This is a genomic window from Oerskovia sp. NPDC060338, assembly GCF_042726295.1.
Taxonomy (GTDB): Bacteria; Actinomycetota; Actinomycetes; order Actinomycetales; family Cellulomonadaceae; genus Oerskovia; species Oerskovia merdavium.
The window spans coordinates 303,801-361,471 of sequence record NZ_JBHXCQ010000001.1 but is presented as its reverse complement, the minus strand read 5'-3'; the positions used below and the strand labels follow the sequence as shown (position 1 = coordinate 361,471).

The following is a 57,671-nucleotide window of genomic DNA, read 5'->3' as shown; positions in this document are numbered from 1 at the left end:
ACGGGTCCCAGTGCAGCCGGACGTCGCCCGTGGTCTGCGAGACCGCGAACGCGGTGGCAGGGTCCACGGGGACGATCACGGACGACTCGACGACGGGCACGCTCCGATCCTCGCACGGGGAACCCACACGGGGCCTGGGGGAGCCGCCCGGGCTCGGGGAGCCCGGGCCCGGCCGCGCTCGCCCGGGCCCGGCCGCGCCCGCCAGGCCCCGGCCGCGCCCGCCAGGCCCTGGCCGCGCCAGGCCCTGCACCACGTGCCTGCCCCTGCCCGGCCGCCCCGTGGTGCAATCGAGGCATGGACCCCGGTGCCGCCCTCGAGCACGTGCTCGCGCGCACGCTCGACGGGCCTCCTCTCCGCGACGACGCACGCATCGCACTGCACTTCCATCCCGACACCGACCTGTGGGGCGAGCCGACCCTCGAACGCATCCTGCGCGACGGCTCGTACCTGTCGCAGTTCGTGACGGGCACGAGCAACGGGGGCCTCACGGCCGAGGGCCGGGGCGATCGGTGGCGCTGGGAGCAGCGGATGTTCGGCGGGGTCTACGACGACGCCCCCGCACGGTCCCGACCGGTCTACGGGGCGCTCGCCCTCGACCGGGACCCCTACGGGCCGTCGCCTCGGTTCGGGTCCGCGTGGTTCCGTCTCCGCCGCGCGACGGTGGACCGTGCGACGTTCGCCTTCCCGGACAGCGCCCAGGGGCCGGAGGCTTTCGGGGTCGCCCGGCGGATGGGGCTCATCGAGCTGCTCCGGGCGAGCGCCCCGAGCGACCCGCTCGACCGGTACGTCGAGTCGCACGTGCACGGAGGGGTCGCCGTCCCGGGGGACGTCGAGGCGCTCGTGCTCGACCCGTCGCACCGCGACGTGCTCGGCGGGGTGCTGCACGGCGTCGACCTGGCCGTGGAGTGGCACCCGGGGTACGCGGTCGACGTCGGGACGATCGCCCGCCACGCCGACTACCGGGGGAGCGACGTCGTCGGGCTCGCGGCCCGGGTCGCGGAGGACGGGGTGATCACGCCCGCGGTGCTCGGGCGCTGGAGGGGGCGGCCGGACGTCGACCCGCAGATCCTGAAACAGGTCTGGCACTCCGTGGCCCGGTTCGGGCGCACGGCTCCCGACGGGGACGGGGGCGCCTCGGGTGCCGCCGCGACGGACACCCCGGGGCCACGGTGACGGGCGCACCCGGGGCGCGTGACGCCGTCGTGCGGGCGCGGTTGCTCGCTCTGCGAGACGAGGCCGCGGCTCGCACCGAGGCCCTGCGCGGGGAGGTGGCCGGGATCGTCGAGGCGTCCAAGGACTCCAACGCCGACGACGAGCACGACCCGGACGGCGCGACCATCGCGTTCGAGCGAGCCCAGGTCGGTGCGTTGCAACGGCTCGCCGAGCAGCAGACCGCCGAGGTCGACGCGGCCCTGGCCCGGCTGGACGCCGGCACCTACGGGACGTGCGAGTCGTGCGGCGGGCCGGTCGGCGAGGCCCGCCTGGAGGCGCGACCGACCGCGCGGCTGTGCATCGCGTGCGCGTCGGCGGACGGCAGGTCCGGGCGCGGCACGAGGTAGACCCGGGCGGGCGAGGTGTCCGCCTCGCCCGCCCGGGTCCGCCCGAGAGGCCGGAGCGACGGCCTACTTGTGCGGGACCCCCGCGATGAGGCCGCCGTCGATCACGAACTCGGAGCCCGTCGAGTAGCTCGACTCGTCGCTCGCGAGGAACAGGACGAGCTGCGAGACCTCCTCGGGCTCGGCAGGCCGTCCCAGGGGGATGGGCAGGAAGTCGTGGCTGATCTTCTCGGTCATGGGCGTCTTGATGAAGCCCGGGTGGACCGAGTTGACGCGCACGCCCGAGGGGCCGAGGTCCAGGGCCACGGACTTGGTGAGCCCGCGGACGCCGAACTTCGACGCGACGTAGCCGTGCAGGCCCGCGCTGCCGCGCATGCCCTCGACCGAGGAGATGTTGATGATCGACCCGCGCCCGGCCTTGGCCATGATCGGGGCGACGGCGTGGATGCCGAGGAACGTGCCCGTGAGGTTGATGTCGATGATCTTGCGCCACATGTCGGGCGTGAACTCGGTGATGGGGGCGGCGTTCGCGATGCCGGCGTTGTTGACGAGCACGTCGATGCGGCCGAACTTCTCGAGCGTGAACGCGACGGCCGCGTCCCAGTCCTCCTCCTTGGTCACGTCGAGGTGGATGTACGCGGCGTTCTCGCCGAGCTCGGCGGCGAGTGCCTCGCCCTTGGTGTCGTCGAGGTCGGCGATGACGACCTTGCCGCCCTCGGCGACGAGCGCCTTGGCGTGGGTGACGCCCATGCCTCCGGTTCCTCCGGTGACGATGGCGACCTTGTTGAACACGCGGCCCATGGTGGGGCCTCCTTTCGGGTGTGCCCGGGGTCGGGGAGCCCTCGTGGGGTGCCCGACGGCGGAGCGTGCGGTGTGCGGTGAAGCCCGCCTGCGCGGGTGGGGCGCCGGGTCAGTTCGGCGCGGTCCACCAGGGGGCGAGCGAGGTGCGTGCGATCCGGGGGAAGAACTCCGGGTCGCGCGGCACGGGGGTGGCGAGCCACGCCTCGAGGGCCCCGACCGAGCCGAGGCCGACGTAGCACGCGTAGGCGTGGGCGGCCTGCTCGACGTCCGCGGGCGCGGCGTCGTGGGAGACCGGCATGAGATGGGGGTGGCCGACGAGGAACGCGCGCAGCGTCTCGGTGAAGTGCTCGGCGAGCAGCCGGAACAGGGGGGCGCTGAGCCCACCGTCGCGAGCCCGCTCGTAGATGTCGGCGTGCGCGTCGACGTGCCCGGCGACGGACCGGGTGATGGAGTCGACGACCCGTCGGGGGTCCGGGGGCGGGGCGGCGGCCGTGTCCTCGTCCGCCCGGGTCGCGCCCGGGCCGGACCCGCCCTCCTGGGCGGCTCCGCCGTCGGGCGTGACGCCGACCGCCGCGAAGAACTCGTCGCGGATCGCGTCGAGCTCGGTGCGCAGGATGCCCGTGAGGAGCTCAGCCGGGCTGCTCGCGTGGTCGTAGAAGGTCGCGCGGTTGATCCCGGCGCGTGTCGCGACCTGGGAGACGGTGACGTCGTCGATGTCCTGCTCGGTGGCGAGCTCGAGGACCGCGGTCCGCAGTGCTGCGGTCGTGCGTTCGGTGCGGGGGTCCATGTCGCCTCCTCTGTGGGTGCGGGACAGGCCCGCGGAACGTGCTGACACTTCGACAGTACGCCGGGGCAACCATTTTGGCAACGCCTGTCGTTTAGGTGCTCCGAGGAGGGGGAAAGGGCGGAAAGTCGGGCCTGTCGGCCCTGCCCCGCAGGGCCGGGACGGCTCGCCGGGCAGCCGTCCGGGCCCGGACCTACCGTGGGATGGTCGGGCGGATCGACCGACCCGCCCTCCCTCCTGCCAAGGGGACGAACATGTCCGGATCGAACCGTGGTGCAGAGTCCGAGGAGCGCGACGTCGTCGCCATGAACCCGTTGTTCTCCCGGCCGGGGGAGGCGACCGAGCTCCCCCGCAACGTCCTGCCGCCGGGGGAGTCCTTCCCCGAGACGGCCTACCAGATCGTCCACGACGAGGCGATGCTCGACGGCAACGCCCGCCTCAACCTCGCGACGTTCGTCGGCACGTGGATGGATCCCTACGCGCAGAGGCTCAACGCCGAGACCGCCGACAAGAACATGATCGACAAGGACGAGTACCCGGCCACGGCCGCGATCGAGACCCGGTGCTGGAAGATCCTCGGCGACCTGTGGAACGCGCCGGACCCGGCGAGCACGATCGGGACGTCGACCATCGGGTCCTCCGAGGCGGCCATGCTGGGCGGGCTCGCGCTCAAGCGGCGCTGGCAGCACGCGCGCCGGGCCGCGGGGAAGTCGACCGAGAAGCCCAACCTGGTCCTGTCGAGCGCGGTCCAGGTCTGCTGGGAGAAGTTCTGCAACTACTGGGACGTCGAGGCCCGCTACGTCCCCATCTCGCTCGAGCACAAGGTGCTCGACGGGTTCGAGCTCGAGAAGTACGTGGACGAGAACACGATCGGCGTCGTCGCGATCCTCGGGGTCACCTACACCGGCGCCTACGAGCCGGTCGAGAAGATCTCGGCCGCGCTCGACGAGATCCAGGCCGCGACGGGACTGGACGTCCCGATCCACGTCGACGGCGCCTCGGGGGCCATGATCGCGCCGTTCCTCCAGCCGGACCTCGTGTGGGACTTCCGGGTCGACCGCGTGGCGTCGATCAACACCTCCGCGCACAAGTACGGGCTCGTGTACCCCGGGCTCGGGTGGGTCGTCTGGCGCGACAAGGCCGCGCTGCCCGAGGACCTCGTCTTCTCGGTGAGCTACCTGGGCGGGGACATGCCCACGTTCGCGCTCAACTTCTCCCGGCCGGGCTCGCAGGTGCTGCTCCAGTACTACCTGTTCCTGCGCCTCGGCTACGACGGCTACTACAAGGTGCAGAAGGCGTCGCAGGACGTCGCGCTCTACCTGTCGGGCGAGATCGCGAAGATGCCGCAGTTCGACCTGTGGAACGACGGGAGCGACATCCCGGTCTTCGCGTGGAGCCTCAAGAAGGGCTACACCGACAAGTGGACGCTCTACCACCTGTCCGAGCGGCTGCGGACGAAGGGATGGCTCCTGCCGTCCTACCCCATGCCCGTGGACCTCGAGGACCTGACGGTCCAGCGGATCGTGGTGCGCAACGGACTGAGCCGCGACCTGGCGGCCAGCCTGCTCGGTGACATCCGCACCGAGATCGCGTTCCTCGACGCCCTCGAGTCGCCCATGCCGGTCGAGGCCGTGAGCAAGGGGTTCCACCACTGAGGTGCGCGCGACCGGCGAGGGGCGGCCCCCGCGGGACGCGAGGTAGAACGCGCTGCGCGATGTAGTGCTCAGCGCGTTCTACCTCGCGCAGCACGTCCTACCTCGTCACCGACGGACGGGCCGGGAGCGGCCGGCCCACCCCACGGGTCAGTCCGCGAAGCGCTCCCCGCGCTCCACGACCCGGCCCGCGCCGCGCCCACCGGCCGCCGCGCGGTCCCACGTGTAGACCTCGGTCCCGGTCACGAACACGTTCTCGGCGCGCGAGGTCACGTCGAGCGGGTCGCCGGACCAGATCACGACGTCGCCGTCGAGCCCGGGGCGCAGCGAGCCGATGCGGTCGTCGAGCCCCAGGAACGCGGCCGGGTTGGTCGTGAGCGCCTGGATCGCGACCTCGGGGTCGAGCCCCTCCTTCACGGCGAGCGACGCCTGGTGCACCAGGAAGTTGATGGGCACCACGGGGTGGTCGGTCGTGATCGCGACGCGCACGCCCGCGCGGGCGAGCGCCCCGAGGCTCGCGATGTCGCGGTTGCGCAGCTCGATCTTGGAGCGCGAGGTGAACAGCGGGCCGAAGATGACCGGGACGTCGTGCTCGGCGAGGACGTCGGCGACCGCGGCGCCGTCGGTCCCGTGGTTGATGACGAGCTTGTAGCCGAACTCGCCCGCGAGGCGCAGCGCGGTCGCGATGTCGTCGGCACGGTGCGTGTGCTGGTCCCAGTAGAGCTCGCCCGCGAGCACGCGGCCCAGCGTCTCCTTGGCGAGGTCGCGCTCGAACGGCTCGCCCTTGGCCTGCGCCGCGTCGCGCTTGGCGACGTAGTTCTGGGCGTCGACGAACGCCTTGCGGATGACGTTCGCCACGCCGAGGCGCGTCGAGGGGAGCTTCTTCTGGTCGCCGTAGACGCGCTTGGGGTTCTCGCCCAACGCCGACTTCACCGACACGGCCTCGCGGATGATCTGCTCGTCGACGGTCCGCCCGCCCCAGGTCTTGATCGCGACGGTCTGGCCGCCGATCGGGTTGCCCGAGCCGGGCTTGATGACGGCCGACGTCACGCCGCCCACGAGCGCGTCACGGAAGCCCTCGTCCTCGATGTTGATGGCGTCCAGGGCGCGCAGCGCGGCGCCGTTGGGGTCGGTCATCTCGTTGGTGTCGTTGCCGGCCCAGCCCTCGGCCTCCTCCATGACGCCCATGTGGCCGTGCGACTCGACGAAGCCGGGCAGGACCCAGCGTCCCCCGGCGTCGATCGTGCGGACGCCGTCGGGCACGACGACGTCCTGGCCGACGGCCGTGATGACGCCGTCCTCGACGAGGACGGTCGCGTTCTCCAGGGGTGCGGAGGCGACGGGGACGACGTAGCCGTTCGTGATGGCGATGCTGTTGCGTGTGGTCATGCGCTCTATCCTCTCCCCGACGGGCAGGCTCCGTACCCGGAGACGAGCCGTGCGCCGGGTCCCGGAGGCCGGATCCGACGCCCCGTCATGTCCCGCTAGGGTGGTCTCCGTGCTCACCCAGGTCGCCGGTCCGTTGCGCGTCGCGCGCGCCGGTCTCGTCGCGACCCTGGTGCTGGCCCTCGCGGCGCTCGCGCACCGCGTCGGCGGCGGCACGCTCCCGGACCCGCTGGTCCTCGCGGCCCTGGCCGCGTTCACGATGGCCGGCGCGACGTTCGCGGCCCGCTTCCGCCTGACGTTCCCGCGGCTCGTCGCGGTCCTCGGCACGGGCCAGGTCGCGCTGCACTACGGCCTCGGTTTCGGCGCGGGCGCCACGTGCGCCCCGGTGGCAGGTCCCGCCGCGGGGCACGCAGGGCACGCGGGGCACGGGGCAGCGGCTCAGGTGTCGGCGTGCGCCGCGGGCACACCCCTCCTGCCCGACGGCGTCGCGCACCTCCCGCACGAGACCCCCGCGGGAGCGTGGATGGTCCTGGCGCACGTGCTCGCGACCCTGGTCGTGGCACTGGTCGTCGCGCACGGCGAGCGAGCGCTCGGCCTGCTGCTGACGTGGCTCGCGCCGCGGACGGCGCTCGCGGACCTGCTGCCTGCGCTGCCCGTCGCGCTCCGGCTCCCGACCCCGGTCGCTGCGCCGTCCCGCGCCGCGACGGTCCACCTGCGGACCCCGACGACGCGCGGACCACCGCTGCTCGCCCGGCCCGTCGCCCTTCCTTCCTGACCCTTGTCCGCGCTCGCGCGCGGACGATCGACGAGGCCGGCCGCCCCCTGGGTACCCCTTGCGCGAGCTCGTGCCGCGCCTCATCGAGAGCTTCTTCCACATGTCTTTGCAGACCAACCGGTCCCACCCGTCCACCGCCCCCACCGATCGCCGTGCGCGTGCGGCCGCCGTCGTGCGCCCCGCACCTCTCGCCGGCCCGGCCCGCCTCCTGGTCGCCGTCCTCGCCGCCCTCGCGACGCTCGCGGCGACCCTGCTGCTCGGCGTCGCCGGCGCCGTCCCGGCCCAGGCGCACGACCGCATCATCAGCTCCGACCCGGCCGACGGCGCCCAGCTCGCCACGGCCCCCGCAGCGCTGACCATGACGTTCAGCACCGAGCCGCTCGCGGTCGAGCCCCAGGTCGTCGTGACCGACACCGCGGGGACGGTCGTCGCGCAGGGCAGCCCCACGATCGAGGGCACCTCCGCGACGTTCCCGTGGCCCGCCGAGCTGACCGGTGACACGTACACGGTCGCGTGGCGCGTCGTCTCCTCGGACGGTCACCCCATCGAGGGCACGTTCTCGTTCGCGGTCGCGGCGGCTCCCGAGCCCGCCCCGACCACGGCGAGCGAGGAGCCCGCGGCCGTGACGCCGTCGGCCACCGAGGACACGACGACCGAGGCGACCACCTCGGAGGTGCCCGAGGAGGCCGAGGACGAGGGCCGCTCGATCGCGCCGCTGCTCGTCGGGATCGGCGTGCTCGCCGCGGCGGCCGTCGTCGTCGCGGTGCTCATCGTGCGCCGCCGCCAGCAGGACTGACAGACCCCACTTCCCGGCGACTCGTCGCCCGGGCGCTCCCGCGACCCCGCTGGTCGTGCGTCCCGTCCTGCCCCGGACCGCGCACGACCCGCGCCGCGGGACGCCCTCGCGCGCCACGACGCCGGGCCTCCTCGAAGGAACCACCATGTCTGCACGCACCACCACTCCCACGTCCCGCGCCTCGGTCCGCCCCCGCCGCACGGCCCTGCTCGGCGCGGCCGTCACGACGCTCGCGCTGCTCGCGGTCGCGGGGTGCTCGGCCTCGGCCGACACCTCGTCGGGCGCGGCCACCCCGAGCACCGCGTCCGGCAGCGCGCCGGAGGGCACGGCAGCCGACCACCTGACCGCGACCGACCCCTGGATCAAGGCGGCCGAGTCCGGCATGACCGCGGCCTTCGCCGTCCTGCACAACGACGGCGACCAGGACGTCACGGTCGTCGGCGCGACCTCCGACCTGTCTCCGGTCCAGATCCACGAGATGGCGACCGACGACTCGGGTGCCATGGTCATGCGCGAGAAGGAGGGCGGGCTGACGATCCCCGCGGGCGGCGAGCACGCGCTCGAGCCCGGCGGTGACCACCTCATGCTCATGGAGCTTTCGTCGCCCGTCGAGCCCGGGGCCGAGTACGACGTCACGCTCGAGCTGAGCGACGGCTCGACGCTCGTCGTCACGGCCCCGGCCCGCACGTTCGCGGGGGCCAAGGAGGACTACGACGAGGGTCACGAGGGTCACGACATGAGCCACGATGGCTGACCGGGAGCCCCGCCCGGGCCCTGGCGGGCACTCCGACCACGAACCGACGCCGCCCGCGCCCTCCACCTCCCGGGCCAGGGTCTCGCGTCGCGCGTTCCTGGTCGGCGGGGCCGCCGCGGGTGCGGTCGCGGTCGCCGGTGCGGGAGGTGCGTGGGCCGGGAGGGCCACGGCTCCCGGCACGGGAGCGGCGTCGTCGGGCACCGTGACCCCGGTCGCGCTGCACGGCGACCTGCGCGTGCCCTTCCACGGTCCGCGCCAGGCGGGTGTCGAGACGCCTCCCCAGGCGTACCTGACGCTCGTGGCGCTGAACCTCGCCCCCGGTACCGACCGGGACGCGCTGGTACGGCTCATGCGGATCTGGACCGACGACGTCGTGCGCCTCACCCAGGGGCGCCCGGGCCTGACCGACACCGAGCCCGAGCTCGCGGAGGTGCCCGCGCGCCTCACGGTCACGGTGGGCTACGGCCCTGCGGTCTTCACGGCCGCGGGGCTCGACGACCGTCGTCCGGACTGGTTGAGGCCGCTCCCGGCGTTCGCCGTGGACCGGCTCGAGGACCGCTGGAACGGCGGCGACCTGGTGCTCCAGGTCTGCGCCGACGACGAGGTCACGGTCTCGCACGCGGTCCGGATGCTGCTCCGCGAGGCGCGCGACCTCGCGTCCGTGCGGTGGCTGCAGAAGGGCTTCCGACGGTCCGTCGGCAGCGAGCCCGCGGGGCGGACCATGCGCAACCTCATGGGGCAGATCGACGGGACCCGGAACGTGGACCCCGTCGCGGACACCCCGCTCGTGTGGTCGGACGGCACTGACGGGTGGCTCGCGGGCGGCACGTCGATGGTCGTGCGGCGCATCCGCATGGAGCTCGACACGTGGGACGAGGTCGACCGCTCCACGCGCGAGGCCGTCATGGGGCGTCGCCTCGCGGACGGAGCACCGCTCACGGGCGAGAAGGAGCACGACGAGCCCGACCTCGAGGCGGTCGGGCCGCACGGCCTGACCGTGATCGGGCCCGCCGCGCACGTGCGGCGGGCCCGGACGAGCGACCCGGCCGAGCGGTTCCTGCGGCGCGCGTACAGCTACGACGACGCGCCCGACGTCGCGACGGACCCGGGCGCGCTCAGCAGCTCGGGCCTGGTGTTCGTGACGTTCCAGGCCGACGTCGACCGGCAGTTCGTGCCGGTCCAGCGGCGTCTCGACGAGGTGGACCTGCTCAACGAGTGGACGACGCCGGTCGGTTCGGCGGTCTTCGCGGTCCCGCCGGGCTGCGCCGAGGGCGAGTTCCTGGGGCAGCCGCTGCTGGGCTGAGCGTGGCCGGACGGCCCGTGCGGGGCGCCTCGTGGGCTCGGCTCGGGCCGTCCTGCTGCGACCCGTGGCACCCGATGTCAGAATGTGATGCGGGTCACGTCGGCGTTCTGCATCAAACGAGGAGACCCCTCCTCTGAGTCTTGTGAGTGCTCGGTCGTCGATGGGGGTCGTGACGAGCGCGAGGGTCGGAGGCGGCCCGTGGTGTGAGCGCTGCAGGGGGGCGCTCACGCGACGGGCCGCCTCCGGCGCGTCCGGGGTCGTCCGCTCCTCCGGCCGCTCCTCCGACGAGGGAGGGGCTGCGGCCTGCCGGCTCCCCGAGGCTCAGCGCGGCGGCGCCGTGCTGAGGCGCACCGCGAGCTCGGGCAGCACGACCTCGGGCTCGTGCACGGTCGTCGGGTCCGCGATGAGCGCGATGACGTGCTCGACCGCGAGGCGACCGGTCAGGTGGAACGGTTGGCGGACCGTGGTGAGCGGGGGAGCGCAGTACGCCGCGAGCGCGATGTCGTCCATGCCCACGACCGACACGTCCTCGGGCACCCGTCGGCCCATCTCGGTCAGGCCGCGGATCAGCCCGAACGCCATCTCGTCGCTCGCGACGAACACCGCGGTGACCTCGGGCAGGCGGCCCAGGACCAGGCCGTTGCGGTAACCCGACTCGGGGCTCCAGTCCCCGTAGAGGACCGGCGGCTCGGTGCAGCGGGCGTCCTCGAGCGCGGCCCGCCACCCGGCCGTACGTCCGTTGGCGTCGTTCCAGGACGCGGGGCCCGCGAGGTGCCACACGGTCTCGTGGCCCAGCTCGAGGAGGTGCTCGGTCGCGGCGCGGCCGGCCGCGACCTGGTCGACCGCGACGACCTCGGTCGCCGACGACTGCATGCCGTCCACGACGACCGTCGGGGTCCCGTGGATGAGGTCGCCGAGCGACTCGTCGTCGCGCACGGGCACGGCGATGACCAGGCCGTCGACGCCCTGGTCGAGGAGGCGCTCGACGGCCTGCGCGATCGACGCGGGCGAGAGCGAGGCGGTGCTCGCGGTGCTGACGAAGTAGCCGCCGTCGCGGGCCGCGCGCTGCATGCCGAGCATCATGGCGCTGCCCGAGTAGAAGTCGGTCTCGTGCGTGATGACGCCGATGGTCTTGCTGCGCCCGGTCACGAGCGCGCGGGCGAGGCTGTTGCGGCGGTAGCCGGTCTGCTCGACGGCGGCGCGCACCCGGTTGCGGGTGGTCTCGTTGACGTTGGGGTGCCCCGACAGGACGCGCGAGACGGTCTGCGCGGACACGCCGGCGACGCGGGCGACGTCGGCCATGGCGGGGCCGCGGCCTCGCGGGGGAGCGACCGTGGTGGTGCTCTGCGCCGGCTCGGACCGCTCGGACCGTGACGGTGGTTCCACGTGCTCTCCTTCGGGCGTGAGGGCCGGTCGCGGAGCGTCGGGCACCTCGGTGTGCGCGGCCACGGGTGTGCACCGCAGCGTAGTGGACGTCAACACCGCGGGCCTCCCTGGCCCACGTCGCCGTCATCCAACTGTTACCTGTGTTGACCATAACAGTCAGAACATGCAGGGAAAAGTGACGGATTCACGCAGACCGAGCATCCACATGTTGCAAGGGTTGTGATCCATATCAACCGTGTGTCAGAGTGTGCCCCACGCAGACCGCGGCGCCGTCGCCGCTCCATCCTCAGCACAGTGTGGTCAGAAGGAGAGTCATGAAGTCATCGATCATCAAGGCAGCCGGGGTCGCGTCGATCCTCACCCTCACCGTGGGCGGCCTGACCGCCTGCTCGTCCGACTCGACGTCCGGCAGCGGCTCGGCCGAGGGCGACGGCAAGGTCAAGGAGGTCGAGGTCTGGACCTGGGCCGCCGGGTACGACGAGGCAGCCAAGGCGTTCAACGCCTCGCACGACGACATCCAGATCAAGTACACGCAGATCGAGCCGGGCAACAAGGGCGGCTACGACAAGGTCCGCAACTCGATCACCGCGGGCAACGCCCCGTGCCTCGCCCAGGTGGGCTACGAGACCCTCCCCAGCTTCGTCGCCGAGGGCAACGTCGTGGACGTGACCGAGTTCGCCTCGGCCGACAAGGGCCTCTACGCCCCCGCGGGCTGGGCCGGTGTCACGGTGGGCGACAAGGTCTACGGAGCCCCGCAGGACCAGGGCCCCATGGTGCTCTTCTACAACAAGACCGTCTTCGAGGCGAACGGCGTGGCCGTGCCGACCACGTGGGACGAGTACCAGGCTGCGGGCGAGCAGCTCAAGGCCGCGGGCGTCAAGCTCACGGGCACCTACGAGGACTACGACTACTCGGGCTTCGCGTGGCAGGCCGGCGCGCCCTGGTACGAGATCAAGGACGGCGCCTGGTCCATCACGCCCGACTCGCCCGAGAACCTCGAGGTCGCCAGCTACTGGCAGGGCCTGATCGACGCCGACCTGATCGGTGCGGGCATCTGGAGCGACGAGTGGTCCGCGGGCCTCGGTGACGGCTCGATCGCCACGATCGTGGGCGCGGCCTGGTTCTCCGGCATCCTCAAGGACTCCGCGGCGGCCTCGGCCGGCGACTGGGCCGTGGCCGAGCTCCCGCAGTGGGAGGCCGGGGACGCCAAGACCGGCAACGTGGGCGGCAGCCTCTCCGCGGTCCTCAAGGGCTGCGACGACCCCGAGGCCGCCTGGACCGTGGCCAACTGGCTCAGCACGGACCCGGGCTCGGTCGACGCCCTCATCGAGGGCGGCGGCGTCTACCCGGCCTCGCTCGCGGGCCTCGAGTCCGACCTCCTCACCTCGGGTGACGACTACTTCGGCGGCCAGGTCGTCGCCGACGTCTTCAAGACCGCCTCGGGGCAGGTCAACGAGGACTGGGCCTGGGGCCCCGGCGTCTCGACCCTGGTCGGCACGCTCGCCACGGGCATGAAGCAGGCCTACGCCAAGGAGGGCGGCGCGACCGTCGCGACCGCGCTCACGGGCGCCCGCGAGGCGACCGAGTCCGAGCTCAAGCAGCAGGGCATCGCCGTCAACGAGTGACCTGACGGCCCCGCACGACCCGCACGCACGGTGCGGCCCGGCCACGACGGCCGGGTCGCACCGGGCAGCGCGACAGCAGCACAGCAGCAGAAGGCCCGACGACGCCACGCACCTCCGAGCACCGGTGCACCTGGGCGCGTGACGTCGTCGGGCACCACGACGCATCCCCCTGAGGAACCCACCATGACCACGAGCCTGACGTCGGCGGCACCGCCGCCGGTGGAGACCAAGCGCACGGCGGCCACGCCGCCCAGGCGCCCGCGCAGCCGGACCAGCCGGTACGCGATCTGGTTCGTCGGACCGTTCGTGGTGCTGTTCGTCGGGATGTACGTCGCACCGATCCTCTTCGCGCTCTACAAGAGCCTGTTCCGGATCCAGCGCGACGCGCTCGGTCTGGGCGGCACGCAGGAGATCTTCGACCCCCTGTTCAACTACGCGTACGCGCTGGGTGACGAGAAGTTCATCAGCTCGATCGGCCGCGTGCTGCTGTTCGGCGTGGTGCAGGTGCCCGTCATGCTGGTCCTCGCGCTCGGGATCGCGCTCCTGATCGACTCGGCCTCGGCCCGGGCCAAGGGCTTCTTCCGGCTCTCGAGCTTCGCGCCCTACGCGGTGCCGACCGTCGTCTCGGCGCTCATGTGGTCGTTCCTGTACTCGCCCACCAACGGCCCGGTCAACCAGGTGCTCGAGGTGTTCGGCATCAGCATCAACTTCCTCAGCCAGGACCTCGCGCTGTGGGCCGTCGCCAACGTCGTGACGTGGGGCTGGACGGGCTACAACATGATCATCATCTACGCCGCGCTCCAGGGGGTCCCGGGCGAGGTGCTCGAGGCCGCCAAGCTCGACGGGGCCTCGCCGTGGCGCACCGCGTGGAGCATCAAGATCCCGCTCGTGCGGCCCGCGATCCTGCTCACCACGATCTTCTCGATCATCGGCTCGGCGCAGCTCTACAACGAGCCGTTCGTGCTCAAGCAGAGCACCGGGGCGATCGACGCGAGCTACACGCCGATCATGGCCGCGCAGGCCTCGCTCCAGTCGGCCAACTACCCGTACGCCGCAGCCCAGTCGGTGCTCCTCGCCGTCGGCGTGGCCGTGCTGTCCGTCCTCTTCTTCCGTCTGACGTCCAGGAGGTCCTCGTGACCACGAGCAGCGTGCCCGTCGTGGCCGAGAAGACCGCGGGCAACCGCCTGCGCCGCAAGCGCTCCGCCCCGAAGGGGACCCCGGACGGCCTGCGCAAGGACTCGATCGAGACCACGGCCACGAGCCGCATCGCGGTCACCGCGGTGCTGGCGCTGACCGCCGTGTACTTCCTGTTCCCCCTGTGGTGGCTGTTCGTCGCGGCGACCAAGGACGCCGGGTTCACGTTCTCGGGCAGCCCGTTGTGGTTCTCGAACTTCGACCTGTTCGGCAACATCGGCGACCTGTTCGCCTACAAGGACGGGATCTTCGCCGTCTGGATGGCGAACTCGGCGCTCTACTCGATCGTCGGTGCGGGGCTCGGGACGCTCATCGCGGTCGCGACCGGCTACGCCCTGGCCAAGTACGAGTTCCGCGGCAAGGGCCTGCTGTTCGGCGTGGTCCTCGGCGCGGTCCTCATCCCCAAGGTGCTGTTCACGCTCCCGCTGTTCCTCATGTTCTCCGCGACGGGCATCGTCAACACCTACTTCGCGGTGCTCCTGCCGAGCATCGTGAGCCCGTTCGGTGTCTACCTGGGTCGCATCTTCGCCGCGAGCTCGGTGCCGGACGAGGTCATCGAGGCCGCGCGTCTCGACGGCGCGAACGAGGGCCGCATCTTCTTCGGGGTCAGCCTCAAGATGATGGCCCCCGCGCTCGTCACGATCTTCCTCTTCCAGTTCGTCGAGATCTGGAACAACTTCCTGCTCCCCTCGCAGGTCCTCATCTCCGAGAACCTGCGCCCCGTCACGGTCGGGCTGGTGAGCTGGAACGCCCTGGTCCAGGCCGGCCAGATCGAGCGGCACATGGTCATCATCGGCGCGTTCGTGGCGGTCGTCCCGCTCATCGTCGCGTTCCTCTCCCTCCAGCGCTTCTGGCGCTCCGGACTTGCAGCGGGGGCTATCAAGTGAGCCAGCACCACCCAGCCGACCGGGCCTCGGGCCCGGCCGGCGGCCGGACCCTGCGCGCCGACGGCGCGATCCCGTCGACCCTGCGCGCCGACGGCGCGATCCGGTCGACCCTGCGCGCCGACGGCGCGACCCTCGTGCGGGACGGTGTGCCGCACCGGATGCTCTCGGGCTCGGTCCACTACTTCCGGGTCCACCCGGACCTGTGGGAGGACCGCCTCCTGCGCCTGCGTGCGATGGGCCTCAACACGGTCGACACCTACGTCCCGTGGAACTGGCACGAGGCCGCGCGCGGCACGTTCGACTTCACGGGGTGGCGCGACGTCGAGCGGTTCGTGCGCCTCGCGGGTGACCTGGGCCTCGACGTCGTGGTGCGCCCCGGGCCGTACATCTGCGCCGAGTGGGACAACGGCGGCCTGCCCGCATGGCTCACCGCGACCCCCGGGATCCGGCTGCGGTGCAGCGACGAGACCTACCTCGACGCGGTCGCGGCCTGGTTCGACGAGCTGCTTCCCCGTCTCGCGGCGCTCCAGGCGAACCGCGGCGGCCCGGTCGTGGCCGTCCAGGTCGAGAACGAGTACGGCAGCTTCGGCGACGACCACGCCTACATGGCGTGGGTCCACGACGCGCTCGTGGAGCGCGGCATCGACGAGCTCCTCTTCACGGCCGACGGCCCCACGGACCTCATGCTCGACGGCGGGACGCTTCCCGGCGTGCTGGCGGCGGCCACGTTCGGCAGCCGCCCTGGGCAGGCGCTCGACAAGCTCACCGCGCGTCGCGGCGAGCAGCCGTTCGTCTGTGCCGAGTTCTGGAACGGCTGGTTCGACCACTGGGGCGACCCGCACCACGTGCGCGGCGCCGACAGCGCCGCGGCCGACGTGCGCGAGCTCCTCGACCTCGGCGGCTCGGTGAGCCTCTACATGGCGCACGGCGGGACGAACTTCGGGCTCACCGCGGGCGCCAACCACGACGGGACCCGCCTGCAGCCGACGGTCACGAGCTACGACTCCGACGCCGCGGTGGCCGAGGACGGCAGCGTGACCCCCAAGTTCTTCGCGCTGCGCAAGGTGCTGTCCGAGCACGCGTCGCACGGGACCCGGATCCCCGAGGACGCCCAGGACGACCGGTGGATCGCGCCGTCGCCCAAGCTCGAAGCGCGCACCCTGCCGCCCGTGACCACGCGCCCGCTCCTGCCCGCGCTGCGCGCATCGGGCGCCGCGACGGTCGCTCCGTCGCCGCTGACGTTCGAGCAGCTCGGCCAGAACGCCGGGCTCGTGCTCCACACGGCCACCCCGGTCCTCCCGCCCGGGGACAGCACGCTCTCGGTCCTCGGCCTGCACGACCGGGCGACGGTCTACGTCGACGGCCGCGAGGTCGGCGTCCTCGAGCGCGAGACCTCGCACCTGGGCCTCACGGTCCACGGGCACGGCGTTCCCGTGCGGGTCGAGATCCTCGTGGAGAACCTCGGGCGCATCAACTACGGGCCCCGGCTCGGCGAGCACAAGGGGATCCTGGGCGACGTCCTGGTCGAGCGCCGGATCGTGCACGGCTGGACCTCATGGTCGCTGCCGCTCGACCTGCTGCCCGTGGACGAGCTGTGGAGAGCGGGCGAGCCCGACGCCGAGGCCACCCCGAGCGGGCCCCGCGACGCCGTCGGGCCGCAGGGTGTCCTGGCACGGACGGCCCTCGACCTCGACGAGCCCGCCGACACCTTCCTGACCCTGCCCGGGTGGACCAAGGGCTTCGTCTGGGTCAACGACGTGCTGCTCGGCCGCTACTGGGAGCGCGGCCCCCAGCACACCCTCTACGTCCCCGCGCCGCTGCTGCGCGCGGGGAGCAACACCGTCACGGTCCTCGAGCTGCACGCGGTCGGTCACGACCTCGAGCTGACGGCCTCGGCCGTCCTGGGTGAGCCCGAGGAGTACGTCGAAGAGCTGTGACGCCCGTCGGTCGGGGGACGGCCGATGAACTGCTATCGAAGGAGATCAGCACATGGTTCGACATTCCCCTGGCCCTCGGGCCGGTTCCCAGCCGGGCGGCGCCTCGCGCCGAGCCCGCAGCCTCGTGGCCCTCGCGACCGCGGTGGTGGTGCCGTTCGCGGCGCTGCCCGCCGCGGCCGCGGCGAGCCACACCCCGGCGAGCAGCGCGACGTCGCTCTCGGCCCTCGGCCTGACGGCCGAGCAGGTCGCGGCGGCGAGCGTCGAGGGCGCGGCCACGCTGCGCTCGGCGCAGCTCGACGTCCAGGTCGCCGCGGACTTCCCACGCGTCCTGAGCTACACCGACCGCGCGTCGGGCGCCTCGCTCGCGGGCAGCACCGCGACCGTCACGAAGGTGCGCCTCAACGGCACCGACCGCGCGGTCGTGGTCGAGGCGGGCGAGCCCGGTGAGACCAGCCGCGACTACCGCCTGACGTTCCCCGACCTCGCGGGCGTCAGCATCGACACGCGCCTCGAGGTCGAGGGCAGCGCCGTGACGTTCCGCGTCACGGGCGTGACCGACACCGCGGCGTTCCGCGTCGGGACCATCGAGGTCCCGGGGCACGACCTGCTCTCGGTCTCGTCGGCCGACCCGTCGGCCGTGGTCGCCTCGGCCGTCATCAGCCCCGACCGCGGCAAGGTCGGCGACACGTTCACGTCCGTCACGGGGCAGACCCCCGTCAACGCGAACCCGGTCGGGTCCGCGTACGCGATCGTGAGCACGAGCGCGCTGTCGGCCACGATCGTGACCAACAGCGTCTACGACGAGGCCAACGGCAAGGCCGCCGCGGACGGCAACCGTCTGCAGCGCCAGGCGCGCGCGGCCGACGGCGGCGTGCGCGTGGGCGTCTGGAGCGGCGCGTGGACCTACCGGGCCCAGGGCTCGTCGGTCACCGAGGAGCTGCCGTACGCGACCGTCGTCGTGACGGCCGACGCCAACGCAGACGACAAGGTCGACTGGCAGGACGGCGCGATCGCCTTCCGCGCCACCGCCCCCAAGGCGCTGGGCGCGGACCAGGTCGCCGACCGCGTCGTGACCCACATCCCGTTCAACTTCGCCTCGCAGGCCACGCACCCGTTCCTGCGCACGCTCGACGACGTCAAGCGGATCTCGCTCGCGACCGACGGGCTGGGCCAGATGGCCCTCCTCAAGGGCTACGGCTCCGAGGGGCACGACTCCGCGCACCCCGACTACGGCGGCAACTACAACGAGCGCGCGGGCGGCCTCGAGGACATGAACACGCTGCTCGAGCAGGGTGGCGACTGGAACGCGGACTTCGGTGTCCACATCAACGCGACCGAGGCCTACGCCGAGGCGAACGCCTTCTCGGACGAGCTCGTCGACCCCTCGGCCAAGGGCTGGAACTGGCTCGGCCAGTCGTACTACATCGACCAGCGCCGGGACGTGAACAGCGGTGACCTGGCCGCACGCATCGGCCAGCTCGCCGACGAGACCCAGGGCAACCTCGACCTCCTCTACGTCGACGTCTACTACAACTTCGGCTGGCAGGCGCGCGCCCTCGCGGACGCGGCCCGCGCGAACGACCTCCAGATCGCGACCGAGTGGTCGGACAAGTTCGAGGCCAGCTCGCTGTGGAGCCACTGGTCCGCGGACGAGAACTACGGCGGCGCTGCGAACAAGGGCCTGAACTCCCAGATCGTGCGCTTCATCGACAACGCCGAGAAGGACACCTGGAACCCGCACCCGCTGCTCGGCAACGCGCGGCTCGTCGAGTTCGAGGGCTGGACCGGGCAGACCGACTGGAACGCGTTCTACAAGAACATCTGGACGACCAACGTCCCGACCAAGTTCCTCCAGCACCAGGAGATCGTGCGCTGGGGCACCGACCGGATCGACTTCACGGGTGACGTCTCGGCGCGCGGCACGACCGCGGCCGACCGGCAGATCCTCGTCGGGGACGCCGTCGTCGCCCAGGGCGGCACCTACCTCCTGCCGTGGAACGCGTCCGACGCCCCCGGGCTCGAGGGCGAGGCCGCCGAGGGCAGCAAGCTCTACCACTACAACCCGGCCGGCGGCTCGACCACGTGGACGCTCACGGACGAGTTCTCCGGGGCCACGAGCCTGACCGTGTACAAGCTCACGACGACGGGCCGCGAGAAGGTCGCGGACGTCCCGGTCACGGGCGGCAAGGTCACGGTCGAGGCGACCGCGGGCCAGCCCTACGTGCTGTACCCGCAGGGAGTCACGACCCCCTCGGCCGACGACGTCGCGTGGGGCACCGCGAGCGGCATCGTCGACCCCGGCTTCAACGCCGCGACGCTCGACGCGTACGAGACGACCGGCACCACGGGGATCGAGACGCTGTCCAACGGGCAGCGCGTCGCGACGCTCGGAGCGGGCGCCTCGTCGCTGAGCCAGCAGCTCGGTGAGCTCTCGACCGGGACCTACGCCGTGAGCGCGTGGGTCGAGGTCCAGCCCGGGAAGTCCCGCTCGACCACCCTGTCCGTCTCGGGCGAGGGAGTCGCGCAGACCGCGAGCACCGTCGTCGAGCGCTCGACCGCGAAGAACCTGGTCGCGGCCGACGAGAAGAACAACCGCTACTACCAGCGCGTGCAGGTGCTCGTCGACGTCACGGGCCCTGCCCGCCCGACGCTGACGGTCGCCGCCTCGGCGGGCGACGCCGTCGTGCGGGTCGACGACCTGCGCGTCGTGAGCGCCACGCGCTCGGTGGCCCCGGCCGTCGAGGGCGAGACCGGCACGGTCGTCGCGTTCGAGGACTTCGAGAACGTGCCCCAGGGCTGGGGACCGTTCGTCAAGGGCGACGCGGGCGGCGTGACCGACCCGCGCACGCACATCGCCAAGCGCAACGCCCCGTACACGCAGGCCGGCTGGAACGGCAAGCTCGTCGACGACGCGCTGTCCGGAGCCTGGTCGCTCAAGGCGCACGAGGAGAACAAGGGCCTCGTCTACCGCACGGTGCCCAGCACCGTGAAGCTCGAGGCCGGGCGCCAGTACCGCGTGACCTTCGACTACCAGTCGGGCAACGGCGGCGAGTACCAGTGGGTCACGGGCTACGACTCGGTCGCGAGCGGCGCCCCGGCGTCGGTCGAGACCCACGCGACCCCGCTGGGTCAGCAGCGCACGACCGCGACGTTCTCCGAGGACGTCGTGGCGAGCGGCTGCGGTGACACCTGGGTGGGGCTGCGCAAGCTCACGGCGGGCGGCAACCAGTCCGACCTGATCCTCGACGACTTCCGCGTCGTGGACCTGGGCCCGGCCGAGGCCACCCCGGCCTGCGCGTCGCTGACCGTGTCCCCGGGACCGGTCGCGTTCGAGCCCGACGTCGCGAGCACCGTCACGACGCGCCTCACGGTCCACGAGCCCGTGGCCGTCGCCGACGTCGCCGTGACGCTCGACGTGCCCGAGGGCTGGGAGGTCGAGGCGACCAACGCCTCGACCGCGGCGACGCTCCCGGCCGGCGGCGTCCTGACCACGACGTGGAAGGTCACCCCGCACGGCAAGATCACCGCCGACGCCTACACGCTCACCTCGGGCGGAACGTACACGACCACGGCTGCGCCCGTCGGCAAGCGGTCGGTCGAGGCCGGCCAGTCGGTGTGGGTCGTCGTGCCGCCGAACGGTGGCGAGAACTGGGTCAGCGACCTGCCGTTCGTCTCGACGACCAACGGATGGGGACCGGTCGAGCGCGACCTGTCCAACGGCGAGCAGGGCGAGAAGGACGGCAAGCCCCTCACGCTGCGCGGCGTCGTCCACGAGAAGGGCCTCGGCACGCACGCGAGCTCGTCCGTGCGGGTCTTCCTCGCGGCGCAGTGCGACGCGTTCACGGCGACCGTGGGCGTCGACGACGTCCAGGGCACCAAGGGCACGGTGCAGTTCAAGGTCGTGGGTGACGGCACCCAGCTCGCCCAGACCGAGGTGCTCAAGGGCGGCGGCAAGACCGTCGACCTGAACGTCCCGGTCACCGGCGTCCGCTACCTCGACCTGATCGTGGCCGACGGTGGCGACGGCAACGGCAACGACCACGCCGACTGGGGCTCCGCCAAGGTGTCCTGCGCCGACCCGGTCGAGCCCGAGCCCGAGCTCGAGGTCACCACGACGGCCAAGGCCCAGTGCACGGCCTCGCGCGTCCAGCTCGCGGTCCGCGCCGTCAACGAGGAGGACTTCCCGGTCGACGTGAAGATCACCACGCCGTTCGGCACCAAGACCTTCCAGCAGGTCCAGCCGGGCAAGAGCGCCAGCCAGACGTTCGCGACCCGCAAGGACGCGATCGAGGCGGGCACGGCGACCGTGACCGCGACCGCCACGGTCGACGGCAAGGAGGTCACGACCACGATCGAGAGCGAGTACGCGGCCACGAGCTGCGGCTAGCCCGCGAGGCGTCCGCCGGGGGTGCTCCCGGCGGACGGTCGGCGCACGGCGTGAGCCGCGCGCCGAGCACCACGAGCAAGGCCCCGGGACCCATGGCGGCTCCCGGGGCCTTCCTCGTCGTCAGACCGCGTCGGTGCGCGCGCCGAGCCAGGGTGCGAGCACGTCCTCGCGACCGAGCCAGCGCAGCCCGCCGTCGGCGACCTCGTCGCGCGTCGCGAGGATCTCGGCGAACGCCGCGAGCAGCTCGTCGCGGTCGTCGGCCGAGTCGGACGCGCCCGTGAGGACGAGCCGGGTCCGGGGCGCGAGGTCCTCCCACGTCCCGATCTCGCCGATGCTCAGCTGGCCGCCCGCGCCGTCCCAGGCGCACATCGAGTCGGGCCGGTTGGGCACCCAGAACACGCCGCGGCTGCGCAGCCGCCCGGTCCCGAGGCGCCGGACCTGGTGCAGGAGCCGCTCGGGGTCGAACGGCAGGTCGGAGGCCAGGTCGAGCGTCCAGGTCCCCGTCTCCTCGTCCTGCCCGACGACGGCGCGCACCCCGAGCGGGTGCGCGCGCCGCTCGGCGTGGGCCGCGTCGTGCGTCGCGGAGGACAGGTCCGCGAAGCGCAGCCCGTCGAGGCCGTCGAGCCGGGTCGAGTCGTCTGCCCGGAGCCTGTCGACGAGCCCGGACCCGGTGCGTGAACCCGCGCGTCGCCTGTCCTGCGCCGCGCGGTCCGCCGCGGGGGCTCCCGGGTGGGAGGCGCCGTCGGGCAGGGGGCGTCGCGTGGGCGTGCCGGGACCGTCCAGGGCCAGGTCCGGCACGCCCGTCGTGACCACGAGGTCGGCGTACTCGACCTGGGCCGCGAGCACCTCGCCGACCGAACGGTGGTCGGCGGCAGCGAGGGCGAGGCCGCGCTCCTCGAGCAGGTCGTCGTCGAGGAGGTCGGTCTCGACCGCGGCGAGGTCGACGACCGTGAGGACCGTGGCGAGCCGCAGCCCGTCGAGCGCGCCGCCGGGCGTGGTCGCGCCGCCCAGGGCGCGTGCGACCGGCAGCGGCTCGGCCGAGACGGGCAGGGCGAGGAGCACCTGGTCCCAGCGCCCGTCGCGCGCGAGGTCGCGCAGCGTGGGGATCGCGTCCTCGCGGACCGCGCACGACAGGCACGCGTGCTCGAGGTCGACGAGCGTGTCCTCGACGACCCCGGTCGCGTCCACGACGAGGCGGCGCAGGGTCCCGTCCTCGGCCCGGATGTCGTGGCGCAGGACGACCGACCGCGGGGTGTCGGTCACGAGCCCGAAGACCGTGGCGTCGCGCAGCACCGGGTCGATCGTGGCGAGCACGCTGAGCGGGACGCGGCCCGGTGAGGCCGCGCTGCGGCTCGCTGCCGTGCCGGGGGCACCGGGAATATCTGCGGGCATCTGGACGCTCCACCTCTACAGAGAACGGTTCTCATCAGTCGAGAGCATACCTCTTGACGAGAATGGTTATCATTAAGTATTCTCGGGTCCCACGACCCACCGAAGGGAAGCTCATGTCCGCCGTCTGCCAGGTGCTCGGCACCTCGCCGGGGTTCGGCTGCTCGATCTCGCACTCGCACGTGCGGACCAGGCGACGCTTCGACCCCAACATCCAGCACAAGCGCTACTGGGTGCCGTCACTGGGCCGGCATGTCAGGCTGAGAGTGAGCGCCCAGGGGATCAGGACGATCGACCGTCGAGGGATCGACGCGGTCGTCGCACGCATCATCGCTCGAGGGGAGAAGGTCTGATGGCTGCACGCACCGAGCTGCGACCCGTGGTCAGGCTGCGCTCGACCGCAGGGACGGGGTACACGTACGTGACCCGCAAGAACCGCCGGAACGACCCGGACCGGCTGACCCTGCTCAAGTACGACCCGGTCGCCCGGGCACACGTCGCGTTCCGCGAGGAACGGTAAGGGGAGCCGCATGGCCAAGAAGTCCAAGATCGCGCGGAACGAGCAGCGCGAGGTGATCGTCGCCCGGTACGCCGAGCGGCGCGCCGAGCTCAAGAAGATCATCGCGTCGCCCAGCGCCTCGGAGGCGGAGAAGGAGGCCGCCGCGACCGAGCTGCGCAAGCAGCCGCGCGACGCGAGCGCGACCCGCCTGCGCAACCGCGACGTGGTCGACGGTCGTCCGCGCGCGTACAACCGGCGCTTCGGCCTCTCCCGCATCAGGCTGCGCGACATGGCGCACCGCGGAGAGCTGCCGGGCGTCACCAAGTCCAGCTGGTAGTCGACACCTGTCGAGAGCCCAGCAGTCGAGAGTCGTAGAGGAGCACCCATGAAGAAGGACATCCACCCCGAGTACGGACCGGTCGTGTTCCGCGACATCTCGGCCGACTTCGCGTTCCTGACGCGGTCGACGCTCGCGGGGACCAGCGCATCGGGTCCGGGCCGCCCGGACAAGACGATCGTGTGGACGGACGGCAACACCTACCCGGTCGTCGACGTCGACATCTCGAGCGCGAGCCACCCGTTCTACACGGGCACCGCGCGCGTCGTGGACACCGCAGGACGGGTCGAGAAGTTCCGTCAGCGCTACGGCAAGGGCGCCACGGGAGGCGCCGCGAAGAGCGACGGCCGCTGAGTCGTCGTCCGGCACGGCCGGCGCCCTCGGCAGGGCGTCGTCACCGTGGTCGGGAGAGCCGCTCACCCTGCGGGGTGGGCGGCTCTCGGCGTGCCGGGGGCTGCCGGGCGGTGCTGATCGAGGGTGCGGAGGGCCTCGTCGGACGCCGCGCTCGTGTGCGGATCTTGTGCGCAAGGGCCGTCGTGGAGGCGTCGGGGGCGTTCAGTGGGTCACATCTGGGGCAAAACAGGCAAGATTCCGCGCTCAGAGAAACGCGGTCGGCGCGGAAACGCGCGCAAACCCCCGTAGATTCCTTAGTGTTGTCCACGAAGTCCCGCCTCACGGCTGGCAAACTGAGACCTCAACGTCGCGCGGTGCCCACCGCGAGGCGTGAACCGATGAAGGGATCCGCATGTCGCTCAACAAGTCTGAGCTCGTCTCGGCCATCGCCGAGAAGTCCGGCCTCAAGAAGGCCGACGCTGAGAACGCCCTCAACGCGTTCCAGGAAGTCCTCGTCGAGTCGCTCGCCAACGGCGAGGCCGTCAAGGTCACCGGTCTGCTCTCGGTCGAGCGCGTCGAGCGTGCCGCTCGCACGGGCCGCAACCCCCGCACCGGCGAGGAGATCCAGATCCCCGCAGGCTTCGGTGTCAAGATCAGCGCAGGCAGCCTCCTGAAGAAGGCCGTCACCAAGTGATCCCCGCGGCGCGCTGAGGCGTGCCGCACCGCGGGGCCGCGCCCCGCACTATCCACACAGGCCCGGGTGCCCGACGACGTCGGGCACCCGGGCCTGTGTGGTGCCCTGGGTGCGCCGGGCCCGGCGTGGAGCGCTAGCGAGAACTGTTCTCATTCTCTAGGGTGGGCGGGTCCGGGTGAGCGCCCGACATCCGACCGAAGGGCACCATGAGCGTCCAGCACCCGACGAGGCGAGCACGGCGAGCACCGAGCGGTCCCGACCGCGGGGGGCACGCGCACGCCCACGCGCACGCCCACGGGCACGGCGACGGCCCGACACCTCCCGCGACCCGCCAGGTACGGATCGTGCTCGCGGCGATCCTCGTCCCGGCGCTCGTGCTGACGATCGTCGGGCTCGTGACGCTCTGGCCTCGCGGTGCAGATGTCCCGGACCAGATCCCGATGACCGCCCAGGGGGCCTTCGTCCTGTCCGGCGAGGTGATCGGGGAGGGGGAGGTCGAGTCCGGGCTGGTCCCGGTGCGCCTCGAGGACGGGACCGAGACCGAGGTCGTCGCGCCGCCCGAGTACATCTACCACGGCTTCGAGGTCGGCGACCGGTTGCGGCTCCTCCATCTCATGCAGGCTGCGGGGGACGAGGACACCCCCTACGTGTTCCTGGACTTCGAGCGCGGCATCCCGATCGCGCTGCTCGCGATCGCCTATGCGGTCCTCGTGCTCGCGGTCGCCAGGCTGCGGGGGCTCGCAGCGCTCGCGGGCCTCGCCGTGGCCCTCGTGGTCATCGCCCAGTTCACGCTGCCGGCGCTGCTCTCGGGCCAGAACTCCCTGTACGTGGCCCTCGTGACGTCGTCGGCCGTGATGTTCGTGGTGCTCTACGTGGCCCACGGGTTCACGGCCCGGACGTCGACCGCGATGGTCGGCACGCTCGTCGGGCTCGTGCTGACCGCGGTCCTGGCCTCGTGGGGCGCCCGGACCTCGCACATCACGGGGCTCACGTCCGAGGAGGCGCTCTGGCTCCCGTCGTACGCCCCGGCGATCGACCTCCAGGGGATCGCGATCTGCGGGATCGTCCTCGCCGGGATGGGTGTGCTCAACGACGTCACGATCACCCAGGCCTCGACCGTGTGGGAGCTGCGCGCGCTCGCCCCGGGCGCGTCGCGGCGCGAGCTCTTCACCCGGGCCATGCGGATCGGCCGCGACCACATCGCCTCGACCGTCTACACCATCGCGTTCGCGTACGTGGGGGCGGCCCTGCCGCTGCTCATGGCCGTCTGGCTGTCCGACCAGGCGCTCGGCGTGAGCCTGACCTCGGGGGAGATCGCCGAGGAGGTCGTCCGGACGCTCGTCGGGTCGATCGGGCTCGTGCTCGCGATCCCGCTCACGACCGCGATCGCGGCCGTGACGGTGCCGACGGGCACGCCGACCGCAGCGGACGTCTCAGGTCCTGCGGGCGGGACCGGCCGCACGAGCGACGACGGCCTGTCGTCCGAGCCCGCTGCGGCGCGGCCCCCGGCGGCAGGCACGGGCACGGTCGACCCGGACACCGACGACGACCTGGTGCGGAGCACCCCCTTCACCTGATCGACACCGACACCCCACGGGACGGGCCGATGCCTGACCTGGGAGTTCGCCATGATGTGCGCATGAGCGAACAGTGGGTCGAGGTCGCGACGAAGCGGCTGCGCGACCAGCACGCGTGCCCCGGGTGCGGGACCGTCCTCACGTCGACCCGCTGCGAGGCGTGCGGCCTCGTCCTGTCGGGGCCGTGGGCGGTCGAGGTGCTGCGTGCGTCGCGCGACGCGGCCGCCGCGCTCGACCGGCGAGCCGCCGGTCTGCGCGCCCTGCGGTCCGCGGACGAGCGGCTCCGCGCCCAGGGGGCCGTCACCGGTCCGGAGGGGTCGGCTCTCTCCGCGGCGGTCTCGCCGCGCCCCACCGGTACGACGGGCACGGCCTCCCCGCCGAGCAGCACGCCGGGCGGGACCGACCTCCCGGGAGCGGCCCGTCCCCAGCCCCCGGCCCGCCGCCAGCCCCCGGCCCGCCGCCAGCCCCCGGTGCCCGTGGCGGGCGCCGCGGGCCGACCGCTGTACACCGCCGCTCCCGCTGCCCCGGCCCGGTCGAGCGTCGGCCTGCAACCCATCCTCGCGAGCGCGGGGGCGGGGCTGCTCGCGGTCGCGACCATCGTGTTCGTCTTCTTCACGCTCGCGGACGACCTCGCGGTCCGTGCGCTCGTCACGGGAGTCGTCACGTTCCTCGCGCTCGGCGCGGCCGCGTTCCTGCGCCTGCGGGGCATGGGCGCCTCGGCCGAGTCGATCGGTGCGCTCGGCGTCGTCCTGCTGCTCGTCGACGTCGAGCTCTTCCTGAGCGCTGGGCTGCTCGGCGGTACCGACCCGGCGCTCGCGCGCGGGCTGCTGCTGCTCGTGGTCTCGGCGGGACTGCTGGTGGGCGGGCACCGGGTGCGCATGCGGACCTGGAGCGCGGCCGGGCTGGTCCTCGCGCCGGTGGTTCCCGTGGTCCTCGCGGGAGCCGTGGCCGGCGGTGCGACCGGGGACCTCGGGACGCAGTCCGGGGCGTTCGCCGTCGGCATGCTCGCGGCCTGCCTCGTGACGCTCCTCGAGCTGCCGGTCGCGCGCGTCTCGGGGGCCAGGCTCGGCTCCCGTCTCGTCGCCGAGACGACCGTGCTCCAGGTTGCGCGCTACCTCGTGTACCCGACCGCTCTCCTCGTCGGCCTCGCCGTCCCGCCGGTCTCGTGGCTCCCGGGGTGGAGCGGCGCGGCCCTGCTCATGGTCGGCGGTGCGGCGACGGCCGCGATCCTGGCCCGGTGCACGGGGCAGCGGCTCTGGTGGTGGGTCACGGGCGCGGTGGCGGTCCTCGCGGCGGTGCTCCTCGGCGTCGGGCACGCGACATGGTCGATCGGCCTGGCCCCGGTCGCCGGGCTCGTCGCCGGGGCTGCCCTGGTCGCGGCCGCGACGGCCGCGCGGGCCACCGCGCAGACGCGCGAGGCGCTCGTGACGGGAGCGCACGCGGTCTTCGTCGCGGCGTCCCTCCCGGCCGTCGGGTACCTGGCCTCACGGGTCCTGCTCGCGCTCACGTCGGCCCGTGCCGCAGGTCCGCAGTGGTCGTTCACCGACGCCCCGCTCGCGCACGGCGGGATGTTCGACGACGCGACGACGACGGCCGCGCTCGTCGGGGTCGGGGCCCTCGCCCTGGCCCTCCTCGGCGTGAGCGTCCTCCGCCTCGGGACGTGGCTCGGCTCGAGCGCCCGCGCAGGCCTGCCGTGGGTCGTGCTCTTCCTGCTCGCAGGGACCGCGCTGCACCCGGCGTGGGCCGCGGTCACGTCGTCCGGGCTGCTCGCCGCCCTGGCCCTGGCGCTCGTCGTGCTCGCCGACCGGTGGGCAGCGGCGCGCCGGGCCCCGTGGTCCGCCCCGGTGCTCACGGGCGTGTTCGCCCTGACGGGCATGGCGGCCGTCGTGTCCTGGTCGGCGCGCCCGACCGCGGTCCTGGGCGGCGCTGTCGTGCTGGGGCTCCTGCTGCTCGCGCGCCGGGTCGTGCCCGCGGGGGTCCGCCCGTACCTCGTGGGTCTCGGCTACGGGTACGCGCTCCTGGTCCTGGGCATGACCCTCGGCTGGGTGGGGCTCACCGGGGTCGAGGCGCTCGCGGTCGTGTCGGTCACGGCCTCGGTCGTGGCGATCGTCGTGACCCGCCTGCGGGTCGTCGACCGTCCCTCGTGGTGGGCGGTCCTGGTCACGACGTCGGTGCCGTTCCTCCTGGGCGTGGCCACGGTCCTCGAGGAGCGCAGCTACTGGTCGGCCGCTGCTGCCGCGACCATGCTCGCGCTCGAGGCCGTCCTGGTCCTGACGCGACGCCCCGAGATGACGCGCGCGGTGCGGGTCGCGGCGGCCGGGCTCCTGCTCCCGACGGCCTCGGTCGTGCTCGTGTGCCTGGGTGCGGAGCTCGTCCCGGGCAGCGGGTCGCCCGTCGTGCTCCCGCTCGTCGCGATCCTCACGGCCGCCGCGGCCGTGGCCGTCCCGCAGGCCGTCGCGTCCCTCGGTGCGCGCGGGCTCCCGGACGCGCACACCGGGGCGGTCGGCCGCGTGGTCGAGGTCAGCACGCTCGTCACGGCCGCGGTCGCGGTTCTGCTCTCCCTGGTGCGCGTCTCGGCAGGGCCCGAGACCGCGATGATCGTCCTCCTGGTCCTGGGGACCGGTGCCGCGGTCGTCGCGGGTCGGCCCGCCCGCCGCTGGGTCTGGTGGCTCGCGGCCGCGCTGTGGGTCGGGGCGCTGTGGTCGTTGCTGAGCCTGCTCGGGGTCGGCCTGGTCGAGGCGTACACCGCGCCGCCCGCGCTCGCGGCGGTCGTCATCGGGGGGATCCTCGCGCGTCGCGGGCCGGGCGGGCGACGCCTGGTCGCGGGGGGCCTGGCGCTGCTCGTGGTGCCGTCGCTCCTCGTCTCGATCCTCCTGCCCGACGCCGGCCCGTGGCGCAATCCTGCGCTCCTCGGCCTGGGGCTCGTGCTCGTCATCGGTGGTGAGGTCGCGCGCAGGCTCGCGGCCCGTGGCGCCCGCGTCAGCGCGTCGTGGGCGCTCGACGCCGCGACGTACCTGTCGCTCGCCGCGGTGCTCGCGTCGGTCGGCGGCCTGGCCGCCGCCCTGCGGTTCGTCGCGGCCTCGGGCGGCGGCGACCCGACGGCGACCTATCTCGGGGCGCTCGCGTGGTCCGCGGCGGGGGCTGGGCTCGCGGCGCTCGCGGGGCACCGTACGGTGTCGGCGGCGTCCACGGGGCCAGGGGCGACGGGCACCGGGCCCGACGACGTCGCTCACCTCGCGCTCGCCCCCTCGGCGCGGCGGTGGTGGGCCGCGCCTGCGATGGTGCTCGCCGTCGTCGGGCCCGTGGCCGCGGTCGGCGAGAGCTGGACCGCGATCGTCCTGACCTGGTCGCTCGAGGTCGCGCTCCTGGTGCTCGTCGTGCACACCGTGCGTCAGGCGCTGCACGCGACGGCGCCCGAGGAGCTGCGCTGGCCCCCGGCGTGGTTCGTGTGGGGGCTCGCGCTCGTCACCGCGATCGGCGCGTGGTCCCCGCGCGAGCTGCGTGTCGAGGTCTTCTCGCTGCCCCTGGGGGCGGGTCTGCTGGTTGCCGGGTACCTGGCGTTCGTGGCGTCGTCGGGCACCGTCCGCGGGGCGGGCGGCGAGCACCCGGGCGCGGGTCGTCCTGCGGGGTCGGCGACGGGCACGTCGGCCGGTGCTGGTGCTGGTGCTGGTGCTGGTGCGGGTGCTGGTGCTCGTGCTGGTGCGGGTCCCGGGTTCGGTGGTTCCCGGTCGGTGACGGGGCTCGTGCCGGTGGCCCGGCTCGCGGACTGGCCGGTCGGGTTCGTCGGTTCGTGGCGCACGCTCGCGGTCGGGATCGCCGCGACGCTGGGCCCCTCGGTCCTCGCGACGTACACCGACGCCCGGACCTGGCGGGCCGTGCTCGTGGTCGGGCTCGCGCTCGCCGCCGTGCTGGTCGGGACGCGCTTCCACCTCGCGGCCCCGTTCGTCCTGGGGGTCGTGGTGCTCCCGGTCGAGATCCTCGTGGTGTTCGTGAGCCAGCTCGGGACAGCCATCTCGGCCGGGCCGTGGATGCTCACCCTGACCGCTGCGGGCGGGCTGCTCCTGATCCTCGCGGTCTACTACGAGCGGCGCATGGCCGCGTTCGACGGCGCTGCGGCGTACCTGCGCGACCTGCGGTAGGGGCGGGGGTCGGGCCGCCAGCGGCGGGGGAGCGCTGCTTCCGGCGGGGCGCTTCCCGCTGAGCTACCCCCGCCGGGCAGACGCTTGTGTCGGGGGTGTTCGGCTGACCGGGAGCAGGTCCTGCTCAGCGAACGCTGTTCCCGACCAGCGGAACCTGCTCGGCAAGAACGACGGCCCCCTCGGCGTTGCCGTTCCGCAGCCCTGGTACTGCGCCCTTTCCGCAGCCCTGGTCCTTCGCGGTCGAGGGGCTTGTGTCGGGGGCGTTCGGCAGTCCGGGAGTGGCTCCTGCTCAGCGAACGCTGTTCCCGACCAGCGGAACCTGCTCGGCAAGGACTCCACCACCGACTGAGGCCCGGTCGGGCCGACCCTCGGCCGCCCCCCTCCCTGCTGACCGGGCGAGCATCCTGCTCGGCGAGCATCGTCGCAACCCGGCTGAGGCCGCCTCGCCTCGCTACAGCGTGACCACGACCACGCCCGCGCTCACGCGCGCCCGTCCGACTGCCGGTGAGCCGTCGAGCCCCGGACGCCCGTCCGCCGGTGAGTCCTCCTGTCCGACTGCCCGTGAGCCGGCAAGCCCGGACGCCCGGACGCCCGGACGCCCGGACGCCCCGGCTGCCGGTGCGCGGGACCCGGCCGTTCGTCGTCGGACCCGTGAACTCCCTGTCAGAGGGGCTTGCGCGCCCGCTCGATCAGCGGCCGCACGCGGTAGGGGATGAGCTCGCCCATCGACAGCGAGGTCTCGGTGCGCTCGACACCGTCGATCGCGAGGATCGCGGCGTCGATGCGGAACAGGTGGTCCGTGGTGCGGCACGCGACCAGGACCCGCAGGTCCGACGTGCCCGAGCGTCCGTGCGCCTGGAGCACCTCGGGAATCTCGGCGAGCGTCGCCACGATGCGGCTCAGCTCCTTCTGCTTGACCTCGACCTCGATGAACGCCGTCAGCGGGTGCCCCAGGAACTCCGGGCTGATGCGCCGGTCGAAGTCCAGGAAGGCCCCGGCCTCCTCGAGGTGGGCCATGCGCGCGTGCACCGTGTTCCGGGAGAGCCGCAGGCGCTCGGCCAGCGCCACGATGGTGCCGCGCGGGTCCTTCGCGAGCGCGACGAGGAGATCGAGGTCGACGGCATCGTAGCTGCGCACATTGTTCAGCCTATCCCTGTGACGCGCAGCACACTGACCAGCCTTCTCGTGATGACTGGAGCCATGTGCGGGGTGGGGTTACGTTCGCGGTATCCGGTGCTCGACGGGGAGGACCGGGGTGCTCGACGACGAGCACGGGAGCAGACGCGAGGTGACGCGATGACGCCCAGCACGGTGGACAGCCGCGCCGAGACCCGGACGACTCAGGACGTCGTCCAGGTGCTCGACGAGACCGGGGAACGCCACGGATCGGCGGAGCAGGACCGGTGGCTCGAAGGCCTCGACGCGGACCCCGCGCTCGCGCTGCGCCTCTACGAGGACATGGTCGTGGTGCGTCGGATCGACGCCGAGGCCACGGCCCTCCAACGGCAGGGCGAGCTCGCGCTGTGGCCCCCGCTGCTGGGCCAGGAGGCCGCGCAGATCGGGTCCGGCAGGGCGCTGCGCACCGACGACTTCGTGTTCTCGAGCTACCGCGAGCACGCCGTGGCGTACACGCGGGGCGTCGCGCTCGTCGACCTCGTGCGGGTGTGGCGCGGCGTGACGGCGTCGGGCTGGGACCCGTACGCGGTCAACATGGCCACGCCGCAGGTCATCATCGGTGCGCAGACCCTGCACGCGACGGGCTACGCCATGGGCGTCCAGAACGACGGCGCCGACTCCGTCGCGGTCGCCTACCTGGGCGACGGCGCCATGAGTCAAGGTGACGTCAACGAGGCGTTCGTCTTCGCCGCGACCTACGCAGCCCCCGTGGTCTTCCTGTGCCAGAACAACCAGTGGGCGATCTCGGAGCCCGTGACGCTCCAGTCGACCGTGCCGCTCGTCGACCGCGCCGCGGGGTTCGGCCTCCCGGGCGTGCGCGTCGACGGCAACGACGTCCTCGCGGTCCTCGCCGTGACGCGCGAAGCCCTCGACCGCGCCCGCACGGGCGGCGGCCCCACGTTCATCGAGGCCGTGACCTACCGCATGGGCCCGCACACCACGGCCGACGACCCCACGCGCTACCGCGACCCCGCCGAGCTCGAGACCTGGGCCGGCCGCGACCCGATCACGCGGTACCGCACCTACCTCACCGGGCTCGGCCTGCTCACCGAGGCCGAGGAGGCCCGCGTCCAGGGCATCGCCGACCAGGCCGCGGCCGAGCTGCGCGCCGGGTGCATCGCGCTCGAGGACCCGTCCGCGCTCACGATCTTCGACCACGTCTACGCCGAGCCGCACGCGGCGCTCGCGGCCGAGCGCGCCGCGTACGCGCAGTACCTGGAGGGGTTCGCCGACGGCGACGAGGCGCCCGGCGTGGGCGCCGCCGGCGAGGTCGCCGAGCCCGGCACCGACGCCCCCGCCGAGCCCGGCACCGACACCCCCCGAACCGGCTCCACCGACGCACCGACCGGAGGCGCCCGATGACCACCCTGACGCTCGCCAAGGCCCTCAACGCGGGGCTGCGCAGGTCGCTCGCGAACGACGACAAGGTCGTCGTCATGGGCGAGGACGTGGGCCGGCTCGGCGGCGTGTACCGCGTGACCGACGGGCTGCAGAAGGAGTTCGGGCCGCGCCGCGTGCTCGACACGCCCCTCGCCGAGTCCGGCATCCTGGGCACGGCCGTGGGCCTCGCGTACCGCGGCTACCGGCCCGTGTGCGAGATCCAGTTCGACGGGTTCGTGTACGTCGCGTTCGACCAGATCGTGTCTCAGCTCGCCAAGATGCACGCCCGCACGGGCGGCGCGGTGCGCCTGCCGATCACGATCCGCATCCCCGTGGGCGGGGGGCTCGGCGCGGCCGAGCACCACTCGGAGTCGCCCGAGGCGTACTTCGCGCACACCGCGGGCCTGCGCGTCGTGACCGTCTCCGACCCGCAGGACGCCTACACCGTTCTCCAGCAGGCCATCGCGTGCGACGACCCGGTCGTGTTCTTCGAGCCCAAGCGTCGATACCACCTCAAGGGCGAGGTCAACGAGGCGGCCGACCTCCGTTCGGCACCGCCCATGGACGCGGCGCGCGTCGTCGTGCCCGGCACCGACGTCACGCTCGTGACGTTCGGGTCGCTCGTGACGACCGCTCGCGACGCGGCCGTCGCGGCCGCCGACGAGGGCGTGTCGATCGAGGTCGTGGACCTGCGCTCGCTCTCGCCCATCGACCACGCGACCGTGGCGGCGTCGGTCCGCAAGACGGGCCGCCTGGTCGTCGCGCACGAGGCCCCGCACCAGGCGGGCCTGGGCGCCGAGATCGCCGCGGCGGCGACCGAGCGCTGCTTCGAGCATCTCGAGGCCGCGCCGTTCCGCGTCACGGGTCACGACGTCCCGTACCCGCCCGCCAAGCTCGAGCAGCACCAGGTCCCCGACCTCGACCGCCTGCTCGACGGCGTGGACCGCGTCCTGGGCCGAGGGGCGTACGACGAGTCCGACAGCCCGGCGTTCGAGGGGGCGGCACGGTGATGAGCACGCGCGAGTTCCGCCTGCCCGACCTCGGTGAGGGCCTCACCGAGTCCGACCTCGTGAGCTGGCACGTCGCCGCGGGCGACACGGTCGAGCTCAACCAGGTCATCGCGGAGGTCGAGACCGCCAAGGCGCTCGTCGACCTCCCGTCGCCCTACGCCGGGGTCGTCACGGCGCTGCACGCCGAGCCGGGACAGACGGTCAACGTCGGGGAACCGCTCGTGACGTTCGAGGTCCCCGACGACGGCGACGTGCCGGGAGGCACGCCCTCGTCAGGTGGGTCGGCGGGTCGGGGGTCCGACGGCGGGGCGTCCGCGAGGCGTGCGCGTGGCGGTGGCGTGACGGGCCAGGTGCCCGACGGCGGTGCGTCCGCGGGCAGTTCGGCCGACGGCGACGGGGAGCTCGCCGACGAGGCGCCTCAGCCGAACCTCGTCGGCTACGGGGCGCGGCCGGAGCGGTCGGGCCGCCCCGCGCGACGTGCCCGGCGCGCTCCCGCTCGGGGCGCGATCGAGATCGGGCAAACGGGGGCCGGGAGCACTGTCGGGACCCCCACCAGCCCGATCTCGACGAGCGGGCCGGAGCACGGGCCGCGTCCCGGTACTGGCACCGGGACTGGCGCAGGCGTCGGCACCGGCATCATCACGGGTGCGGGTGCGGGTGCAGCCCCGGACGGTGCCCCGCCCGTCCCGACCGAGCGACCGCGCTCCACCCCGCCCGTGCGCAGGCTCGCCAAGCTCCTCGGGGTCCATCTCGAACGGGTCGTCGGGACCGGCGCCCGCGGTCTCGTGACCCGCGAGGACGTCCTCGCGGCCGTGAGCTGTGCACAGACCGGGGCCGGCGACAGCCCGGGGGCCGGAACCGAGCAGAGGGTGGACCGGCGGTCGCAGGCGACCGACCGCGCGACGACGGGTCAGGACGCCACCGGGGTCGACGGCCACGACGACGAGTCGGACCTCCGCACGACGGGGCGCTTCGCGCCGACCTCGTTGCGCGACATCCTCGGTCAGTCCGGGCTGGCCCGCGCGGCAGCCCGCCGCGTCGGCAGCTTCCCCCCGCCCGACGCGGACCGCACGCCTGCCGCGCCCGACCACGGGACGGGGGCGACGTCGTCGGGCCGGGACGCGCGACGCGAGAGCGAGACCCGCACCCCCGTGCGCGGCGTGCGCAAGCACACCGCCGCAGCGATGGTCGCGAGCGCCTTCACCGCTCCCCAGGCGACCGTGTTCCTCACGGTCGACGTCACGCCCAGCACCGAGCTCCTCGACCGCCTCCGGATCCACCCCCTCGCCCGCGGGACGCGCATCACGGTCCTGGCGCTCGTGGCACGGGCGCTGTGCGTGGTGCTGCCCCGGCACCCGTCGCTCGCGAGCCGGTGGGAGGACCTGCCGGACGGGAGCGCCGAGATCGTCCACAGCCCGCGCGTGCACCTGGGGATAGCGGTCGCGACCGAGCGAGGGCTCGTCGTGCCGCACGTGCCCGACGCGCACACGCTCGGGCTCACGGGCCTCGCCGAGGCGCTCGCGGAGCTCACCGCGACGGCCCGCAGCGGACGCACCGCGCCCGAGCGGCTGACGGGCGGGACCCTCACGATCACCAACGTCGGGGTGTTCGGCGTCGACGCCGGGACACCGATCCTGGTCCCGGGGGAGGCCGCGATCCTGGGCGTCGGGGCCGTGCGCCGCCGCCCGTGGGAGCACGAGGGGCAGGTCTCGCTGCGCGACGTCGTGACGCTGAGCCTGTCGTTCGACCACCGCGTGGTCGACGGCGAGCAGGGCGCCCGCTTCCTCGCCGAGCTCGGCGCGCTGCTCGCCGACCCGGCGCTCGCGCTGCTGCTAGCGGGCGACCCGGGCACCCCGGCCGACCCGGCCGCGCCCAGGACGGGGGCGGCCTCGTGACCGCGACCCTGCCGACCACGCGCCCGCCGGGCGTGGGCGACGTCCTGGGGACCTCGGTCGACCCGGCCTCCGCGAGCGCCCGGGCCAACGACGCGGACCAGCGTGCCCTCGTCGCCGGGCTGCGCGAGCGCACGGCCCGTGCCGCGCTCGGCGGCCCCGAGCAGTCCCGTGCCCGGCACGTCGCGCGGGGCAAGCTGCTGCCGCGCGAGCGTGTCGAGCACCTGCTCGACGAGGGCAGCCCGTTCCTGGAGATCGCGCCGCTCGCGGCCGAAGGGCTGTTCGGCGGCGAGTGGCCCGGCGCGGGCGTGATCGCGGGGATCGGCCTGGTCGAGGGCCGCCAGGTGCTGGTCGTGTGCAACGACGCGACCGTCAAGGGGGGCACCTATCACCCGCTCACGGTCAAGAAGCACCTGCGGGCCCAGGAGATCGCGCTCGAGAACCGGCTGCCCTGCATCTACCTGGTCGACTCGGGCGGCGCGTTCCTGCCGCTCCAGGCCGAGGTCTTCCCCGACCGCGACCACTTCGGCCGGATCTTCTACCACCAGGCCCGGCTCTCGGCCGCGGGCATCCCCCAGATCGCGGCGGTCCTGGGCTCGTGCACCGCGGGCGGCGCGTACGTGCCCGCGATGAGCGACGAGACGGTGATCGTCCGCAACCAGGGCACGATCTTCCTGGGTGGCCCGCCGCTCGTGAAGGCCGCGATCGGCGAGGTCGTCACGGCCGAGGAGCTGGGCGGCGGCGAGATGCACGCGCGGCGCTCGGGGGTCACGGACCACCTCGCGGAGGACGACGAGCACGCGCTCGCGATCGTGCGCCGCATCGTCTCGACGCTCCCGCCCGACCCCGCGCCCGCGTGGGCCGTGCAGGAGAGCGCGCCGCCCGCCGTCGGGCAGGACGAGCCCGGCGGGCCGGGCGAGAGCCTGTACGGCGCGGTCCCGGTCGACGTCCAGGCGTCCTACGACGCGCGCGAGATCGTCGCGCGGCTCGTCGACGGCAGCGTCTTCCACGAGTTCAAGCGCGAGTACGGCGACACCCTGGTCACGGGGTTCGCGCACCTGCACGGGCACCCCGTGGGGATCGTCGCGAACAACGGCGTCCTGTTCAGCCCGTCGGCGCTCAAGGGCGCGCACTTCGTCGAGCTGTGCGACCAGCGCGGCATCCCGCTCGTGTTCCTGCAGAACATCTCGGGGTTCATGGTCGGCACCGACGCCGAGGCCGGGGGCATCGCCAAGGACGGCGCCAAGATGGTCACGGCCGTCGCGACGACGCGCGTGCCCAAGCTGACCGTCGTGGTCGGCGGGTCGTTCGGGGCGGGCAACTACTCGATGTGCGGGCGCGCCTATTCGCCGCGCTTCCTGTGGTCGTGGCCCGCGAGCCGCATCTCGGTCATGGGCGGCCCGCAGGCCGCGTCGGTGCTCGCGACGGTCAAGGCCGACCAGCTCGCGGCGCGCGGCGAGCAGTGGGCGCCCGACGACGAGGCCGCCTTCCGCGAGGACATCCGCTCGCGCTACGAGGAGCAGGGCGACCCGTACTACGCGACGGCCCGGCTCTGGGACGACGGCGTCATCGACCCCGCCGACACGCGCCGCGTGCTCGGGCTCGCGCTCGACGTGTGCGCCCGCACGCCGCTGGCCCCGACCGAGGGCCCGCGGTTCGGGCTCTTCAGGATGTGAGGGCCATGCTCCCGCAGCGCACCACCGACACGTCCGCGACGCGGCCCTTCGGCACGGTCCTCGTCGCGAATCGTGGCGAGATCGCGTGCCGCATCATCGCCACGCTGCGGCACCTCGGCATCCGCTCGGTCGCGGTCCACAGCGACGCCGACGCCGGCGCGCGCCACGTGTCCCTCGCCGACGTCGCGGTGCGGATCGGCCCGGCCCCCGCGACCGAGTCGTACCTGAGCGTGCCCGCGATCATCGACGCGGCCCGCGCGACGGGCGCCGACGCGATCCACCCCGGCTACGGCTTCCTGTCGGAGAACCCCGAGCTCGCACGGGCCTGCGCGGAGGCGGGCATCGTGTTCGTCGGGCCGGGCGTCGCGGCGCTCGAGGCCATGGCCGACAAGATCACGGCCAAGGAGATCGTCGCTGCGCGCGGGGTCCCGGTCGTACCGGGCAGCACGGGCCGTGACCCCGCGACCGGCGCGGCGCTCGACGACGAGGCCCTCGTCCTGGCCGCACGCGACGTCGGCTTCCCGCTCCTGGTCAAGCCCTCCGCGGGTGGCGGTGGCAAGGGCATGCAGGTCGTGACCTCGGCCGAGGACCTCCCGGCCGCGCTCGCGAGCGCCCGGCGCGTCGCGACCCGGTCGTTCGGCGACGGCACGCTGCTCGTCGAGCGCCTGGTCGCCCGGCCGCGCCACATCGAGGTGCAGGTCCTCGCGGACTCGCGCGGCGCCGTCGTGCACCTGGGGGAGCGCGAGTGCTCGCTCCAGCGCCGTCACCAGAAGGTGGTCGAGGAGGCACCGTCGCCGCTGCTCGACGCCGCGGCACGTGATCGGATCGGGGAGGCCGCGTGCGAGGTCGCGCGCAGCGTCGGCTACGAGGGCGCGGGGACGGTCGAGTTCCTCGTGCCCGCCGACGACCCGGCCACGTTCTTCTTCATCGAGATGAACACGCGCCTGCAGGTCGAGCACCCCGTGACCGAGATGGTCACGGGCCTGGACCTCGTCGAGGCCCAGCTCCGCGTCGCGGCGGGGGAGCCGCTGGGGTTCGCACAGGACGACGTGGTCCTGCGCGGCCACGCGATCGAGGCGCGGGTCTACGCCGAGTCCCCGGCCCGCGGGTTCCTGCCCGCGACGGGAGACGTCCTCGCGCTCGCCGAGCCGGGGGGCGAGGGGTGGCGTCTCGACAGCAGCCTCACCGCGGGGCTGCACGTCGGGGGAGAGTACGACCCGCTGCTCGCGAAGGCCATCGCGCACGGCGCCGACCGTGCCCAGGCGCTCGACCGGCTCGACCGGCTGCTCGCCGCGACGCTCGTCCTGGGTGTCGACACCAACATCGGCTTCCTGCGGGCGCTCCTCGGGGACCCGGAGGTCCGGTCCGGCGACCTCGACACCGGGCTGATCGAGCGGTTCGTGGCGGGCGGGGGAGCGCCCTCGGGGACGGCGACCGAGGACGACCTCGTGGCGGTCGCGCTGTTCGCGCTCGCGGTGGGGGCCTCCCGCCAGGGTGCGCCGGGCTCGCAGGGCGCAGCGTCGCACGCGGCCGGCCCGTGGGGAGCCGACGACGGCTGGCGCCTCAACGCCGCGCCGCACCCGCGCACGGTCACGCTGGTCGACACGGCGCCCGGCCCCACGACTCCCGGCGCGACGACCTCGACGCGCGCGCCCCGGGAGGCGACCGTGACGGGAGAGGTGGGCGACGCCGTCGTGCACCTCGACGGGGGCCCACGGCCGGGGCCGGCCCGGCGAGCCGCGCTGACCCCCGTCGCCGGCAGCGCGCACGCGTGGCGGTACGTCGTGGACGGGGTGGGCGAGACCGTGCACCTCGCGACCGACCCCGCCGACGCGAGCGTGTGGCTCGCGCGCCAGGGCCGAGTGGTCCAGGTCGCGGTCCCGACGCGCGCCGAGCTCCTCGCCCTCCGCGCCGTCGCCCGCCCCGGCGGCCCCGAGGGCCCCACCAGTCCCGACGTCCGCGCGGGCATGCCCGGCACTGTCGTGACGGTCGCCGTCGCGGACGGCGAGACCGTCGCCGCGGGCACGGTCCTCGTCACGGTCGAGGCCATGAAGATGGAGCACCCGCTGACCGCCCCGCACGCGGGCGTCGTGCGGCTCACGGTCCGCCCGGGAGACCTGGTGCGCCGCGACGAGGTGGTCGCGCGCGTCGACCAGGTGCCCGACGACGGCGCCGCCCGGGCGGACGGGTCCGCCCCCGCGGTGGTCGCGGCAGGCGAGCCCGCGGGTCCGGGCGAGCCCGCCACCCCCGCCCGCCCGACCCCGACCACGCACACCCAGGCCGGTACCCCGGCCGTCGCCGTCCCCTCCCACACCCCAGGAGCGCCATGAACACCGAGCTCACCGACGAGCAGCGCAAGCTCAGCGACACCGTGCGCGAGTTCGCGGACACCGTCGTCGCGCCCGCCGCGTACACGTACGACACCGAGCGCCGCCTACCGCTCGACATCATCCGCGAGATGGGCGACCTGGGGCTGTTCGGTCTGCCCTTCGCGGTCGAGCACGGGGGCCAGGGCAAGGACTACCTGTCGCTGTGCCTCGCGGTCGAGGCGCTCGCGCGCGTCGACCAGAGCATCGCGGTCACGCTCGAGGCCGGCGTCGGGCTCGGGATCATGCCGATCGCCCGGCACGGGACCGCGGCGCAGCGAGAGCGGTGGCTGCCGGACCTGGTCACGGGCCGGGCGCTCGCGGCGTTCGGGCTGACCGAGGCAGAGGCGGGATCGGACGCGGGGGCCACGCGCACGACGGCCCGGATCGAGACCGGGCCCGACGGCGGCGCCGGGGTGTGGGTCATCGACGGCAGCAAGCAGTTCATCACCAACTCCGGGACGCCCATCACGAGCGTCGTCACGGTCACCGCGGTCACGGGCGAGGAGACCCGGGCCGACGGGACCGTGAAGAAGGAGCTGTCGTGCATCCTCGTGCCCTCGGGGACGAAGGGGTTCACGGTCGGGCCGGCGTACGACAAGGTCGGGTGGCACACGTCCGACACCCACCCGCTGACGTTCGAGGACGTCCGGGTCCCCGAGGCGAACCTCCTGGGCGAGCAGGGGCGCGGGTACGCGAACTTCCTGCACGCGCTCGACGAGGGGCGCATCGCGTTCGCCGCGCTCGCGACGGGGGCGGCGCAGGGGTGCTTGGAGGAGGCGCTGCGGTACGCGCGGACGCGCAACGTGTTCGGCCGCGACATCGGCTCGAACCAGCACATCGCGTTCACGCTCTCGCGCATGGCGGCCCGCGTCCACCAGGCGCGGCTCTGCTACTACGACGCGGCGTCGCGGCTCGCGAACGACGTGCCGTTCAAGGTCGAGGCGTCGATCGCGAAGCTCGTGGGCAGCGAGGCCGCCATGGCCAACGCGCGCGACGCCGCGCAGATCTTCGGCGGCTACGGGTTCCTCAACGAGAACCCCGTGGCCCGCCACTACCGGGACTCCAAGGTGCTCGAGATCGGGGAGGGGACGTCCGAGGTGCAGCTCATGATCATCGCGCGAGGGCTGGGGCTCTCGGCGTGAGGACGTGGCCGGGGTGACGGTGAGGGCTTAACCCCGGGTTAACCCCGTCGACCGTCGACCGTCGACGGGCCCGGGCCGAGAACGAGGTTCCGCGCAGTCGAGGACGAGGTCGAGGTCGATATGCCGGCCAGAACGACCGCGACCTCGTTCTCGGCACCCGGGACGCACATCAGACCAGCAGGAAGGAGCGCAGGATGCGGGAGATCGAGCAGCGCGGGCTCTACTACGACGAGCTCGAGACCGAGGTCCGCTACGTCCACCGCCCGGGGCGCACGCTGACCGAGGCCGACAACGTCCTGTTCACGACGCTGACCATGAACACGCAGTCGCTCCACCTCGACGCAGCGTGGGCCGCGACCCAGCCGTTCGGGCAGCGCCTCGTGAACTCGATGCTCACGCTCTCGACGCTCGTCGGGGCCTCGGTCGCGCAGCTCACGCAGGGCACGATCGTCGCCAACCTCGGGTTCGCCGAGGTCGCGTTCCCGCACCCGATGTTCCACGGCGACACCCTGTACTCCTCGACCGTGGTCCTGGAGAAGCGGCCGTCCGTGTCGCGGCCCGGGCAGGGCGTCGTGACGTTCGAGCACCGCGGCCACAACCAGGACGGCGTGCTCGTCGCGCGGGCCGTGCGGTCGGCGCTCGTGTGGACGCGCGTCGCGCACGAGGCGGCCACCACCACCGGGGGCGAGCCGGGCCCGGTGGCGGGCGACGCCGTCGGGCAGGGGGACGGTCCCTCGTGACGACCTTCGACCTGGGGCCCGCGCTCCTCTTCTGCCCCGCCGACCGGCCCGACCGGTACCGCAAGGCCCTCGACCGCGCCGACGCCGTGATCCTCGACCTCGAGGACGCGGTCGCACCCGACCGCAAGGCCGCTGCCCGCGAGGCGCTGCTCGCCGAGCCCCTCGACCCGTCGCGGACGATCGTGCGGGTCAACGCGGTCGGGACCCGGGAGCACCTCGCGGACCTGGCCGCGCTCGCCCGCACCGCCTACCGGACCGTCATGGTGCCCAAGGCCGACGAGCGGCTGCCGCTCGACCTCGGCGGGCTGCGCGTGGTCGCGCTGTGCGAGACGGCCGCGGGCGTGCTGGCCGCGCCCGAGCTGGCCCGGCGCCCGGGGGTCGTCGCGCTCATGTGGGGCGCCGACGACCTGGTCGCCTCGCTCGGCGGGACGTCGAGCAGGTTCGCCGACGGGAGCTACCGGGACGTCGCACGGGCCGCGCGCTCCGGGGTGCTGCTCGCCGCGGGGGCCGCGGGCGTCGCCGCGGTCGACGCGGTGCACCTCGCGATCGACGACCTCGACGGGCTGCGCGACGAGGCCCTCGACGCCGCGGCCGTCGGGTTCGCCGCGACCGCGTGCATCCACCCGTCGCACGTCCCCGTGATCCGGGCGGCCTACGCGCCGCCCCCCGGCGACGTGTCCGCGGCCCGCTCGCTGCTGGCCGCCGCACGCGGGCACGACGGCGTGTTCGTGCACGACGGCGTGATGATCGACGGCCCCTCGCTCCGGCACGCCGAGGCCGTGCTGCGGCGGGCCGACGCGGCCCGGCGCACGGACCCGGACCCTCTCCGCACAGGAAGCAGGCCGACATGACGACCGACGGAACGCGGCCGCCGAGCGACGACGCTCGGCCTCGACGAGACGCGAGGAGCGACCCGCAGGGTGCCAAGGGCTACCCCGACGCGGCCACCGCGCTCGACGACCTGCTGCACGACGGGATGACGATCGCCGTCGGCGGGTTCGGGCTGTGCGGCATCCCGGCCGACCTCATCGAGGCCGTGCGCGACTCGGGGGTGCGGGGCCTGACGGTGGTGTCCAACAACATGGGCGTCGACGGCAAGGGGCTCGGGCTGCTGCTCGAGAGCGACCAGGTCGACAAGGTCCTCTCGTCCTACGTGGGGGAGAACAAGCTGTTCGCGCAGCGGTACCTCGACGGCGACCTCGAGGTCGAGTTCGTCCCGCAGGGCACGCTCGCCGAGCGGCTGCGCGCGGGTGGTGCGGGCATCCCCGCGTTCTACACCGCGACGGGCGTGGGGACACCCGTCGCGGAGGGCAAGCCCGTCGAGGAGTTCGACGGGCGTCGCTACGTCCTCGAGCGCGGCATCGTCGCCGACCTCGCGCTGGTGCACGCCCACCGGGCGGACGCCTACGGCAACCTCACCTACCGGTTCACGGCACGGAACTTCAACCCGCTCGTCGCGACGGCCGGCCGCGTCACGGTCGTCGAGGCCGAGATCCTGACCGACGAGCCCCTCGACCCCGACGTCGTGGTCACGCCCGGGATCTTCGTCGACCGGCTCGTGCCCGCGCGGCCGCGGGTCAAGGACATCGAGCAGCGCACGGTGCGGGCTCGCGGCGCTGCGGACGGGGTTGCCGCGCCCGCGGCGGGCGGGGACGGCGCCGGATCGAGCAGGAGTGCCGAGGCCGCCGGCCCGGTGCCCGCCGCAGGACGGGAGGCCTGAGATGCCCTGGGACCGGGACGAGATGGCCGCGATCGCTGCGGCCGAGCTGCACGACGGCGACTACGTGAACCTCGGGATCGGCATCCCCACGCTCGTCGCGAACCACCTGCCGCCCGGTGTCTCGATCACGCTGCAGAGCGAGAACGGGATGCTGGGGATCGGGCCGTTCCCTCTCGACGGCGAGGAGGACGCCGACCTGATCAACGCGGGCAAGCAGACCGTCACGGCACTGCCGGGCGCGAGCTACTTCGACTCCGCGACGTCGTTCGCCATGATCCGGGGCGGGCACGTCGACATCGCGATCCTCGGCGCGCTCGAGGTCTCCGAGACGGGCGACCTCGCCAACTGGACCGTGCCCGGGAAGCTCGTCAAGGGCATGGGCGGGGCCATGGACCTCGTCGCGGGCACGCCGCGCATCGTCGTCCTCATGGACCACGTGGCGCGCGACGGGTCGCCCAAGGTCCGGCACGCGTGCGGGCTGCCGCTCACGGGCCAGGGCGTCGTGGACCGGATCATCACGGACCGCGCGGTCTTCGACGTCGTCGACCTCGGCCCCGGTGCTGCCGGGGCGGACGCGACCGGCCTGCGCCGCGGCCTCGTCCTCCGTGCCGTCGCGCCCGGCGTGACCCTCGACGAGGTGCGCGACGCGACCGAGGCGAGCTACGTCGTCGGGCTGGCGGTGCCGGACGCCCCCGCCGGAGCGACCTCCCGCACCCGGACCCGCCCAGGACACCAGGAGGAACCATGACCGTCATCGTGGGGTACGCACGCACCCCCTTCGTGCGTTTCAACGGCGCCTTCGCGACCGTGCCCGCCGCGACGCTCGGGGCGCACGCGCTGGGCGCGGCGCTCGCGGACGCAGGTATGGCGCCCGACGACGTCGAGCTCGTCCTCGCCGGACAGGTGCTCCAGGGCGGGGCCGGTCAGAACCCCGCGCGGCAGGCCGCCGTCGGCGCGGGCGTGCCCTACTCGGTGCCCGCGATGACGCTCAACGCGGTGTGCTTGTCCGGCATGGAGGCCGTGGTGCAGGCGCACCGGCTCATCACCGCGGGCGAGGCCCAGGTCGTCGTGGCCGTGGGGCAGGAGTCCATGAGCCTCGCGCCGCACGCGTGGGTCGGGTCGCGCGCGGGCCAGAAGTACGGCGACGTGACCCTCGTCGACACGCTCGCCCACGACGGGCTGCGCGACGCGTTCGAGCGCGACTCGATGGGGCTCAGCACGGAACGGCACGGCGAGGGGCTCGCGATCAGCCGGGAGGAGCAGGACGGGTTCGCGGCGTCGTCGCACGCGCGGGCCGCCGCGGCGGCGGACTTCCTGCGGGGCGAGATCGCGCCGTTCCAGACCCCTGGGCGATCCGGGAGGCTCGTCGAGGCCGACGACGGTGTGCGCGCCGACACCACGGTCGAGGTCCTGGCGCGGCTGCGCCCGGCCTTCCGCGAGGACGGCACCATCACGGCCGGGAACGCGTCGCAGATCTCCGACGGTGCTGCGGCGCTCGTGCTCGTGAGCGACGAGGAGGCGGAGCGCCGCGGGCTGACGGGCGCCCGCATCTTGGGGCACGCCCTGGTCGCCGGACCGGACGTCTCGCTGCACGCGCAGCCCGCGAACGCGATCGTCGCGGCCTGCGCCCGGGCCGGGCTCGAGGTCGGCGAGCTGTCCGCGGTCGAGATCAACGAGGCGTTCGCGGTCGTGGCCCTCGCGTCGGTGGACCTGCTGGGGATCGATCCCGCGATCGTCGACGCCAACGGTGGGGCCATCGCGCTCGGGCACCCCATCGGGGCGTCGGGCGCGCGCATCGTCGGTCACCTCGCGCGACGGCTCGCGGCGCTGGGCGGCGACGCCGTGGGGGCGGCCGCGCTGTGCGGCGGCGGGGGGCAGGGGTCCGCGGTGGTGCTGCAGGGGTAGGGCGTCGGGTGGCCGGGAGGCCGCGCTACAGGTCGCCCTTGCGCTGCAGGAAGCGCATCGCGGCCCAGCCGATCGGGATGCGGGCCCAGTAGGTCGCGACGCGGAACAGGATCGTCGCGGACGTCGCGATCGCTGGCGGGATGCCGGCAGCGGTCAGCCCCGCGGTCAGGGCGATCTCGATCGTGCCCAGGCCGCCGGGGGTCGGGACCGCGGCGCCGGCCGCGTTGCCGACCAGGTAGATCACGGCCACGTCGACGAGCGCGAGCTCCTGGCCGAACGCCGCGAGGGCCGCGTCGAACGCGAGCACGTAGCCGAGCGTCATGATGATGTTCCCGCCGAAGCCGAGGGCCAGACGCCCCGGCTGGCTCAGCATCTCGGACAGTCGCGGCCAGACCTGCTGGACGGTGGGCCGGATCTTCGCGAGCACCCACCGCCGGACGGCCGGGACGAGCAGCGTCGCGATCACGGCGAGCGCGACGCCCGTGATCGCGAGCAGCACGGTGGTCGAGGGCAGCTTGATGAGGCCGCCGGAACGAGCGGTCATCGACAGGACGACCAGCAGCAGGATCGTGATGACGAACTGCGACACCTGGACCAGTGCCACGGTCGCGACGGCCATGGGGGTCGAGACGTTCCGCTTGGTGAGCATGCGCAGGTTGAGCGCAGCAGGACCGATCCCGGCCGGGGCCGCGAGAGCCACGAACGACCCGGCCATCTGTGTCAGCGTCGCCCGGATCATGGGCAGCTTGACGGGCGAGAACGCCACGAACGTCAGGGCCGCCCCGAACCAGGTGAGGATGCCCAGCGCGAACGAGATGACGGCCCACCAGGGGTTGGCCTGGGAGACGGCCTCGGTGATCTGCTGGAAGTTCATGGTCGTGACGACCACGGTCACCGCGACGATCGTCAGGGTCAGCGTGATGATCGTCCTGGCCCCGAAGCGGGTGATGCGCTGGGGCTCGACGTCGGTCTCCGGCAGGCGCTCGACGAGCGCAGCCCGCAGGTCCTTGAACAGCTCCTTGTTGGCGCGCATCTCCTCACGCGTGCTCACGGGCAGCGCGATCGACTGGAGGAGCGGCCCGATCGCCGCGATGTCCTCGTTGGGCAGCACGCTCACGGCCGAGGCCACGGCGCGCTGTGCGCCCACGCGGAGCGCGAGGAGCGCGACCATCTGCGTGAGGTCCATGCGGCGCGACAGCTCGGACGACGCGATGTCTCCCTGCTCCCAGCCGGTGAGCCAGACCTTGACCTCGGAGTCGTCGGGGCCGGCCTCGGCGCCCTCGGGGCGGAGGTCGACGGTCGCCGACGCGGGGTCCGTGCCCGTCCCTGCGGGGTGCGTCGAGGCGCCGCCCGGCTCGCCCCGGCTGACGAGCATGACGTCGGAGGTCAGTGCGCGGTGCGAGAGCCCCGCGTCGTGCGCGAGCTGGATCTGGTGCCAGGCCTCGGTGAGGACGGCGTCGGTGACCTCGTCGTCGGGCAGGTCGCGCAGCGAGACCGCGCCGACCGCGTGCTCCTGGACCAGGATCATCGAGTCGTCGGCCTCGGCGACGCCCAGCAGGCGGGGCGTCCGGACGCCTGCGGCGCGGGCCGCGTAGGCGAGCAGCGCGGTGCGCTCGGCCACGGCCTTGAGCGAGATCGCGGCGCGTCCTTCGATGCCGCGCAGGCGCAGCGAGCGCCAGAACCGCGTGATGAAGCCGACGACCTGGCGGTCGCCGTCGAGCACCACGACGTCGCGGCGCACGCCGTCCTCGGTGAACATCGCGTAGACGCGGTTGTCCCCGGAGCGGGTCAGGGCGATGGCCGCGGGGTCCGACGGGGCCTCGGCGGGCTCGCTGACCCCCTCGCCGAGGGCGCCGGACAGGTGGTCGGCGGTGATGCGCGCGTCCGCGGTGAGCGCCGACTCCTCGTCCGAGCCGGCGATGCGCACGACGCCGACGTGCACCTCGCCCGTGATCTCGCCTTCGGCGTTGACCTCGGTGATGGGGTCCTCGGCAGCCTCGGCGAGCTCCGCGGGCTGGGACACGTCGCGCACGCGCACGAGCGCGGTGGGCGAGTAGCCCGCCCGCCGCACGCCGTCGACCAGGTGCGGGCCGTAGGCGCGCTCGCTGCGCACCCCGGAGACCCAGCGGACGGCGTTGCCGGCGATCCGGCCGAGCAGGAGCGTGATGATCGCGCCGGGCAGCGAGACCTGGGCCGTGATGAGGACGACGCCGAGCGCGATGAACAGGAGGTTCCAGGACCAGGCGACCGTCCGGCGTCGGGTGCGAGGGCCGGCCGCGGTCAGCAGGCCGCTGATCGCCGCGACGTAGCCGGGGATGCTGAGCTGCCACTCGCCCCGGATGCGGACCGACAGCCCCTGGATCAGGTCGTCGGACCCGAAGGTCACGACCGAGTACGTCATGGCGATGCCCAGCAGCATGCCGAGCGCGGCCGCGGCGATCGACTCGACGACCTGACGGCCGAGCTTGCGGATGCCGAGCTCGATGAGGACCGCGGTGGGGATCGCGAGGGTCACGAGCCCCTCGAGGACCGCGACCGGGATGAAGAGGATCCGGGCGAGGAGGTCGGAGAACCCCTGGACGTCCTCTGCCACGCCCGCCGTGGTGCCGTGCGCGTACACGGACATGAACATGACGAGCGCGACCCCCAGCGCGCACAGCACGATCCCGACGAGGTCGCTCGGGTGGCGCACGCGCGCCTCGGGGGTGTCGACGATCTGGACCGTGGGGTCCGTCCCGTCCCCGACCGCGCGCGGGGTCGCCAGGAACGCGCGGAACGAGCGCGGGTCCGGGGTCGCGGGCTCGGTCGTCTCGAACGACCCGACCTCGTGGACGTGGGGGCGTGGCTCCGCCGTCGCCGGAGGACCGGCCGGGTCGTGAGCACGCGCAGACATGCTTGCGAGTCTAGGGCGGGAGGTCCCGAGAGGCGCGGTATTACGCCACTTTCTCCCGGGTGATTTGCCCGCTTGCTCCCGTTGTCCGGCCCGCTTCGCCGGGCGAGTGTGACCAACCTCCAGCAGGATGAACGCAGGTAGCGCTCCCATCCCGGCAGGCGCGCCGAGGGCGCTCGCCCCGGCGCGGGGTGGGGTGGGCGGCGCACGAGGAACGGTGGTGGCTCATGGTCCGCAGCAGGCGCACGGGGCAGGACGCGGTGGAGATCCCCGAGCCGCTCAACGCGTTCAAGAACGTCTGGTGGCTCCCCGTGGTGCGCGGGCTGCTCCTGGTCGTCCTCGGCCTGCTGCTCATGATCCAGCCGCTCGAGGCGCTCGAGACGCTGCGCTGGGTGTTCGGGATCTTCCTCGTGGCGGACGCGGTCCTCGTCGCTGTCCAGGGCCTGGCGCACCGCAAGCAGGTCGGGTGGACGTGGTGGCTCGCGCAGGCGGCCGTCAACCTGCTGTTCGGCGCCGCGGTCATGTTCTGGCCGGACCTCAGCGTGACCGCGCTGTACTACGTCCTGGTCGTGTGGGTCCTGGTGCTGGGGATCACGGCGATCGTCGGCGCGGCCGGGCTCGTGCGCAACCGGGACCTGGGGTGGCCGTGGCTGCTGACGTTCGGCATCGTCTCGACGCTGTTCGGCCTGCTGCTCGTGACGCGCCCCGTCGACGCGGACGACGTCCTGAGCCTGACGGTCGTCGTGTTCGGGCTGTACGCGTTCGTCGCAGGGTCGATCCACGTGGTCTCGGGCTTCGGGGTCCGGTCGGTCGCGCGCGAGCTCGCGGACCTGCGCGCGCAGGCGGTCGCGGCGGGTGTGGTCGTCACGGGAGGGTCGGTGCTGGGCGCGGGGGCCACGGCCCCGGTGGTCGCGGAGGCCGCGGCGGCGCCCGCTGCGGGGAGCGCACCGGCATCCGGCCCGACGGCGGAGCTCACCGCGGGTGGTGAGGCGACCGGGGACGTGGCCGGGTCGGGCGGCGAGCTGTCGTCGGGACCGTCGGCCGAGCCCGCCGTCGAGGGGGCCGGCGCCGGGAGCGCGTCCGACGTCCCGGCGGAGGACCACGGGCCGACCCCCGCTCCCGACGAGGCGACGGGGTCGCCCGAGCCCGGCTCCGGCGTCGGGCAGGGGACGTCCTGGCGGTGAGCGCGCCCCGCGAGTGACAGCGCTGGCAGCCTGGAGCGGGCGTGCCCGCGCAGCGGCCGCCGCCGCCACGAAAAGGCCGTGACGCACCGGAACGTACTCCCCGGTAACTTCACGGCTGTGATCCGTCTCACCATGTGGCGCCGGGGGTTACGACCCGGTAACAAGATGCCCGGAACCGCCGTGCAGAGCCGTTCCGGGGTGCTTGACCGAAACAACAGTGTGTTAGACATCACGGACCTTGGTCGCAGAACCAGGCCGTGGGAGCGCCACCGCGCACCCACCTCATGACCGGTGAAGAAGAGGTGTGACGGATGACGACCGTTTCGAGGAAGCGGCTCCTCGCCGCAACGGCAGGCATCGCCGTCGTGACGTTCACGCTCACGGCGTGCGGCAGCGGCAGCGGGACGAACGAGGACGGCGGCAGCAGCAACGCGAGCGCAGGAGGCGCGCTGACGATCGGCACGACCGACAAGGTCACGACGCTCGACCCGGCCGGCTCCTACGACAACGGGTCGTTCGCGGTCATGAACCAGGTGTTCCCGTTCCTGCTCAACACCCCCTACGGCAGCCCGGACGTCGAGCCCGACATCGCGGAGTCCGCCGAGTTCACCGCACCCACCGAGTACACCGTCAAGCTCAAGCCGGGCCTGAAGTTCGCCAACGGCCACGACCTCACGTCTTCCGACGTGAAGTTCACGTTCGACCGTCAGGTCGCGATCAACGACGAGAACGGCCCCGCCTCGCTGCTCTACAACCTGGAGAGCGTCGCGACCCCCGACGAGACGACCGTCGTCTTCACGCTCAAGTCGCCCGACGACCAGGTCTTCCCGCAGATCCTGTCGAGCCCCGCCGGCCCCATCGTCGACGAGGAGGTGTTCGCGGCCGACGCGCTGACCCCGGACGCCGACATCGTCGCGGGCAAGGCGTTCGCCGGGCAGTACTCGATCGCCAAGTACGACTTCAACAACCTCATCTCCTACGAGGCCAACCCCGACTACCAGGGCGTGCTCGGCGAGGCGAAGACGGCGAAGGTCAACACCAAGTACTACACCGACGCCTCCAACCTGAAGCTGGACATCCAGGAGGGCAACATCGACGTCGCCTTCCGCAGCCTGTCCGCGACCGACATCGACGACCTCCGTGGCAACGACAAGGTCAAGGTCGTCGACGGGCCCGGCGGCGAGATCCGCTACATCACGTTCAACTTCGACTCCCAGCCCTACGGCGCCAAGGCCGAGGGCGCGGACCCGGCCAAGGCCCTCGCCGTGCGCCAGGCCGTCGCCGACCTGATCGACCGCGAGGAGATCGCGACCCAGGTCTACAAGGGCACCTACACGCCGCTGTACTCGTACGTCCCCGCGGGCCTGACCGGCGCGGTCGAGCCCCTCAAGGAGCTCTACGGCGACGGGCAGGGCGGAGCCGACGCCGACAAGGCCAAGGCCGCGCTCGAGGCAGCGGGAGTCACGGTCCCCGTCGTGCTCGACCTGCAGTACAGCAACGACCACTACGGCCCGTCGTCCGGCGAGGAGTACGCGCTCATCAAGGACCAGCTCGAGAAGAGCGGCCTGTTCACGGTCAACCTGCAGACCACCGAGTGGGTCCAGTACGCCAAGGACCGCACGGCCGACGTCTACCCGGCGTACCAGCTCGGCTGGTTCCCGGACTACTCGGACGCCGACAACTACCTCACGCCGTTCTTCCTCCAGGAGAACTTCCTCGCGAACCACTACGACGACCAGGAGGTCAACGACCTGATCCTCCAGCAGGCAGCCACGCCCGACGCGGCAGCCCGCACGGCCCTCATCGAGGAGATCCAGGAGAAGGTCGCCGCCGACCTCTCGACCGTCCCGTACCTCCAGGGAGCCCAGGTCGCGGTCGTCGGCACGGGCGTCGACGGGACCGAGGACACGCTCGACGCGTCGTTCAAGTTCCGCTACGGAGCACTCTCGAAGAGCTGATCCACGAGGACCCCTGGGCGGCCCGACCGGCGACGGCCGGGCCGCCCAGGGGTCCGACGACTCCCCGGCGGGCCGTGCGAGCGGCGCCGCCGCGGCGCAGCACCGCAGGCAACCGAGCAGCGTGGCTCGGACCACGACGAACGGACGACATGACCACGACGACCGACCAGGTGACCACGGCGGACCCGCCAGGCGCCCGGACCCCACGCTCGACCACCCCGCGGCCCAGGACGTCCGGAGGAGGTGGGCTGGGACGGTACGTCCTGGTCCGGTTCCTCCTCATCATCCCGACCGTCTTCATCCTCGTGACGACCGTCTTCTTCGTCATGCGCGCGACGGGCGACCCCATCACCGCGGCGCTCGGCGGCCGGCTCCGCGCCGACCAGCTCGCCGAGCGCATCCACGCGGCCGGCTACGACCGCCCGATCATCGTCCAGTACCTCGAGTACCTGGGCGGGATCCTGCGCGGCGACTTCGGCACCACGATCAGCGACAACCGGCCGGTCTCCGAGATCCTCACGACCTACGGTGCGGCGACGCTCGAGCTCGCGGTCTACGCGCTGATCATCGCGTTCCTGGTCGGCATCCCGCTCGGGCTGCTCGCAGCCCACCACCGCGACCGGATCCCCGACGCGTTCCTGCGCGTCTTCGCGATCCTCTGCTACGCGACCCCCGTGTTCTTCGCGGGCCTCCTGCTCAAGCTGATCTTCTCGGTCGGCCTCGGCTGGTTCCCCGTCGCGGGCCGTGCCTCGACCGGGGCCGAGCTGCAGATGCTCTCGCTGCCCGACCCGTCGGGCTTCTACGTCGTGGACGCGATCCGTACGGGCGACCCCGCCGTCCTGGGCGACGTCCTGATGCACGCGGTCCTGCCCGGGGTCGCCCTGGGGCTCCTGACCGCCGGGGTGTTCCTGCGCCTCGTGCGGACCAACGTGATCGGGACGCTCGCGACCGACTACGTCGACGCGGCCCGCTCGCGCGGCGTCTCGGAGCGTCGCCTCGTCCGCACGCACGCGTGGCGCCCCGCGCTCATCCCGATCATCACCGTCATGGGCATGCAGATCGCGATGCTCCTGGCCGGGGCGGTCCTGACCGAGACGACCTTCGAGTGGAAGGGCCTCGGCTTCATGCTCTCGCAGTACCTCCAAGCCCGTGACTTCGTCGCGGTCCAGGGGATCGTCGTCCTGCTGGCCGTGATCGTCGCGGTCACGAACTTCCTCGTGGACGTCATCGCGGCGCTCATCGACCCGAGGGTGAGGTACTGACATGGCACGACGACTCTCCTGGGGCCGCCTGCCCGTGGTCCACCAGCTCCGTCAGAGCGTCGGGCTCCAGCGCGGCATGCTCGTCGCGGGCCTGATCATCACGGGGCTCTTCCTCCTCACGGCTCTGACCGCGCCGCTGCTCGCGCCCTACGGGTACAGCCAGCTCCGCAACGCGGACGGGGCGTTCGGCGCGCAGCAGCCGCCGTCGGCCGAGCACCTGCTCGGCACGACCGTGGGCGGCTACGACGTCCTGTCGCGCGTGATCTGGGGCGCGCAGACCGCGGCCCTGGTGATCGTGGTCGCGATCGCGGCGTCGATCGTGATCGGCATCCTGCTGGGCCTGGTCTCGGGGTACTTCGGCGGGTGGCTCGACCGCGTGCTCGTGGTCGTGTGCGACGCGATCTACGCGTTCCCGTCGCTGCTCCTCGCGATCCTGCTCGCGATCGTCATCAGCGGGGGCCAGTCCAAGCTGTGGGGCGGCATCCTCGCGGCCGCGCTCTCGATCACGGTGGTCTTCATCCCGCAGTACTTCCGGGTGATCCGTGCGGAGACGGTCCGGATCAAGGCCGAGGCGTACATCGACTCGGCGCGCGTGATCGGCACGCCGCACCGCCGCATCATGGGTCGCCACGTGCTGCGCAACGCGACGCGCACGCTCCCGCTCATCGTGACGCTCAACGCGTCCGAGGCGATCCTCACGCTCGCGGGGCTCGGGTTCCTGGGCTTCGGGATCGAGCCGACGGCCGCGGCCGAGTGGGGCTACGACCTCAACAAGTCGCTGTCCGACGTGACGAGCGGCATCTGGTGGACCGCGCTCTTCCCGGGCCTCGCGATCGTGCTCGCGGTCCTGGGCATCACGCTCGTGGGCGAGAGCCTCAACGACCTGGCCGACCCGCGCCTGCGCAGCCGCCGGGCGGCAGCGGTCGGGGCGGGCGAGGTCGCGGAGACGTCGGTCGTGCCGGGAGGGTCGCTCACGGCCGGCCCGGCGGGGCTGGGCGGTCTGGAAGGTTCGGGGACGTTGGGCGACGAGGGAATCGAGGTGCGCCCGTGAGCGCGCAGCAGTCAGCAGGCGAAGGCCCGACGACGTCGCGCGAGCAGGGCGCGGTCGTCACCATCCGGGACCTCACGGTCTCGTTCGCGACCGACGCAGGACCCATCCTCGCGGTCGACGGGGTCGACCTCGAGGTCGCCCCGGGCGAGGTCCTCGCGGTCGTCGGCGAGAGCGGCAGCGGCAAGACCGTGACGGCCAAGACGATCCTCGGTCTGCTGCCGGAGACCGCGACCGCGCGTGGCGCCGTCGTGCTCTCGAACAAGGCGGGGACGAGCGAGTCCGACGTGGTCTCCCTCAGCCGCTCCCAGCTGCGGGCCGTGCGCGGTACGGACGTCGCGATGGTCTTCCAGGAGCCGTCGGCCGCGCTCAACCCCGTCTTCACCGTGGGGTGGCAGATCGTCGAGGGGCTGCGCGCACACCGGCGCGTACGCCGCGCGGAAGGGCGCCGGCAGGCGGTCGACGTGCTGCGCCGCGTCGGGATCCCCGACCCCGAGACGGCGGTCGACAAGTACCCGCACCAGTTCTCGGGCGGTCAGAAGCAGCGCATCGTCATCGCGATGGCGCTCGTGCTCGACCCCGGGCTCATCGTCGCGGACGAGCCGACGACCGCGCTCGACGTGACCGTCCAGGCCGAGATCCTCGACCTGCTGCGGCGCTGCCGCGACGAGTTCGGGACCGCGATCGTGCTCATCACGCACAACATGGGCGTGGTCGCGGACCTCGCGGACCGCGTGGCCGTGATGTACCAGGGCAAGGTCGTCGAGCAGGCCGACGTGCGGTCGCTGTTCGAGGACCCGCAGGCCGAGTACACGCGCGCCCTCCTGGACGCGGTCCCGCGCGTCGGCGGGGGCGTGGTCAACGCGGCGGCCCGGGTCGAGGCGCGTGCCGACGGCTGGGCCGAGGGGGCTCCCGTGGTCGTGGCCCAGGGGCTGCGGATCGAGTACCCGGGCCGGTTCCGCAAGCCCGCGTTCGTCGCGGTCGACGGGGTGGACCTGTCGATCCGTCCTGGCGAGGTGCTGGGGCTCGTGGGCGAGTCGGGCTCGGGCAAGACGACCATCGGCCGGGCGATCGGAGGCCTCACCCCGGTGACGGGCGGGTCGCTGTCGGTGCTGGGCGTCGAGATGCGGGGCGCGCGCGAGCGCGACGTGCGGCCCGTGCGCCCGCGCATCGGGTTCGTGTTCCAGGACCCGGCGTCGAGCTTCAACCCGTTGCTCACGATCGCCGAGTGCGTGGCCGAGCCGCTCGTGGTGCACGGGCGGGCCGCCGACGCGGGGGACGCCCGTGGCCGCGTCGACGAGCTCCTCGAGTCGGTCCAGCTCCCACGTGCGTACGGCGACCGCTACCCGCACGAGCGGAGCGGCGGCCAGCGCCAGCGCGCGAGCCTGGCCAGGGCCCTCGCGCTCGATCCCGAGCTGCTCGTCGCGGACGAGCCGACGTCGGCGCTCGACGTCTCGGTCCAGGCTCGCGTGCTCGAGCTGTTCGCCGAGCTCCAGCGCGAGCTGGGGTTCGCGTGCCTGTTCATCAGCCACGACCTCGCGGTCGTGGACCTGCTCGCCGACCGGATCGCGGTGCTCTACCGCGGCAGGCTCGTCGAGGAGGGGACGTCGGCCGAGGTGCTGGGCGCTCCGCAGCACACCTACACCAAGCAGCTCCTGGCCTCGCTGCCCGTGCCGGACCCGGTGCTCCAGGCCGAGCGCCGGCACGAGCTGGCGGCGCTGCGGGTCTGACGGTCCGCTGAGTGCGGAGTTCTTGCGCGACACGCCCGGCGTGTCGCGCAAGAACTCCGCACTCAGCGATGTGCCACTACCCGACCCCCAGCGCCTCGAGCCACTCGCGCGGCAGCAGGGCATAGCCCACGAACGCGACCACGTCGAGGATCGTGTGGGCGATCACGAGCGGGATCACGCGGTGGCGCCCCCACCTGCTCGTGTAGAACCACGAGAACACGACGCCCATGACGACGTTCCCGATGAACGGCCCGATGCCCTGGTACAGGTGGTACGAGCCGCGCAGCAGCGAGCTCCACACGACGAACTTCACGCGCCCCCAACCCAGGTCCTTGGTGCGCTCGAACAGGTACGCGACCGCGATGACCTCCTCGAGCAGTCCGTTCTGGAGAGCCGCGAGGATCAGGATCGGGACGGTCCACCAGTAGTCGGCGAGGTTGGCCGGGTTGATCTCGACCGTGATCCCCAGGGCGCGCCCGGCGACGTACAGACCCAGGCCCGGGATGCCGATGACCGCGGCGAGCGCGACGCCCCAGCCCGTGTCGCGCCACGGCCGGCTGCCGTCGAGCCCGATCGCCCGGGTGACCGAGCGGCCGCGCGCCGAGAGCAGGTAGAGCGCGAGCGCGACCGGGATGAGCGCGAACCCGATGCTGAGGATCTGATAGGTCAGGTCGAGGTACGGGCGGGGCGACTGGCTGTTGTTGAGGCTCGCGCTCTGCTGGGCGAGCGGGGTGCCCTCGGTGAGGCGCGCGATGATGTTGACGACCGCGTAGACGCCCGACCGGCCGAGGCTCAGTCCCAGCAGGATCCAGATCTCGGCCCCGATGCGGCGGCGGGTCTCGGGCCGGTCGGCCGTCGTCGGTGCCCAGCGGGACCGCTTCCCGCCTCCGGCCTCGCCCGCGGGCGCTACGTCGACCCCCGCCGGTCCGGGCTCGCGCGGCATGCTGGGCGGTACTGCTGGCTCGGCGCCAGAGCCGGGGGGAGTGCCGGGGGGAGTGGTCACCTGGTCGTTATAGCACCCCGTGCGAAGGCGCGCCGAGCGGTCTTCACACAATCCTCGTGGGTTGGTCAACAGGCGTCCGGAGGGCGTGCAGACCGGTTTCCTACGCTGGGAGGACCGTGACTTCGAACAGACCCCCCTCCCTCAGCCCGACCGCCCGAGACGCCCCTGCGCAGGGCGCCACCGACGACGACCTCGACGAGAAGCCGCCAGGCCTCTCCGTCACCCAGGTCGTCGCGAGTGCGCTCGCTGCCGTGAGCTCGACGGTCCTGCTGTCGTACCTGGGGGTCGCCGGGACGATCATCGGTGCGGGCATCGCCTCGGTCCTGACGATCGTCGGGAACAACCTCTACACGCGCTCGATCCTCAAGACGCGGCGCCAGATGAAGGCGGCCCTCCAGGCGGGCGTCGTCCTGCCGGTCGGCAAGAACGGGCGCAAGGTCCTGCTGCCGACGCTCGCGGGGTCGCACGGGCAGGGCGCGGGTGGGTCGGACGGTTCCGACGGTTCCGACGGCGGGTCGGCTGAGGACGAGGACGCGACCAGGAGCGGCACCGCGGTGCTTCCTGCGGTCGGCGGCACGGGGAGGGTCGCGGACACCGCGGTCCTGGACCCGGCCGACCTCGACGGGACGGACCTCGGCGACCTGCGCACGGCGGCCGGGCAGGCAGTCGACGGGCCCGACGGCGCCACGGACCTCTCCGAGGACGGTGACGCCTCGGAGGACGGGGGAGCGGGCGACGGGACCGACGACGACGCGGCAGGTCCGAGCCGGCCGAGCCGGCGGACCCTGATCCTGTCGACCGTCGCGGTGTTCGTCGTGCTCCTCGTGGGCGTGACCCTGGTCGAGGTGATCGCCGGGCGGCCCCTGAGCGAGATCCTGCGCGGCGAGGAGGGCTCGGGGACGACCATCAGCCACGTCGTCTCGCGCGAGCCCGCGGCAACAGATGGCACGACGGGCGACACCGGTGGCACGACCGACACCTCGACCGACGTGCCGAGCTCGGGCACCACGCCCAGCCCGGCGCCGAGCGAGACCACGTCGACGCCCACGCCGACCGATCCTCCGACGACGGTCCCGGACCCCGAGCCGACCACGCCGGTCACGCCGGCCCCGGACCCGACCCCGGGGACGGGCGGGGACACCGGCGGCTCGGGCGCGGGCTCCGGCTCGGGAGGTACCGACCTCGAACAGCTGCCCGGCACGGGAACCGGTAGCGGTGCGGGGAGCGGCACAGGCGCGGAGGGCGTCCCGGGCGCGGGCACCTCGGGTTCCGCGACGTCCTGACAGCGCTCCGCTGCCGAGAAGTGAGTAGATGCCCCTGATCCACGCGGATCAGGGGCCGGGAGTCCCTTGTCGGCGGGCGCGTTCGGTACCGGGGCAACCCAAGCGCACACCC

Annotated in this window: 45 protein-coding genes (1 of these 45 only partly in view); 36 read left to right on the top strand and 9 right to left on the bottom strand. The window is 73.3% G+C overall.

Annotated elements, in window-relative coordinates; all coding sequences use genetic code 11:
- Nucleotides 1–100: the start of an SRPBCC family protein gene (locus ACFWGN_RS01605; protein WP_377615375.1), read on the bottom strand. It extends 449 nt beyond the left edge of the window; 100 of the gene's 549 nt are visible here — the first part of the coding sequence; it begins with the start codon at nt 98–100; its stop codon lies off the left edge, out of view.
- Between the two features lie 194 nt (nt 101–294).
- On the opposite strand from ACFWGN_RS01605, the gene ACFWGN_RS01600 reads away from it, so the two are divergent.
- Nucleotides 295–1,173: a DUF3626 domain-containing protein gene (locus tag ACFWGN_RS01600; protein ID WP_377615374.1), complete on the top strand. Its 879-nt coding sequence runs from the start codon at nt 295–297 to the stop codon at nt 1,171–1,173.
- The gene (locus ACFWGN_RS01595; protein ID WP_377615373.1) at nt 1,170–1,559 is read left to right on the top strand and encodes a TraR/DksA family transcriptional regulator; all 390 of its coding nucleotides are present in this window, start codon (nt 1,170–1,172) and stop codon (nt 1,557–1,559) included. The genes ACFWGN_RS01600 and ACFWGN_RS01595 overlap by 4 nt, the downstream gene beginning before the upstream one ends.
- A 63-nt stretch (nt 1,560–1,622) precedes the next feature.
- Here the strand turns inward: ACFWGN_RS01595 and ACFWGN_RS01590 are convergent, their stop codons facing one another.
- Nucleotides 1,623–2,357, bottom strand: a complete 735-nt coding sequence (locus ACFWGN_RS01590) for a glucose 1-dehydrogenase (RefSeq protein WP_191805397.1) — start codon at nt 2,355–2,357, stop codon at nt 1,623–1,625.
- Nucleotides 2,358–2,466: 109 nt separating this feature from the next.
- Nucleotides 2,467–3,144: a TetR/AcrR family transcriptional regulator gene (locus ACFWGN_RS01585; RefSeq protein WP_377615372.1), complete on the bottom strand. Its 678-nt coding sequence runs from the start codon at nt 3,142–3,144 to the stop codon at nt 2,467–2,469.
- Between the two features lie 251 nt (nt 3,145–3,395).
- Between ACFWGN_RS01585 and ACFWGN_RS01580 the strand changes: the two genes are divergently transcribed.
- Nucleotides 3,396–4,796 (top strand): glutamate decarboxylase, encoded by a 1,401-nt coding sequence (locus ACFWGN_RS01580; RefSeq protein ID WP_377615371.1) that lies wholly within the window; start codon nt 3,396–3,398, stop codon nt 4,794–4,796.
- Nucleotides 4,797–4,943: 147 nt separating this feature from the next.
- On the opposite strand, the gene ACFWGN_RS01575 is transcribed toward ACFWGN_RS01580, so the two are convergent.
- Nucleotides 4,944–6,182 carry an amidohydrolase gene (locus tag ACFWGN_RS01575; protein ID WP_377615370.1) on the bottom strand — a complete coding sequence of 413 codons (1,239 nt, stop codon included), beginning with the start codon at nt 6,180–6,182 and terminating at the stop codon, nt 4,944–4,946.
- Between the two features lie 109 nt (nt 6,183–6,291).
- Between ACFWGN_RS01575 and ACFWGN_RS01570 the strand changes: the two genes are divergently transcribed.
- The 4 genes from ACFWGN_RS01570 (at nt 6,292) to ACFWGN_RS01555 (ending at nt 9,807) form a co-directional block, all read left to right on the top strand.
- Nucleotides 6,292–6,954: a hypothetical protein gene (locus tag ACFWGN_RS01570; protein WP_377615369.1), complete on the top strand. Its 663-nt coding sequence runs from the start codon at nt 6,292–6,294 to the stop codon at nt 6,952–6,954.
- A 100-nt stretch (nt 6,955–7,054) separates the two neighbouring features.
- Complete coding sequence (locus ACFWGN_RS01565) at nt 7,055–7,750, top strand: copper resistance protein CopC (protein WP_377615368.1); 696 nt, start codon at nt 7,055–7,057, stop codon at nt 7,748–7,750.
- A 145-nt stretch (nt 7,751–7,895) separates the two neighbouring features.
- On the top strand, nt 7,896–8,504 hold the full coding sequence (locus ACFWGN_RS01560; RefSeq protein ID WP_377615367.1) for a copper chaperone PCu(A)C: 609 nt from the start codon (nt 7,896–7,898) through the stop codon (nt 8,502–8,504).
- Entirely contained in the window at nt 8,497–9,807 is a 1,311-nt protein-coding gene (locus tag ACFWGN_RS01555) for a Dyp-type peroxidase (protein WP_377615366.1), read from the top strand. The genes ACFWGN_RS01560 and ACFWGN_RS01555 overlap by 8 nt, the downstream gene beginning before the upstream one ends.
- Nucleotides 9,808–10,128: 321 nt before the next feature.
- On the opposite strand, the gene ACFWGN_RS01550 is transcribed toward ACFWGN_RS01555, so the two are convergent.
- Nucleotides 10,129–11,193: a LacI family DNA-binding transcriptional regulator gene (locus ACFWGN_RS01550; protein ID WP_377615365.1), complete on the bottom strand. Its 1,065-nt coding sequence runs from the start codon at nt 11,191–11,193 to the stop codon at nt 10,129–10,131.
- Between the two features lie 314 nt (nt 11,194–11,507).
- Between ACFWGN_RS01550 and ACFWGN_RS01545 the strand changes: the two genes are divergently transcribed.
- The 5 genes from ACFWGN_RS01545 (at nt 11,508) to ACFWGN_RS01525 (ending at nt 21,223) form a co-directional block, all read left to right on the top strand.
- Nucleotides 11,508–12,818, top strand: a complete 1,311-nt coding sequence (locus ACFWGN_RS01545; RefSeq protein ID WP_377615364.1) for an ABC transporter substrate-binding protein — start codon at nt 11,508–11,510, stop codon at nt 12,816–12,818.
- 183 nt (nt 12,819–13,001) lie between these two features.
- On the top strand, nt 13,002–13,955 hold the full coding sequence (locus ACFWGN_RS01540; RefSeq protein ID WP_191805386.1) for a carbohydrate ABC transporter permease: 954 nt from the start codon (nt 13,002–13,004) through the stop codon (nt 13,953–13,955).
- Complete coding sequence (locus ACFWGN_RS01535) at nt 13,952–14,899, top strand: carbohydrate ABC transporter permease (protein WP_318244634.1); 948 nt, start codon at nt 13,952–13,954, stop codon at nt 14,897–14,899. The genes ACFWGN_RS01540 and ACFWGN_RS01535 overlap by 4 nt, the downstream gene beginning before the upstream one ends.
- Entirely contained in the window at nt 14,896–16,836 is a 1,941-nt protein-coding gene (locus tag ACFWGN_RS01530; protein ID WP_377615363.1) for a beta-galactosidase, read from the top strand. The genes ACFWGN_RS01535 and ACFWGN_RS01530 overlap by 4 nt, the downstream gene beginning before the upstream one ends.
- A 52-nt stretch (nt 16,837–16,888) precedes the next feature.
- Entirely contained in the window at nt 16,889–21,223 is a 4,335-nt protein-coding gene (locus ACFWGN_RS01525; protein WP_377615362.1) for an endo-alpha-N-acetylgalactosaminidase family protein, read from the top strand.
- Nucleotides 21,224–21,343: 120 nt separating this feature from the next.
- Here the strand turns inward: ACFWGN_RS01525 and ACFWGN_RS01520 are convergent, their stop codons facing one another.
- Nucleotides 21,344–22,615, bottom strand: coding sequence for a CobW family GTP-binding protein (locus tag ACFWGN_RS01520; RefSeq protein WP_377615361.1), 1,272 nt, complete (start codon nt 22,613–22,615; stop codon nt 21,344–21,346).
- A gap of 113 nt (nt 22,616–22,728) precedes the next feature.
- Here ACFWGN_RS01520 and rpmB point away from each other — a divergent pair, with 113 nt between their 5' ends.
- The 7 genes from rpmB (at nt 22,729) to ACFWGN_RS01485 (ending at nt 30,191) form a co-directional block, all read left to right on the top strand.
- Nucleotides 22,729–22,965 carry a 50S ribosomal protein L28 gene (gene rpmB / locus ACFWGN_RS01515; RefSeq protein ID WP_377615360.1) on the top strand — a complete coding sequence of 79 codons (237 nt, stop codon included), beginning with the start codon at nt 22,729–22,731 and terminating at the stop codon, nt 22,963–22,965.
- Nucleotides 22,965–23,132 (top strand): 50S ribosomal protein L33, encoded by a 168-nt coding sequence (gene rpmG, locus ACFWGN_RS01510; protein WP_056761099.1) that lies wholly within the window; start codon nt 22,965–22,967, stop codon nt 23,130–23,132. The genes rpmB and rpmG overlap by 1 nt, the downstream gene beginning before the upstream one ends.
- Nucleotides 23,133–23,142: 10 nt before the next feature.
- Nucleotides 23,143–23,448, top strand: a complete 306-nt coding sequence (rpsN, locus tag ACFWGN_RS01505; protein ID WP_377615359.1) for a 30S ribosomal protein S14 — start codon at nt 23,143–23,145, stop codon at nt 23,446–23,448.
- A 48-nt stretch (nt 23,449–23,496) separates the two neighbouring features.
- Nucleotides 23,497–23,802: a type B 50S ribosomal protein L31 gene (locus tag ACFWGN_RS01500; protein WP_191805382.1), complete on the top strand. Its 306-nt coding sequence runs from the start codon at nt 23,497–23,499 to the stop codon at nt 23,800–23,802.
- A gap of 391 nt (nt 23,803–24,193) precedes the next feature.
- Nucleotides 24,194–24,475 carry an HU family DNA-binding protein gene (locus tag ACFWGN_RS01495; protein ID WP_191805381.1) on the top strand — a complete coding sequence of 94 codons (282 nt, stop codon included), beginning with the start codon at nt 24,194–24,196 and terminating at the stop codon, nt 24,473–24,475.
- 206 nt (nt 24,476–24,681) lie between these two features.
- Nucleotides 24,682–26,052 (top strand): YibE/F family protein, encoded by a 1,371-nt coding sequence (locus tag ACFWGN_RS01490; protein ID WP_377615358.1) that lies wholly within the window; start codon nt 24,682–24,684, stop codon nt 26,050–26,052.
- 62 nt (nt 26,053–26,114) lie between these two features.
- Nucleotides 26,115–30,191, top strand: a complete 4,077-nt coding sequence (locus tag ACFWGN_RS01485) for an SCO7613 C-terminal domain-containing membrane protein (protein ID WP_377615357.1) — start codon at nt 26,115–26,117, stop codon at nt 30,189–30,191.
- 663 nt (nt 30,192–30,854) lie between these two features.
- Here ACFWGN_RS01485 and ACFWGN_RS01480 read toward each other — a convergent pair.
- The gene (locus tag ACFWGN_RS01480; RefSeq protein WP_377615356.1) at nt 30,855–31,328 is read right to left on the bottom strand and encodes an Lrp/AsnC family transcriptional regulator; all 474 of its coding nucleotides are present in this window, start codon (nt 31,326–31,328) and stop codon (nt 30,855–30,857) included.
- A gap of 159 nt (nt 31,329–31,487) precedes the next feature.
- Here ACFWGN_RS01480 and pdhA point away from each other — a divergent pair, with 159 nt between their 5' ends.
- The 11 genes from pdhA to ACFWGN_RS01425 all read left to right on the top strand — a co-directional run bounded on the left by pdhA (nt 31,488) and on the right by ACFWGN_RS01425 (nt 45,201).
- Entirely contained in the window at nt 31,488–32,729 is a 1,242-nt protein-coding gene (pdhA, locus tag ACFWGN_RS01475) for a pyruvate dehydrogenase (acetyl-transferring) E1 component subunit alpha (RefSeq protein WP_377615355.1), read from the top strand.
- Entirely contained in the window at nt 32,726–33,757 is a 1,032-nt protein-coding gene (locus ACFWGN_RS01470) for an alpha-ketoacid dehydrogenase subunit beta (protein WP_377615354.1), read from the top strand. The genes pdhA and ACFWGN_RS01470 overlap by 4 nt, the downstream gene beginning before the upstream one ends.
- Nucleotides 33,757–35,652 (top strand): dihydrolipoamide acetyltransferase family protein, encoded by a 1,896-nt coding sequence (locus ACFWGN_RS01465; protein WP_377615353.1) that lies wholly within the window; start codon nt 33,757–33,759, stop codon nt 35,650–35,652. The genes ACFWGN_RS01470 and ACFWGN_RS01465 overlap by 1 nt, the downstream gene beginning before the upstream one ends.
- A 44-nt stretch (nt 35,653–35,696) precedes the next feature.
- Entirely contained in the window at nt 35,697–37,325 is a 1,629-nt protein-coding gene (locus ACFWGN_RS01460; protein ID WP_377615453.1) for a carboxyl transferase domain-containing protein, read from the top strand.
- 5 nt (nt 37,326–37,330) lie between these two features.
- Complete coding sequence (locus tag ACFWGN_RS01455) at nt 37,331–39,655, top strand: biotin carboxylase N-terminal domain-containing protein (protein WP_377615352.1); 2,325 nt, start codon at nt 37,331–37,333, stop codon at nt 39,653–39,655.
- Entirely contained in the window at nt 39,652–40,836 is a 1,185-nt protein-coding gene (locus tag ACFWGN_RS01450) for an acyl-CoA dehydrogenase family protein (protein WP_377615351.1), read from the top strand. The genes ACFWGN_RS01455 and ACFWGN_RS01450 overlap by 4 nt, the downstream gene beginning before the upstream one ends.
- A 194-nt stretch (nt 40,837–41,030) precedes the next feature.
- Nucleotides 41,031–41,576 (top strand): MaoC family dehydratase, encoded by a 546-nt coding sequence (locus ACFWGN_RS01445; RefSeq protein ID WP_377615350.1) that lies wholly within the window; start codon nt 41,031–41,033, stop codon nt 41,574–41,576.
- Nucleotides 41,573–42,427, top strand: coding sequence for an HpcH/HpaI aldolase/citrate lyase family protein (locus ACFWGN_RS01440; protein ID WP_377615349.1), 855 nt, complete (start codon nt 41,573–41,575; stop codon nt 42,425–42,427). Before ACFWGN_RS01445 ends, ACFWGN_RS01440 begins: the two co-directional genes overlap by 4 nt.
- Nucleotides 42,424–43,296: a CoA transferase subunit A gene (locus tag ACFWGN_RS01435; RefSeq protein ID WP_191805371.1), complete on the top strand. Its 873-nt coding sequence runs from the start codon at nt 42,424–42,426 to the stop codon at nt 43,294–43,296. The genes ACFWGN_RS01440 and ACFWGN_RS01435 overlap by 4 nt, the downstream gene beginning before the upstream one ends.
- A gap of 1 nt (nt 43,297) precedes the next feature.
- Complete coding sequence (locus ACFWGN_RS01430) at nt 43,298–44,044, top strand: 3-oxoacid CoA-transferase subunit B (protein ID WP_377615348.1); 747 nt, start codon at nt 43,298–43,300, stop codon at nt 44,042–44,044.
- Nucleotides 44,041–45,201 carry an acetyl-CoA C-acyltransferase gene (locus tag ACFWGN_RS01425; RefSeq protein WP_377615347.1) on the top strand — a complete coding sequence of 387 codons (1,161 nt, stop codon included), beginning with the start codon at nt 44,041–44,043 and terminating at the stop codon, nt 45,199–45,201. Before ACFWGN_RS01430 ends, ACFWGN_RS01425 begins: the two co-directional genes overlap by 4 nt.
- Before the next feature lie 25 nt (nt 45,202–45,226).
- On the opposite strand, the gene ACFWGN_RS01420 is transcribed toward ACFWGN_RS01425, so the two are convergent.
- On the bottom strand, nt 45,227–48,094 hold the full coding sequence (locus ACFWGN_RS01420; RefSeq protein ID WP_377615346.1) for a flippase-like domain-containing protein: 2,868 nt from the start codon (nt 48,092–48,094) through the stop codon (nt 45,227–45,229).
- A 224-nt stretch (nt 48,095–48,318) separates the two neighbouring features.
- On the opposite strand from ACFWGN_RS01420, the gene ACFWGN_RS01415 reads away from it, so the two are divergent.
- The 5 genes from ACFWGN_RS01415 (at nt 48,319) to ACFWGN_RS01395 (ending at nt 55,273) form a co-directional block, all read left to right on the top strand.
- A complete protein-coding gene (locus tag ACFWGN_RS01415; RefSeq protein ID WP_377615345.1) occupies nt 48,319–49,275 on the top strand; it encodes an HdeD family acid-resistance protein in 957 nt (318 codons plus the stop codon).
- Between the two features lie 311 nt (nt 49,276–49,586).
- On the top strand, nt 49,587–51,233 hold the full coding sequence (locus tag ACFWGN_RS01410) for an ABC transporter substrate-binding protein (RefSeq protein WP_377615344.1): 1,647 nt from the start codon (nt 49,587–49,589) through the stop codon (nt 51,231–51,233).
- A 149-nt stretch (nt 51,234–51,382) separates the two neighbouring features.
- Complete coding sequence (locus ACFWGN_RS01405; protein ID WP_377615343.1) at nt 51,383–52,495, top strand: ABC transporter permease; 1,113 nt, start codon at nt 51,383–51,385, stop codon at nt 52,493–52,495.
- A 1-nt stretch (nt 52,496) separates the two neighbouring features.
- The gene (locus ACFWGN_RS01400) at nt 52,497–53,546 is read left to right on the top strand and encodes an ABC transporter permease (RefSeq protein WP_191805220.1); all 1,050 of its coding nucleotides are present in this window, start codon (nt 52,497–52,499) and stop codon (nt 53,544–53,546) included.
- The gene (locus tag ACFWGN_RS01395) at nt 53,543–55,273 is read left to right on the top strand and encodes a dipeptide ABC transporter ATP-binding protein (RefSeq protein WP_377615342.1); all 1,731 of its coding nucleotides are present in this window, start codon (nt 53,543–53,545) and stop codon (nt 55,271–55,273) included. Before ACFWGN_RS01400 ends, ACFWGN_RS01395 begins: the two co-directional genes overlap by 4 nt.
- A 76-nt stretch (nt 55,274–55,349) precedes the next feature.
- Here the strand turns inward: ACFWGN_RS01395 and ACFWGN_RS01390 are convergent, their stop codons facing one another.
- Complete coding sequence (locus tag ACFWGN_RS01390; RefSeq protein WP_377615341.1) at nt 55,350–56,276, bottom strand: CPBP family intramembrane glutamic endopeptidase; 927 nt, start codon at nt 56,274–56,276, stop codon at nt 55,350–55,352.
- 116 nt (nt 56,277–56,392) lie between these two features.
- On the opposite strand from ACFWGN_RS01390, the gene ACFWGN_RS01385 reads away from it, so the two are divergent.
- Entirely contained in the window at nt 56,393–57,559 is a 1,167-nt protein-coding gene (locus ACFWGN_RS01385; RefSeq protein ID WP_377615340.1) for a hypothetical protein, read from the top strand.
- Nucleotides 57,560–57,671: the final 112 nt, after the last annotated feature.

Bases quoted from the DNA above. Each gene is read 5' to 3' on its own strand.
- ACFWGN_RS01580 (WP_377615371.1), top strand. From the start codon at position 3,396: ATGTCCGGATCGAACCGTGGTGCAGAGTCCGAGGAGCGCGACGTCGTC.
- ACFWGN_RS01430 (WP_377615348.1), top strand. From the start codon at position 43,298: ATGCCCTGGGACCGGGACGAGATGGCCGCGATCGCTGCGGCCGAGCTG.
- ACFWGN_RS01490 (WP_377615358.1), top strand. From the start codon at position 24,682: ATGAGCGTCCAGCACCCGACGAGGCGAGCACGGCGAGCACCGAGCGGT.
- ACFWGN_RS01465 (WP_377615353.1), top strand. From the start codon at position 33,757: ATGAGCACGCGCGAGTTCCGCCTGCCCGACCTCGGTGAGGGCCTCACC.
- ACFWGN_RS01485 (WP_377615357.1), top strand. From the start codon at position 26,115: ATGAGCGAACAGTGGGTCGAGGTCGCGACGAAGCGGCTGCGCGACCAG.
- ACFWGN_RS01590 (WP_191805397.1), bottom strand. From the start codon at position 2,357: ATGGGCCGCGTGTTCAACAAGGTCGCCATCGTCACCGGAGGAACCGGA.
- rpmG (WP_056761099.1), top strand. From the start codon at position 22,965: ATGGCTGCACGCACCGAGCTGCGACCCGTGGTCAGGCTGCGCTCGACC.
- ACFWGN_RS01520 (WP_377615361.1), bottom strand. From the start codon at position 22,615: ATGCCCGCAGATATTCCCGGTGCCCCCGGCACGGCAGCGAGCCGCAGC.
- ACFWGN_RS01555 (WP_377615366.1), top strand. From the start codon at position 8,497: ATGGCTGACCGGGAGCCCCGCCCGGGCCCTGGCGGGCACTCCGACCAC.
- ACFWGN_RS01585 (WP_377615372.1), bottom strand. From the start codon at position 3,144: ATGGACCCCCGCACCGAACGCACGACCGCAGCACTGCGGACCGCGGTC.
- ACFWGN_RS01455 (WP_377615352.1), top strand. From the start codon at position 37,331: ATGCTCCCGCAGCGCACCACCGACACGTCCGCGACGCGGCCCTTCGGC.
- ACFWGN_RS01545 (WP_377615364.1), top strand. From the start codon at position 11,508: ATGAAGTCATCGATCATCAAGGCAGCCGGGGTCGCGTCGATCCTCACC.
- ACFWGN_RS01525 (WP_377615362.1), top strand. From the start codon at position 16,889: ATGGTTCGACATTCCCCTGGCCCTCGGGCCGGTTCCCAGCCGGGCGGC.
- ACFWGN_RS01420 (WP_377615346.1), bottom strand. From the start codon at position 48,094: ATGTCTGCGCGTGCTCACGACCCGGCCGGTCCTCCGGCGACGGCGGAG.
- ACFWGN_RS01400 (WP_191805220.1), top strand. From the start codon at position 52,497: ATGGCACGACGACTCTCCTGGGGCCGCCTGCCCGTGGTCCACCAGCTC.
- ACFWGN_RS01495 (WP_191805381.1), top strand. From the start codon at position 24,194: ATGTCGCTCAACAAGTCTGAGCTCGTCTCGGCCATCGCCGAGAAGTCC.
- ACFWGN_RS01560 (WP_377615367.1), top strand. From the start codon at position 7,896: ATGTCTGCACGCACCACCACTCCCACGTCCCGCGCCTCGGTCCGCCCC.
- rpmB (WP_377615360.1), top strand. From the start codon at position 22,729: ATGTCCGCCGTCTGCCAGGTGCTCGGCACCTCGCCGGGGTTCGGCTGC.
- ACFWGN_RS01410 (WP_377615344.1), top strand. From the start codon at position 49,587: ATGACGACCGTTTCGAGGAAGCGGCTCCTCGCCGCAACGGCAGGCATC.
- ACFWGN_RS01600 (WP_377615374.1), top strand. From the start codon at position 295: ATGGACCCCGGTGCCGCCCTCGAGCACGTGCTCGCGCGCACGCTCGAC.
- ACFWGN_RS01415 (WP_377615345.1), top strand. From the start codon at position 48,319: ATGGTCCGCAGCAGGCGCACGGGGCAGGACGCGGTGGAGATCCCCGAG.
- ACFWGN_RS01575 (WP_377615370.1), bottom strand. From the start codon at position 6,182: ATGACCACACGCAACAGCATCGCCATCACGAACGGCTACGTCGTCCCC.
- ACFWGN_RS01470 (WP_377615354.1), top strand. From the start codon at position 32,726: ATGACCACCCTGACGCTCGCCAAGGCCCTCAACGCGGGGCTGCGCAGG.
- ACFWGN_RS01500 (WP_191805382.1), top strand. From the start codon at position 23,497: ATGAAGAAGGACATCCACCCCGAGTACGGACCGGTCGTGTTCCGCGAC.
- ACFWGN_RS01450 (WP_377615351.1), top strand. From the start codon at position 39,652: ATGAACACCGAGCTCACCGACGAGCAGCGCAAGCTCAGCGACACCGTG.
- ACFWGN_RS01540 (WP_191805386.1), top strand. From the start codon at position 13,002: ATGACCACGAGCCTGACGTCGGCGGCACCGCCGCCGGTGGAGACCAAG.
- ACFWGN_RS01565 (WP_377615368.1), top strand. From the start codon at position 7,055: ATGTCTTTGCAGACCAACCGGTCCCACCCGTCCACCGCCCCCACCGAT.
- pdhA (WP_377615355.1), top strand. From the start codon at position 31,488: ATGACGCCCAGCACGGTGGACAGCCGCGCCGAGACCCGGACGACTCAG.
- ACFWGN_RS01445 (WP_377615350.1), top strand. From the start codon at position 41,031: ATGCGGGAGATCGAGCAGCGCGGGCTCTACTACGACGAGCTCGAGACC.
- ACFWGN_RS01435 (WP_191805371.1), top strand. From the start codon at position 42,424: ATGACGACCGACGGAACGCGGCCGCCGAGCGACGACGCTCGGCCTCGA.
- rpsN (WP_377615359.1), top strand. From the start codon at position 23,143: ATGGCCAAGAAGTCCAAGATCGCGCGGAACGAGCAGCGCGAGGTGATC.
- ACFWGN_RS01405 (WP_377615343.1), top strand. From the start codon at position 51,383: ATGACCACGACGACCGACCAGGTGACCACGGCGGACCCGCCAGGCGCC.
- ACFWGN_RS01425 (WP_377615347.1), top strand. From the start codon at position 44,041: ATGACCGTCATCGTGGGGTACGCACGCACCCCCTTCGTGCGTTTCAAC.